38 protein-coding genes are annotated in these 43,804 nt (G+C 37.4%); 17 read left to right on the top strand and 21 right to left on the bottom strand.

Annotated elements, in window-relative coordinates:
• Positions 1 to 207: 207 nt before the first annotated feature.
• From ELS83_RS19250 to ELS83_RS19215, 8 genes are all read right to left on the bottom strand, one after another.
• Positions 208 to 522, bottom strand: coding sequence for a heavy-metal-associated domain-containing protein (locus ELS83_RS19250; protein ID WP_171597174.1), 315 nt, complete (start codon positions 520 to 522; stop codon positions 208 to 210).
• 34 nt (positions 523 to 556) lie between these two features.
• Entirely contained in the window at positions 557 to 2,782 is a 2,226-nt protein-coding gene (locus ELS83_RS19245) for a TonB-dependent receptor (RefSeq protein ID WP_171597172.1), read from the bottom strand.
• A 140-nt stretch (positions 2,783 to 2,922) separates the two neighbouring features.
• On the bottom strand, positions 2,923 to 3,366 hold the full coding sequence (locus ELS83_RS19240; protein ID WP_171597171.1) for a hypothetical protein: 444 nt from the start codon (positions 3,364 to 3,366) through the stop codon (positions 2,923 to 2,925).
• Positions 3,367 to 3,556: 190 nt separating this feature from the next.
• The gene (locus ELS83_RS19235; protein ID WP_171597170.1) at positions 3,557 to 4,171 is read right to left on the bottom strand and encodes a cytochrome b/b6 domain-containing protein; all 615 of its coding nucleotides are present in this window, start codon (positions 4,169 to 4,171) and stop codon (positions 3,557 to 3,559) included.
• A gap of 2 nt (positions 4,172 to 4,173) precedes the next feature.
• Positions 4,174 to 5,109 (bottom strand): cytochrome c3 family protein, encoded by a 936-nt coding sequence (locus ELS83_RS19230; protein ID WP_171597169.1) that lies wholly within the window; start codon positions 5,107 to 5,109, stop codon positions 4,174 to 4,176.
• A 99-nt stretch (positions 5,110 to 5,208) separates the two neighbouring features.
• Positions 5,209 to 5,613 (bottom strand): c-type cytochrome, encoded by a 405-nt coding sequence (locus tag ELS83_RS19225; protein WP_171597168.1) that lies wholly within the window; start codon positions 5,611 to 5,613, stop codon positions 5,209 to 5,211.
• Between the two features lie 26 nt (positions 5,614 to 5,639).
• Positions 5,640 to 6,548: a DUF5777 family beta-barrel protein gene (locus ELS83_RS19220; protein ID WP_171597167.1), complete on the bottom strand. Its 909-nt coding sequence runs from the start codon at positions 6,546 to 6,548 to the stop codon at positions 5,640 to 5,642.
• 12 nt (positions 6,549 to 6,560) lie between these two features.
• Positions 6,561 to 6,926 carry a hypothetical protein gene (locus ELS83_RS19215; protein ID WP_171597166.1) on the bottom strand — a complete coding sequence of 122 codons (366 nt, stop codon included), beginning with the start codon at positions 6,924 to 6,926 and terminating at the stop codon, positions 6,561 to 6,563.
• A 247-nt stretch (positions 6,927 to 7,173) separates the two neighbouring features.
• On the opposite strand from ELS83_RS19215, the gene ELS83_RS19210 reads away from it, so the two are divergent.
• Positions 7,174 to 7,878 (top strand): Crp/Fnr family transcriptional regulator, encoded by a 705-nt coding sequence (locus ELS83_RS19210; protein WP_171597165.1) that lies wholly within the window; start codon positions 7,174 to 7,176, stop codon positions 7,876 to 7,878.
• Positions 7,879 to 7,906: 28 nt separating this feature from the next.
• Here ELS83_RS19210 and ELS83_RS19205 read toward each other — a convergent pair whose 3' ends face one another.
• Positions 7,907 to 8,872 (bottom strand): CobW family GTP-binding protein, encoded by a 966-nt coding sequence (locus ELS83_RS19205; RefSeq protein WP_171597164.1) that lies wholly within the window; start codon positions 8,870 to 8,872, stop codon positions 7,907 to 7,909.
• Between the two features lie 5 nt (positions 8,873 to 8,877).
• Positions 8,878 to 9,393, bottom strand: a complete 516-nt coding sequence (locus tag ELS83_RS19200; protein WP_171597163.1) for a nitroreductase family protein — start codon at positions 9,391 to 9,393, stop codon at positions 8,878 to 8,880.
• Between the two features lie 147 nt (positions 9,394 to 9,540).
• On the opposite strand from ELS83_RS19200, the gene ELS83_RS19195 reads away from it, so the two are divergent.
• Genes ELS83_RS19195 through ELS83_RS19185 form a run of 3 tightly spaced genes read left to right on the top strand, consistent with a single transcriptional unit; the run spans position 9,541 to position 12,032 of the window.
• Positions 9,541 to 10,683, top strand: a complete 1,143-nt coding sequence (locus ELS83_RS19195; protein WP_171597161.1) for an MFS transporter — start codon at positions 9,541 to 9,543, stop codon at positions 10,681 to 10,683.
• A complete protein-coding gene (locus ELS83_RS19190) occupies positions 10,684 to 11,538 on the top strand; it encodes a hypothetical protein (RefSeq protein ID WP_171597160.1) in 855 nt (284 codons plus the stop codon).
• 5 nt (positions 11,539 to 11,543) lie between these two features.
• Positions 11,544 to 12,032 carry a YchJ family protein gene (locus ELS83_RS19185; RefSeq protein WP_171597159.1) on the top strand — a complete coding sequence of 163 codons (489 nt, stop codon included), beginning with the start codon at positions 11,544 to 11,546 and terminating at the stop codon, positions 12,030 to 12,032.
• A 9-nt stretch (positions 12,033 to 12,041) separates the two neighbouring features.
• Here the strand turns inward: ELS83_RS19185 and ELS83_RS19180 are convergent, their stop codons facing one another.
• The gene (locus ELS83_RS19180) at positions 12,042 to 12,701 is read right to left on the bottom strand and encodes an aspartate kinase (RefSeq protein WP_171597158.1); all 660 of its coding nucleotides are present in this window, start codon (positions 12,699 to 12,701) and stop codon (positions 12,042 to 12,044) included.
• 276 nt (positions 12,702 to 12,977) lie between these two features.
• Here ELS83_RS19180 and dapA point away from each other — a divergent pair, with 276 nt between their 5' ends.
• Complete coding sequence (gene dapA, locus ELS83_RS19175; RefSeq protein WP_249414511.1) at positions 12,978 to 13,892, top strand: 4-hydroxy-tetrahydrodipicolinate synthase; 915 nt, start codon at positions 12,978 to 12,980, stop codon at positions 13,890 to 13,892.
• Between the two features lie 40 nt (positions 13,893 to 13,932).
• On the opposite strand, the gene ELS83_RS19170 is transcribed toward dapA, so the two are convergent.
• Positions 13,933 to 15,237 carry a dicarboxylate/amino acid:cation symporter gene (locus tag ELS83_RS19170; RefSeq protein WP_171597156.1) on the bottom strand — a complete coding sequence of 435 codons (1,305 nt, stop codon included), beginning with the start codon at positions 15,235 to 15,237 and terminating at the stop codon, positions 13,933 to 13,935.
• 230 nt (positions 15,238 to 15,467) lie between these two features.
• Between ELS83_RS19170 and ELS83_RS19165 the strand changes: the two genes are divergently transcribed.
• Positions 15,468 to 16,262 carry a hypothetical protein gene (locus tag ELS83_RS19165; protein WP_171597155.1) on the top strand — a complete coding sequence of 265 codons (795 nt, stop codon included), beginning with the start codon at positions 15,468 to 15,470 and terminating at the stop codon, positions 16,260 to 16,262.
• Between the two features lie 90 nt (positions 16,263 to 16,352).
• Here ELS83_RS19165 and ELS83_RS19160 read toward each other — a convergent pair whose 3' ends face one another.
• From ELS83_RS19160 to ELS83_RS19140, 5 genes are all read right to left on the bottom strand, one after another.
• Positions 16,353 to 17,402 (bottom strand): LA_2272 family surface repeat-containing protein, encoded by a 1,050-nt coding sequence (locus ELS83_RS19160; RefSeq protein ID WP_171597154.1) that lies wholly within the window; start codon positions 17,400 to 17,402, stop codon positions 16,353 to 16,355.
• A 143-nt stretch (positions 17,403 to 17,545) separates the two neighbouring features.
• Complete coding sequence (locus tag ELS83_RS19155) at positions 17,546 to 19,393, bottom strand: hypothetical protein (RefSeq protein ID WP_171597153.1); 1,848 nt, start codon at positions 19,391 to 19,393, stop codon at positions 17,546 to 17,548.
• Positions 19,386 to 20,411 (bottom strand): FecR family protein, encoded by a 1,026-nt coding sequence (locus ELS83_RS19150; RefSeq protein ID WP_171597152.1) that lies wholly within the window; start codon positions 20,409 to 20,411, stop codon positions 19,386 to 19,388. Before ELS83_RS19150 ends, ELS83_RS19155 begins: the two co-directional genes overlap by 8 nt.
• Before the next feature lie 80 nt (positions 20,412 to 20,491).
• The gene (locus ELS83_RS19145; protein WP_216616700.1) at positions 20,492 to 21,067 is read right to left on the bottom strand and encodes an RNA polymerase sigma-70 factor; all 576 of its coding nucleotides are present in this window, start codon (positions 21,065 to 21,067) and stop codon (positions 20,492 to 20,494) included.
• 152 nt (positions 21,068 to 21,219) lie between these two features.
• Positions 21,220 to 23,580, bottom strand: coding sequence for a TonB-dependent receptor (locus ELS83_RS19140; protein ID WP_171597151.1), 2,361 nt, complete (start codon positions 23,578 to 23,580; stop codon positions 21,220 to 21,222).
• A 396-nt stretch (positions 23,581 to 23,976) separates the two neighbouring features.
• Here ELS83_RS19140 and ELS83_RS19135 point away from each other — a divergent pair, with 396 nt between their 5' ends.
• The 11 genes from ELS83_RS19135 to ELS83_RS19085 all read left to right on the top strand — a co-directional run bounded on the left by ELS83_RS19135 (position 23,977) and on the right by ELS83_RS19085 (position 38,847).
• Entirely contained in the window at positions 23,977 to 24,852 is an 876-nt protein-coding gene (locus tag ELS83_RS19135) for a DMT family transporter (protein ID WP_171597150.1), read from the top strand.
• Positions 24,853 to 25,064: 212 nt separating this feature from the next.
• The gene (locus ELS83_RS19130; RefSeq protein WP_171597149.1) at positions 25,065 to 25,547 is read left to right on the top strand and encodes a YciI family protein; all 483 of its coding nucleotides are present in this window, start codon (positions 25,065 to 25,067) and stop codon (positions 25,545 to 25,547) included.
• Between the two features lie 41 nt (positions 25,548 to 25,588).
• Positions 25,589 to 27,682: a hypothetical protein gene (locus ELS83_RS19125; RefSeq protein ID WP_171597148.1), complete on the top strand. Its 2,094-nt coding sequence runs from the start codon at positions 25,589 to 25,591 to the stop codon at positions 27,680 to 27,682.
• A 26-nt stretch (positions 27,683 to 27,708) separates the two neighbouring features.
• Positions 27,709 to 28,782 (top strand): DUF6340 family protein, encoded by a 1,074-nt coding sequence (locus ELS83_RS19120; protein ID WP_171597147.1) that lies wholly within the window; start codon positions 27,709 to 27,711, stop codon positions 28,780 to 28,782.
• A 71-nt stretch (positions 28,783 to 28,853) separates the two neighbouring features.
• Positions 28,854 to 30,101: a M48 family metallopeptidase gene (locus ELS83_RS19115; RefSeq protein WP_171597146.1), complete on the top strand. Its 1,248-nt coding sequence runs from the start codon at positions 28,854 to 28,856 to the stop codon at positions 30,099 to 30,101.
• 10 nt (positions 30,102 to 30,111) lie between these two features.
• Complete coding sequence (locus ELS83_RS19110) at positions 30,112 to 31,350, top strand: competence/damage-inducible protein A (protein ID WP_171597145.1); 1,239 nt, start codon at positions 30,112 to 30,114, stop codon at positions 31,348 to 31,350.
• 283 nt (positions 31,351 to 31,633) lie between these two features.
• Positions 31,634 to 32,968, top strand: coding sequence for a TolC family protein (locus ELS83_RS19105; protein ID WP_171597144.1), 1,335 nt, complete (start codon positions 31,634 to 31,636; stop codon positions 32,966 to 32,968).
• Positions 32,969 to 32,996: 28 nt separating this feature from the next.
• Entirely contained in the window at positions 32,997 to 34,079 is a 1,083-nt protein-coding gene (locus tag ELS83_RS19100) for an efflux RND transporter periplasmic adaptor subunit (protein ID WP_171597143.1), read from the top strand.
• Positions 34,080 to 34,128: 49 nt separating this feature from the next.
• Positions 34,129 to 37,353 (top strand): efflux RND transporter permease subunit, encoded by a 3,225-nt coding sequence (locus tag ELS83_RS19095; RefSeq protein ID WP_171597142.1) that lies wholly within the window; start codon positions 34,129 to 34,131, stop codon positions 37,351 to 37,353.
• 4 nt (positions 37,354 to 37,357) lie between these two features.
• On the top strand, positions 37,358 to 37,546 hold the full coding sequence (locus ELS83_RS19090; protein WP_171597141.1) for a YgaP family membrane protein: 189 nt from the start codon (positions 37,358 to 37,360) through the stop codon (positions 37,544 to 37,546).
• A 158-nt stretch (positions 37,547 to 37,704) separates the two neighbouring features.
• Entirely contained in the window at positions 37,705 to 38,847 is a 1,143-nt protein-coding gene (locus ELS83_RS19085; protein ID WP_171597140.1) for a TlpA disulfide reductase family protein, read from the top strand.
• Between the two features lie 303 nt (positions 38,848 to 39,150).
• Here ELS83_RS19085 and ELS83_RS19080 read toward each other — a convergent pair whose 3' ends face one another.
• The 4 genes from ELS83_RS19080 to ELS83_RS19065 form a co-directional block, all read right to left on the bottom strand.
• Positions 39,151 to 40,008, bottom strand: a complete 858-nt coding sequence (locus ELS83_RS19080; RefSeq protein WP_216616698.1) for a formate/nitrite transporter family protein — start codon at positions 40,006 to 40,008, stop codon at positions 39,151 to 39,153.
• 61 nt (positions 40,009 to 40,069) lie between these two features.
• Positions 40,070 to 40,795 (bottom strand): pyruvate formate-lyase-activating protein, encoded by a 726-nt coding sequence (gene pflA / locus ELS83_RS19075; RefSeq protein WP_171597139.1) that lies wholly within the window; start codon positions 40,793 to 40,795, stop codon positions 40,070 to 40,072.
• A 119-nt stretch (positions 40,796 to 40,914) separates the two neighbouring features.
• On the bottom strand, positions 40,915 to 43,173 hold the full coding sequence (pflB, locus tag ELS83_RS19070) for a formate C-acetyltransferase (RefSeq protein WP_346728176.1): 2,259 nt from the start codon (positions 43,171 to 43,173) through the stop codon (positions 40,915 to 40,917).
• Between the two features lie 524 nt (positions 43,174 to 43,697).
• On the bottom strand, positions 43,698 to 43,804 hold a 107-nt coding region (locus ELS83_RS19065; protein ID WP_171597137.1), incomplete at its 5' end, for an IS3 family transposase.

Raw genomic sequence — 43,804 nt, 5'->3', positions numbered from 1 at the left:
GGTAGGTCATTTCCCCTTCTTCAACTTGACGTACAACTGACAATTTAAAGGATAAATTATAATTTCGTTGGGTACGCCTTGCTACAGTCTTTCTCAATATTTTCATAAATAAGTCGATTTACTGTCAACTTATTTCAGGACGGGACACATTAATATAAAAAGGGGCGAATCATAAGATTCGCCCCTTTCTTCTATGAAGAAAAGTACTTACGCTTTAAATTCTTCCACTTTAAATTTCAATTTCTCCAAAGCTTTTTTCAAGTTTTCCTTGCTTGTTTTATCTGCTTTGTAAGTAATGGTTACTTTCTGTGCTTTAAAGTCAACATTTAACTTTTTTACCCCTTTTTCGAAAGGAATGTTCTTTTCAATTTTTCCAGCACAACCCATGCAGTCCATTTCCACTTTGAAAACTACCGTTTCTACCTTTTTTGCATCCTTGTTTCCAGCATAAGATAGAGTAGAGCATAGTACAATACTTAGCACTAGTAATGTACTTTTTAAGATCTTAAATAATTTGTTCATGTTGTTTATTTTTATTGGTTAGGTGTTATCGTTTTTATTCAATTGTGAATCTTAATCCGACATAAAATTTTCTTTCCTGAATTGGTCCCCATATCATCGAAGCATCGAAATACTCGCCAAATGGGTCTTCTGCAGCGATAATTGGCTTATCCTGTGTGTAATTGCCCAGGTTTTCAACTCCTACATAAATTTCCCAGATTTTAAAGCGTCTGGTAACCTGTGCATTCATCACGGCATATACCGGCGACTTTTCTCTTCTTTGGAACTCACTTGGATTTTCCTGGGTCGAAGGAATTCTCATATCACCATTTAGCTGGGTAGTGAAATCGAATTGCCATTTGTTAAAGTTGGTTGCATATGAAGTTGTAATTAAACCTTTAAAGCGATTTACATAGGGAACTTTCTGGAATTTGTTGTTAATATCAGCCTTTACATCAGAGAAGCGAATGGCAGTTACAACATCGAACCTGTCTACAGGAGCAAATTTTAACTCCACCTGGTAGTTGTTTGCCCAAGATTTTCCATCCAGGTTATAGAATCGAACCCTGTCAACGCTATTGTCCAAATCAGTAATAATCTGGTTATCGAATACAGTATGATAGAAATCGGCCGAAAGGGTAAAACCTCTTCCAAACAGATCAAAATACTGGGTTAAGCTCAAGCCGAAGTTCCAGGCTTTTTCTTGTTTTAACTCTTCAGTAATTTCGATTGATCTGCTTGATGCCAAAAGAAAGCTATTTTCTGCAATTGGATTGGATGTTCTTCTCCCACTACCTACTGCCAGGCGGGCGGTAGTTTTTGGTGCAAACTGATATCTGAAATGCAAACGTGGGGTTACAAAACCACCGTAAATATTGTGGTCGTCGTAACGTAATCCTGTTTGTAATGTGATGTTATCGTTTGGTAACCAGCTGTATTCAGCATAAATGCCAGCCACCTTTTCAGTTCGGTTTGTACCTAGGTTATCGCCGCTTAGGTAATCCTGAAAATCATCGTAAATGTAAGATAAACCTGCAGTGTATTTGTGCTTTAAGTTGCCAATATACGATTGATACAAAAGGTTGGCATAGAAGTATTTCTGCTCGGCATCGTAATTTCTTAAGCCATAGAATGAATTTTGCTCATGTGAGGCAAAATTGGTGATTAATGCAATACTTCTGTCCTCGTCATTGGGAAGGATGTAACCAAACTTGGCAAATGCCTCATATCTTCTTGTGTCAATATCAATACGATAAGCATTGTTCATGTCGTTGGTTTGATCTTCCTTGTAATCTTTTTGCCCTCCAATTCTTCTTTCGTCGATGAATTTTCCACCAAATTGAATCTTAAAGTTTTTACTTGCATCCCAGTTCCAACGGTTGATGAAATTGTACTGAGTTACCATTGGATCATCCAGAAAATGATCGTGATTGTGATCAATTTCGCGATCGTTATCTTGTCCGTGAGCCAGGATAGATGTGCTAAGTCGTGGCGAAAGTTTTGCCGAAGCAATCAGGTTTACTTCTGCCATTCCCATACTGTTGGCAAAAGTATTCAGGTAAAATTTTGGAGAACTTTGTGGACGAAGGTAATTGATATTGATTTGCCCTGTAATCGACTCATATCCATTAATAACCGATCCAACGCCTTTCGAAACCTGAATGGATTCCATCCATGGTCCCGGAACATATACCATACCATAAACCGATGCCAGACCTTTAAAATTGGGATTCTTTTCCGTCATCATTTCGATGTACTTTCCGGTTAAACCAAGCAGTTTAATCGATTTTGCACCTGTTGCTGCATCGGCATACGAAACATCGACCGATGCGTTGGTTTCAAAACTTTCGGAAAGGTTACAACATGCAGCCTTACACAGTTCTGCTCCGGTTATACTCTGCGATTGAATTGGATTGTCACGGTCGAGTATCGTTCCTAGCTTTCTTTCTGCAACAATTACTTCGTTTAGTTCGATATTAGGGTCGAGCTGAATCAGCAATTCCTGATTATTGAATTCATTGATGTTTACTTCCTTGGTTTTATATCCAACAAACTGGATAACAAGGGTTTTAGATTCGTTGATTTCATCGATGGTAAAATTACCGTCCATATTCGCAGCTGTTCCAATACTGGTGTTTTTCCAGAAAATTGATGCTCCTGCCAAGGGTACAAATTCACCTGAACTTTGATTTTCGACAATTTTACCCTTGATCACTTTGCCTTTTGCCGATGAAACAAATGGAATAAATAAGAGAATAAATATTATGATTTTAATCTTCATGATAAGATAATTCGGTTGTGCTGCTGCTACTAGAATTAACAACAAGCATTATAGTGTTTGTAATTAAGATTTTACACGCGTAACGCTACACAATAACAAGAATGTTTGTATTGCGCAAATACCAATAAGTGTAAAGGATATCAACAAATAAAAGTGCACAGTTTGTTCCTGTCAACCCGAATATAGTCATCAGGATAATCATCGATATAAATGGTTTCGGATGGTGATACCATTGATGATTTATATGTGCTTAAGGTGTTAATAACAAACAAAAGTGTTTCAAGGGCTAAAGGAGCCTTGCTTGTTTCTGTTATTGTAGTATTGGGATTGGTTTTTAGATAAACCAAATCGTAATCACAGCAAATTACCGAATCTAAATCGGCAGTTTCAGGATGATGCTTTTTGTCATGATCATCTTGATTGCAACAACAATGACAATCTTTACTATCACTGCAATCGGCATCGGCTGTAAGATGAATTTCGGAATGATCGCAAGAGAAACAGCTATGCTTGATAAAATGCACACCACAAAATCCCGTAAGGTAAAAACCCAACAGAAGCATTGTAACAATATTTCGAAGCATTTTTTTCATCTCAGTTTTTCCGATACAAAAGTAGTTACTTTTTTATTCTTTACGATATTAAGACAGCTAAAGATTTAAAATGGGTGAAAAGAAATTGGATTTTTTTGTTAAAAAATAGTTAATTGCCTGAAAGATAATAAAAACGGATACAAAATTAATTGTATCCGTTTCTCTGTTGTTAGGTCCTAATTTAATGCCAACCCGTAATCATGCTCTTAAAATTGCTGCTAATGGATGCTCCTATGGTACACACATAGATGTGTATGAACAAAAATAGTGACAGGATAAAGCCTATTATTACATGAATAAGAGCAGTGATTAGGATTCCACTCAAACCAAATATTTGCGGAATGATAATTTCAGGAAATAGCAATGCAAATCCGCTGGCTATAATAATTGGAAATCCAATGTACATTGCTGTTGAATAGATAAAACGCTGTAAGGGATTGAATTTATTTTCAACAGAAATATCAAATGGAGGATCCTGTTTTTTAAACATCCCGAAAAGGTAGAAAACCGATTGATCGTACAATCTTTTAAACAATCCTTTTGTTTTCATTTTGTATTGTTTTCCATTGGATGTAAACAGGTTTCCAATGATAAAGATCAAATAGTTGATACTGATTAGGATACCGAAGATATTGTGTAATTGAACCGACAGCTCAAAAGAAATTAAAAATGGATTATCGGGATTGGAATACTGCATACTGATGCCCGTAAGCAATAGTACAATAAAAAACACAGCATTTAACCAATGCCAAATTCTAATCCATATCGGGTACAAGTATAGTTTTTCGTCTGCCATAGTTATTTGCGTTTAAGAATACGAATAAGAGCGTGAGTAAAAATTCCAATTAAAACCAAGCCAAAAATCACAACGCTTAAAATATTGAGATATTGATTTCGATTTGCCCCAATTACATAGGAATCGTTAAGAATAACGGCATTCAAAAAACCGCCTCCTTTTCTCGATTCAAGACTTTTATAACGGTACAAACTAGCCATTAAATGAGAATTTGCCGAATGGCATGAAGTACATTCTCTAATGGCGCTGTCTCTTGGCATTACAACATGGCTAACCAGCAAACTATCCGATAATTGAGTATGACATTCGATACACCTTACACTTTTAAAATGCAGTTCCTGGTTTGGAAGCCAATCGTGCGATTGCAAAATGTTGATATTTTCCCTTTCGGTTAGCAATTCGTATTTGCTAACATCGGCATGACAGGAAAGGCAGATGTTATTGTCGTAGCGAACAGTTTCGATGATATTTTCGCCAACGCGTGCCTGTGTTTTATAAGTGTGTGGATTGTGACAACTCCAGCAAGTGAAAGCATCTGGTGAGCGATTGTAGTGCATACTTTCGTAAAAGGCTTCTTCAATGGCTTCGAAATGAAACTTTGCATATTCCGGATCGCCGCCATGACAATCGTTACAGGCATACATTAATTCCATTCTAAGCTGACCGGGATGCGGAAATGTTTCGTACTCTGGAGAGTGACAATCGGTACATTTAAACATACCATGATTTGATTGTGCGTAGGCGAGCGTATCAATCATTCGGTTCGCACACATCGACTCTTTTATCTCCATTCCAAAATCTTCATTCATGTACTTAAATGTTGTATGACCATGACATTTAAGACAGGAATGGTTTTTATTGGCCTCTTTCTCTTGAGCATTTACCAGTATGCCTGCTAAAAATAAAGAGCAAACCAAGAGTAGCTTTAATAGTTTCATATGGGTTGAGCTTTGTTAGTGATATTCTGATTTTTGGATTTACCAAAAAAGGGTATTGTAATAGAACGAATACCCTTTTTTTATTCAATCACGATTACCTTATTTCTTAAATGTTCTCATGTAATTAATAACGGCCCATTGATCTTTTTTGCTTGGAATTTTCTTCTCGTAATTCGGCATCTCATCTCTACCAATTATCGATTTGTAGTACAATTCTCCATCGCTTTGAGCGTGAAATTCTGCACTTGAAAAATCACCTGGGAAGGTCTTAAGTCTTGCAGCTTTAGGTCCATCTCCCAATCCGGTATTACCATGGCAAGAGCGGCAATGCTTCATGTAAACCATTTTCCCTTTGTTGATACTTGCTTTGTCGTTAGCCAAAGGATTTTCCATGTTTTTGTACTCAGCAGGGATTTCCCATGGAGCTGCCTTTTTTTGTTGAACGGTAAAAGAAAAGCCAACTATTGCAATGGCAACTAAGATAAAAATCTTGAAAGTTTTCATAACTAAATATTTTAAAATAAGGGACTTTAGAATCTAACTAAGATATTAAATCCAACCAGAAAATCCCCATCACCAATTTTGTTTTTATTGTATAAAGTATTCCTTTGTGGGGTTATTCCCTCATAGTTCGACATAAATACCTGGAATACATGAGTACTAGTACCAATTTCTATACCAAAAGATAAATTTGCTTCCGGATCGTTCTCATCCGAATCATATTCTCTCATGTCATCGATATTTAAAGGCTGATCGTACTCGAAGAATACCGACATTGAAGGACTTACCTTTGCACGGCCTGCCAATGAAAGGGCAAACTTATCATGCTCAACCAAAGTATCTGTTTTATTGAAATGAGTGAAACTAGGGCCAAATTGCAAGGAAATATTATCGTTGAATTTATGAGCAATCAATACTTGAGAAAAATAGGCCAGTCGATCCGAAAATGCGTAATCATTTCCAAATACCTCTTCATCCTGCGAGTTAATGGCAAGATTTGCATAAAGGGCTACTGATACGGGTATTGAATTCGATTCGGTTTGTGTAAACACTCTATACTTACCATGAAACTCCTGTAGCTTAAAATCTTTTGTATAGCCATATCCAATCATAAATTTTTCGGTAATCCCGTAATTGATCCCCATACGGATATTAGAGCTCGAATAAATCCCGAAAACATCTTCCAGTCCATTTTCGATCAATCCAAATCTGTGCTGAATATGTAGCTCAAATTCACCTGCGAATGGGGTTACTACAGTTTGAGTTTCGGCAAGTAATCCTGTTTCGAATGTTCCGCTCACCGGATCATTAGCGAATTCATCGGTTTGTGCAATGGTTTGAAGAGAACTACCTAAAATCAGTAAAAAAACAAAGAGTCCGGCTATAGACCCGAATATGCTAATGTTCTTAGCTTTTTTGTGATGATATTTTGTACACATAGTTTGTAGTTTTTAGTCGTTATTAGCACCTCTGGTTATCCATTCAAGAATCAACTGCTTTTCAGCCTGACTCGCAGAACCATGTCCTCCATTTACAGTTTCGTATAATTCGCTGGAGGAAGGATTATCCGTGTCGATATAACCTCCGTTGATTAAAGCGTTGTAGGCATTTGCTTCTCTCAAGTCTAGTTTTATCGAACCATCGTGACATTCTACACACTTTGCAGTAAAAATTGGGAGAATGTCTCCGCTAAATGTAACTTCCTGATCAGGTGGAATAACAACTTCGTCGAACTCTATTGTGTCGTACTCACAAGAGACAAAGCAGAGCAGTGTCGCTAAAATCGTTATAAGATGTACAAATTTGCTCTTTTGCATGGTATTAAGATTTTAGATTATAACTGTTTTAGGTTAATAAGGGCTTTTCACTCTCTTCTAAAGGTAAAGATTTGCCATGTCTACAGCCATTCTAAGATGACGAGATATCTTTCATGAGAAAAAGGAATTTGTCTAATTCAGATCGATATTTATCAACAAATAACTAGGCTTATACCTGTTAATTTTCTATATTTAAGTGACCTAGATAAACAATTTGAAAAAATCCCCTTAACCTCTGACTTAAGCTATGGCAAAATTTACTAAAACCGATCATTGCATAAATTGTTTGGATTGCAACAAAAATTTACCCCTGTTACAATTATTATCACCCTCCGAATTAGAAGAACTTAATGCAAGTCGCTTTGAGGTAAAATTCAAAGCTGGAGAAACCATTTTTAAACAAGGAACTTCGGCCACACATTTGCTGATACTCACCTCAGGCTTGGCCAAATTCTATGTAGAAGGTGTGCAGGAAAAACAGCTCATTATCAAAATAATTAAGCCATGGGAAATTGTAGGGCAGGCATCCTTGTATTTCGACAATCGTCACCATTATTCGGTGGCAGCATTGGTCGACTGCACTGCATGCTTTATTGAAATTGAATCCTTCAAGAAAATGATCAGACAAAACTCCGATTTTGCGGAAGAATTTATTAAGAAATGTACTCAAAAAGGAATATATTCATTTGAAAAAATGGTGAGTCTGTCGCAAAAGCAAATGCATGGCAGAATTGCTGATGGCTTGCTTTATCTTTCCGATCGAATTTACGAAAGCGATAGTTTTTTATTACACCTTTCACGACAGGATATTGCAGATCTGACTGGCATGTCGAAAGATAGTGCAATAAGAATTTTAAAAGAGTTCCATCACGAGGGTATCATTGAATTGGATGGGAGGAAACTTAATATCATTAATTCTGAACAACTGGAAAGAATTAGCGAAACAGGATAAAAAAAATGCGAGCCTTTGCTCGCGTTTTTTATGCTTTTAATTCCAATAGGTTTTTATCGATAACCTCACGGTTTAAACTTTTACCAATAATTACAATTTTCGATTCTCTTTTTTCATCTTGTTCCCAGGCTTTTCCAACTGTAGCTTGTATTTGGGTGTGAACCGATTGTAGAATGATTTTGTTGTCAACTCCTGCCAAATTCAATATTCCTTTTACCCGGTAAATGGTATCCTGGTTGAATTGTAAGAAGGCGTCCAGCCACATCCCAATTTTCATCTGGTCCAAAGGATCCTCACAAGTGAATAGCATGCTCTGAATTCCATGGATGTTTTCTGAATGATTGATTTTGCTGCTCTCCAATCCCAGTATATGCTGAAATACTTTATCGGGCTGATATGAAAAACGATCGAGCAATTGAATTTCCTCTACTTTTGAGTACTGGCAACGAACAATTTCAGCATGACTGTTGTGCTCCTTTAGCAATTGAATGTTTTGATCAGCTTCGCTTGCACTCACCAAATCCAATTTGTTGAGTAGTATCACATCGGCAATGGCAATTTGTTTTGAAAGCACTTCCTCTTTTTGCAAATCTGAGCTTAAACTATGTGCATCTGTCAGACAAATTACACTATCCAAAACAAATTGATTTTTAATTAAGGGATCGCTGATAAATGAAGCCAAAATACTGCCAGGATCGGCAATTCCAGTTGTTTCAATAAGCAAGTGGTTGAAATCATGCTTCGATTCAATCAACTTCTGAAGTACCACAAAAAGTTCCTGGTTCAGGTTACAGCAAATGCATCCATTGCTTAGCTCAAAAATATCTTCTGATTGTATGTTTTCAACCAAACTCGAGTCGATATTCTCTTCGCCAAACTCATTTTCGATAATGGCGAATTTCTTCTCCTTGTAATCGGCAATAAAATGGTTGAGCAGGCTGGTTTTGCCAGCACCTAAAAAACCTGTAATTACAGTAACCGGTATCTTATTCATGCTTCTTAAAACTTCTCCCAGTGTACGATTTCATCTAATGTTTTGCGCTTTTTAGCAGGAATTTTATCATCATTTGGATAGCCTAATGATAAAATGGCAATTGGCTCAATATGTTCTGGCAACTGAAAATACTCACGGCACTTTTCTACATAGAAATTACAAATCCAGCAGGTTCCCAGCCCCAGTTCTGTGGCTTGTAAAGTCATGTGGTCGATGGCAATGGCTGCATCTACATCGGTATGATCTTTTCCATCTTCCTTTCTTTTCCATGCTGCCTGGTGATCGCCACAGATAATGATGTAAACAGGAGCCTCTTTAAACCATTCCCTGTGATAGATTTCGGAAACTTTCTGATGGTTTTCTTCTTCTCGCACCACAATAAAATGCCAAGGCTGAAAATTAACTGCCGAAGGAGCCAATTGACCTGCTTCCAGAATTTTAATTAACTTCTCTTCTTCAACTTCTTTTGTTTGGTAAGATCGAACCGAGTAACGGTTTTCTATTATTGTTCTTAAATCCATTGCTGTTTTGATTGATTGTAATGCAAAAATGTAAAATATTTAAACAGGAGAAAAGCGAAGAGGAAATTATCTATTCTATGTTTTAAGAAACACTTGTTGTATTAAGCATTTTAGTAACTTTGCCACTCATTTTAAGCCTTGGCGGATATGACCAAAGATTTGAAGAGAAATATCATGTACCAATACCTTATGTTATTGGTAATTGCTGCAACTGCGGGTCATCAAGGGTGGAGAACACTCTTTAATAATCTGGCAGTTGATGAAGTGGGAATTAATGGTTTCCAGGTTGGAATTATCCAATCGGTAAGGGAAATACCTGGCTTTCTGGCCTTATTGGTGGTCTACCTGCTTTTGGTAATCAAAGAACACAAACTATCGGCAATTGCTGTATTGTTTGTAGGTGTTGGTGTGGCTTGTACAGGATTTTTCCCAAGTTTTTGGGGATTGATTTTTACCACACTGATCATGTCGGTTGGTTTTCACTATTTCGAAACCACCAACAAATCTTTAACCTTACAATACTTTTCTCTGGAAGATTCACCTTTTGTGTTTGCCAAACAAAAAAGCTGGACTGCTGTTGCCAATATTAGCATGGGAGCATTTATTTTTGGTATTGCTCATGTGATGTCGCTTCAGGCAAGTTTTATTTTAATTGGTGTTGCTGTTTTTGCTCTCGGAATTTGGGCACTTTTCTGGAAACCCGCTGATAAGAATATTGTTCCACAAAACAAGGGGATGGTACTTCGAAAAAGGTATTGGCTCTTTTATGTACTCAATTTTTTAAGCGGTGCACGTCGTCAGATTTTTGTGGTGTTTGCTGTATTTATGCTGGTGGAAAAGTACAACTACTCGGTTCAGGATGTTGCCGTACTATTTGTTGTAAATAACATTATCACTTATTTCATTTCACCTTATATTGCCAAAGGAATTAACAAATTTGGGGAGCGCAAAATGCTTTCTGCAGAGTATATTAGCCTGGTTTTTGTTTTCCTTGGATACGCCTTTATCGATAATGCCTGGATTGTTGCAGGCTTGTATATTATCGATCATATCTTTTTTGGTTTCTCCATGGGAATCAACACTTATTTTCAGAAAACAGGCGACCAGAAAGATATTGCACCATCAATGGCAGTTGGCTTTACCATTAATCACATATCAGCAGTAGTAATTCCTGTTTTAGGTGGAATGTTGTGGATGATAGATAGGCACATTCCATTTTTGGCAGGAGCAGCCTTGAGTGTGATTTCATTAGGATTTGTTCAATTGATAAAAATTAAAAAAACAATATAGATGCAGACGAATAAAGAAATATATCAAACTCTTATTGAGTCGTATAACAAAGGAATTCAGGAGAAAAACCCAGGTTTAATCAGGGAGTTTTTAGCTGATAATTCTGTTGAGAAGTTAAAAGACGATGCAGCTTTCTATCTGGAAATTTTGCAATTGCGTGCAGGAGCATTTTCACTTTTTGGTGAATTGAACGAGGCTGGCGAAGAGTATCGAAAAGGTTATTCATCCTGTTCAAAATCAGGCAAATGGATTTATGGTTTGAATTGGGCATTGCAATTCATGGCCGAATTTTCTTTTAAACGTGGCGATGATAAAGTGGAAAGTGCCATGAATGAAGGAATTAAAGTTCTTGACCAGGCATTTCAGGATTTACCAGAAGACAAATATCAGGAGTTTTATCACCTGTGCCTTACAAATGTGAAAGCTTTTATGTTGCTTACATCTGGAAAAAGGGAAGAGGCATTGGCAATTTTTAATGACTGTCAATTTACTCCTGTACCTATTCCAGAATATAATGATAAGGAGTCGCTGCAAATGTTATTTGCCAACTTTACAAAGGGTTTTGCAGTGGCTATCGAGCTGAAAAATCTTGATCTGTTGATGAAGCTAATGAAGGTAATCTCAATTGATGACCAGGTATTGTACAGCCAGGGAAACCTGTTCCGTGTATTTTACGAAACTTTGGTATGCGCATTCGATATGAGAGCTGAGTTCATTACCGAGTTTAATGCCATGTTTAAAATTAAGGATGCCTTAAATAGCCTAACTCCTGAATTTTCTAAATTCTTGGGATTAATTGGGGAACAGGATTTCGATAAGTTGGATGAATTCTTCAAAGGATTTGATAAAGAATAATTGCTATGAGCCTATCATGTTATTGTGGTAAACCTTTCTCATATGAAGAGTGCTGTGGAGCAATTCATTTGGGTGAGCGTAATGCACTAAGGGCAGAAGATTTAATGAGAAGTCGGTATTCGGCATTTGTATGTGCCGATATCGATTATATTATTCAAACCTATGCAGAAAGAACTCGTCCGGTTCAAGAGGCAGAAGAAATTTTAAACTGGGCGAAGTCTGTTGAGTGGCAGCGATTGGAAATCCTTGGCAGCAGGGATGGAAAAAAAGAAGATAATCAGGGTTTTGTAGAGTTTAAAGCTTACTATAAAGAAGACGGAATTGAACAATGCCTGCATGAAAATTCATACTTCGAAAAGGAGAATGGGAAGTGGGTATATGTATCGGGAGAATATCCGAAAGAAGAAATAAACGAAAAACTTCCCAACAGGAATGATCCATGCCATTGCGGAAGTGGCAAGAAGTTCAAGAAATGTTGTTTTGGAAAAAAATAGGGGAATAATTTAATTATTCCCCATGTTTTTTAGAACTGAAAATGTTTTATCGATATCAGAATCGTTTACAACCAAAGTAAATTCGTTGGTTGTTGATACTACCTCTTCGATATTAATTCCAGCCCAGGCAATATTTTTAAGAATGTAATAGTAGAAACCCAATTGTTGCGAATTGGTAGCCGGAAGCTTTAGAGTAACCGAAGACAGTCTTTCGCTTTTTGCAACCAACTCTTCGCCGCTAAATGCTTCTTCTACTTTTTGTTGCAAGGAACCCGAAACCACCAGGTTCGATTCAAAAACTCCTTGCACCATGGTGTAGAAAAACTCCTGATTTGGTCCAATTGAACGCAATAATTCGGTATGTTTCTCGATTAAAGTATTGGAATTTTTATAAGTAAAGTCAACAAGGTTGGATCGTACAATAATGTCACCAACATTTGTGATTACATCTTTTAATCCGGGATTGATTTTTACTTCAAGATTTGGAGCCAATCTGTTTAATGCCATAATTATTGCTCCAATTTTTACGGGTTTTTTTACGGCATCTTCAACTTGATTCTGTATTTTGCGCGCTAAAGAAGAAACGTTAATTAATCCTTCGACCAATGCCTCGGCCAAAAATGGCTGAGTACTCACAATTTTCTCTACAACTTGTGGAATTGTTATCATGTTTCTCGATGTTTGTTGAATTTCACTACAAATATGTTGAAAATATCACAAAATGTAGAATTTTTGAATAAATTTTCTAAAAATTTTATTGAACTGTTCGTGCAATCTATATTTGCAGGCGTAAACCACAACCCTACATTAACCGTAGGTTTTTAATCAAGGAGAATAATACCGGTAATCTTCTGTTATGGTATGGATGACATATTGTTTTCAGAAGTTTATCGGGATTATTTTACTGCTCTTTTAACAAATAAAAGTTTTAAAAGAAAAATGAGTATGAATTGGCAAGGATCAATTGTTGCGATTGTAACACCTTTTCACGAAGATGGAAGTGTAGATTACGATGCATTGGGTAATTTGATTGAATTTCACATCGAAAATCAATCGGATGGAATTGTAGTATGCGGAACTACAGGAGAAGCAGCTACTTTATCGAAAGATGAGTACTGCGAAGTGATCAAATTCGTAATCAGTAAAGTAAATAAACGCATCCCGGTAATTGCAGGAACCGGATCTAATTCAAGCCTTGTGGCTGTTGAAAATTCTAAAATGGCTGAATCGCTTGGTGCCGATGCAGTATTGGTGGTTTCACCATATTATAACAAACCAACCCGAAAGGGACTAAAGGATTATTTTAGCCAGGTTGCCCATTCGGTAAGCATTCCCGTAATCATGTACAATGTTCCGGGAAGAACGGCTTCGAATATTCCTGCCGACTTGGTGGTAGAATTAGCCAACGAGATCGATAATATTGCTGGAATTAAGGAAGCATCGGGTAATTTGGAACAAATGGCCTGTATTTTAAGAGATAAACCGAAGGAATTTATGGTGTTTTCGGGAGACGATGCGCTGGCTTTTCCTGCAGTTTGCTTAGGAGCCGATGGTGTAATTTCTGTAATTGCCAATTTGTTTCCGAAAGAATTTCACGATTTAATGGATGCAGCCTTAAGAGGCGATTTGATTAATGCCAGAAAATTGCACTTAAAGTATTTAAACATTATACAATTGTGTTTTATCGAATCGAACCCAATTCCGGTGAAAACAGGTTTGAGTTTAATGGGCAAAGTGAAGGAAGAGTTTCGTTCGCCAATGTGCAGAATGGAGGAAGAGAACAAAGGCAAACTATTGGTTGAGTTGCAAAAGCTTTTGGTGCAGACTTCGGCCTATATGACAGAAATTGAAGAACTATAGGAATGATTCATTGATGAATTTATTTCGCCCCCGAAATAATTTATGAAACCATCTCTTCGGAGGTGGTTTTCTTGTTTTCATACCTTTCGATAATAGCGGCTCCAACGCTATCTCCCCAAACATTAACAGTGGTTCTAAAGCGATCCAATAACCAGTCGATGGTTAATATTAAACCAATTCCTTCAATCGGTAGATGTACCGCCTTTAACACAATTACCATGGTCACCAGTCCTGCCTCAGGAATTCCTGCAGCACCAATAGCCGCTAATGTAGCAGTTAAAAAGATAACGGCTTGTTGAGCAAAACTTAAATCCAACCCGTACAATTGAGCTATAAAAATGGCCGCAACGGCTTCATAAATCGCCGTTCCATCCATATTGATTGTGGCCCCCAGGGGAAGTACAAAATTACTGGTTTTCTCGGATATTTTATTCTGCTGTTGAACCCCTTGCAGTGTTAATGGGAGAGTAGCCGTACTCGAAGCTGTAGAAAACGCATTCATTAAAGCAGTGGCAACTCCTTTGGCATATGTAATTGGATTTCTTTTCCCCAGAAACCACAGAAGCACGCATAAAACAACAAGTGCATGTATCGATAAGCCCAGAAGCACTGTAAGACTAAATTTACCCAGGGAGAGCAATTCAGGTAAAAATCCTTCGTAACCACCAGCTTTTCCGATACGAGCTGTAACCAATCCAAAAATACCTAGAGGAGCGATATACATGACCCAATTTACCAGCTGCATCACACCATCGTTCAAAACAGAGAGGAATTCGATAGCTCTTCGGGCTTTCTTTCCTAATGAAGATAATGCAGCTCCAAAAAAGAGAGAAAAAATAATGAGTGGCAGAATGTCCATTTTGGCCATTGCCAGGAATAGATTGTAGGCAATCAGACCTTGCTGTTCCTTTTCAGGATCGCCAACAATGAGCTGTTTTAATGTTTCTGATATGGCCGTACTTTCATTAATGTACTGATTGCTATTCTCCGGTAAATCTATATTTAAGCCACTTCCAGGTTGAATCAGATTTACCAAAACAATTCCCAAACAAACAGAGATAGCAGTTGTAGATAAATAGTACACCAATGTCTTGCTGCCAATTTTACCCAAATTACGCAGGTTATCCAATTTTGATATTCCAACCAACATGGATAAGACCACCATTGGTACCACAAGCATCATCAGGATATTCAGGAAAATTTCGCCGAAAATAGAGAATTTAATGGCAAGTTTTGGAAAAATTCCACCTACAACAAAACCCAGTACAATAGCAATAACAATGCTGATCAGAAGAGTATTAGCATTGCCTGAATTCGAGTCGCTATTTTTATTTTTAAAAAACATTAGATATTTATGAAACCAAATGAGCAATATTTAGTACAATAGATTTTGAAAACGAACCTAGCTTAGCCTATGGTCTAAGCGAATTTCTAACATTTGGAAATGGGGCAAGTATCAACATTTACTTTTGGTAACATAAACTATTGATTTTAAAATGTCAACTGTTTTTGATTAAAAAAAGATATGTAAACCATTTCATTTAATTTTGCTATTACTTAAGATCACTATACTCGATGAATAAAGATTTACTCTTTGCTTTAATTCAAAATCCCAACCTGATTCCCGGCATTTACAACTATTGCGATGGATGGTGTGAGCGATGTAAATTCAATGCCAATTGTCTTAATTATAAGATGATGGAAGAAGGTGTTCCTGATTTAAAATCAACAGAACATGATACGGAAGCAGAAGCTTCATCTGCAATGGAAAACTTAGATGAAATGTTTCAGCTAAGCATGGAATTGTTGAATCAGGCAGCCAAAGATTTGGGCATGGAACTGCCTAAACAAACAGAGGAATTTAATGCCGAAGAGGAAGAGGAAAAAGATGAGCTGATTTTTAAAGGTCAGATTATGATGCAGGCCGATAAATATTCGGAATTGGTAGACTCATGGTTCGCCGATTTTGAAACACTACTTTATGTGGATTCTCATTCGTTGAAGGAAATATTTGATTTTAAAGAAGAAGATGAAATGAGTGCTGCTGAAAGTATGGTCTTCGATAAATCGGAAATTATTCGCTGGTTCCAGTTTATTATTCCAAGTAAATTGTTTAGAGCCTTAAGAAGTAAAGCCAACACCGAGGAAACAGGAAACGAATTTTATGCACACGATAGTGTCGCTTCGGCTAAAGTTGCACTAATTTCTATCGATAACTCCATTGATGCCTGGACCACTTATATGAATCAATTTCCTGGGGTTGAAGATAGGCTTTTACCCATTTTGCTTCTCCTTTCGGGATTAAGAACCTTAACCGAAGATGCATTTCCAGGGGCAAGAGATTTTGTTCGTCCTGGCTTTGATATTTAAATCATGAATGAAAATATGATTCAAAAAGTGCCTTGAAAGAATAAATTCCAAGGCACTTTTTTATTGCCATAAAATGCTGTGTTTTATCATTTAAAATGTAAATGAAATACCAGCATTAAATCCAATCCACATAAATAACTTGTTTTTGCTACTTTCATGATCGTAAATGGAGTGAGGCATATCGATAGTACCATATTTTTCACCAATTTTTTTATCCGTAATGTAAACATTGAAAGTTGGGCCCGCAAATAGCGCAAAATCGGGGCTTACATGCATGTGGAAGTTGGTTTTTAGGCGATTCAGCAGGTTTAAATCATCCCAACTGTTATCGTATACCAACTGACTGCAAGTGGCCTCCAGGGCAAGTTTGTGAGTTTTTCCAAGCGATAGCATGCTTCCAAATCCTAAACCATATCTGAAAAGGTCTTTGTTTTTATAATTGTCGAAACCGAAGGTAAAGATGGTATACAAATGTTCCACACCCATTTTATAGCTTAAATTAGCTTGCATGCTCTGGCTGTAGGAAAGCTCCAGGGCATAATATCCACCTTTTACAATGCTAAAAATTCCGAAAGGAGTTGCATTTTCGGTACTATCCGAAATGTTAACAATACCGATTTGCATTCCTTTTAGCGATTTTACCTGGTTAAAGACACCCAATTGTACACCACTAAAATTACCACCAACCAAATTAAGAGGAGCCAATTGAAAACCCGAAGCCGATTCCTGGCTAATGTTACTTGCACCTGAAATAAGAACTCCATGCGCTTCTTTACCAACGATATTACATACACCTGCCAATTGAAATCCTTCCGCATTTTTGGCAAGTAAATTACAAGTTCCAGCCAGGTTAAACCCTTTAGTTTTTTCAGCGTTTATATTTGCGATACCAGCCATTTGAAAGCCACTTACCGCTCCCGAATTAACATTCGCAAGTCCACCAATCTCCATCTTTCGAAGACCACCATTGGTTCCCATTAGCAGGTTAAAGGAGTAATCGTTACTGGTGTACCTGGATTCTAGCCCATTGGTGCCAATCGGACTCACAAAACTTGCCTGGAATTTCGAATGCTTTTGAGCCTTTGAATGGTATCCGAAGAAAATAGAAATGCTTATCAGGAGTACTGAAATTTTTGTCATCTGAATCATTTTTTTTATTTGTGTTTTGATTGTATATCAGGATGACAATCGATCAGAAATCTACCCCTACTGCATGAAAAAAAATGTTTATCTGTTCTAATATTTGTATGAGTTCACTCTACAAATGCTAACATACGAATGATTTAGAATCTTAGGCCAAGCTGCCATCCCAACCAATACTGGTTTTTTAAGCTGCTTACAGCTTTGTCGATATGGTAATTGCCATAAAATGGAGTGTTCTGGCTCGATAAATTACCATTAGCAACTTTTTCCTGTTTTTTGTCAGGACTACAGAAATTATAAGCTGGCCCGGTACTTAAAACCAGTTGATCCGATAGCTTGAAATTAAGACCCAGCTGAGCACGGTAAATATCTCCTGCGAAAAGATCATAATCTGAATCGGTATTGAAGAGGGCCGAACCCGAAAGATCCAGGTTTACCGAGAATTTACGTTTAGGGTTGGTTGTATAACCAATACCGTAGGCCGCATTTAAATATTTTCCTACGCCAATCTTTAAGAAACTGTACAGGTTTTTACCACCTGTTTTGTAGGCTACATTCAGGTAGAAGCTTTCGTCGCTCGAGAATTCCCATTTGTGATAACCGTTTTTAATGATATTCACCAAACCAATCGGAAAGCCATTTTCTATGGTATCGGCATGATTGATTAAGCCAAACTGAATTCCTCTTAACTTATAGGTATGATTGTAAAGTGCCGATAGCTGCAATCCATTTGTGGTTCCTTTCACATAGTTGATTCCTCCTGATACCTGAAGTCCATCCACCGAATTGGCCTGGTTGTAAGCGCCGCTCACCTGTAGGTTAATTCTCTCTCCACCATGAAGGTTAATTCCACCACTTAACTGGCCATTCCAGCCTTTCAGCGATAAGCTATCCGCCGATGTTACAGCTGCCGTGTTTACTGCTCCACTAATTTGCAGTCCTTTAATGTCGCCCTTTACACGATTTACGGCCCCAGCCACTTGCACACCATCCATATTGCCAAGGTTGGTATTTACTGCACCGGCTACCTGTATACCATTTACGTCTTCTCCCACAACATTTACGGCACCAGCAATTTGTACTCCATTCATTTCCTGGCGGATAATATTGGCTACAGCTCCAATCTCCAGCCCATCGATATTGGCCGAATAACCAGCAATTATATTCAAAGAATATTTGTTTGTCACCAATCCATTGGTCAATCGATTGGTACCCCAGGAAGGAATAAATGAGACTTGTACAAGTCGAACTTCCTGTACATTTAAATTGTTCGAAACATAGAGGGTTTTTCTTGGGACCATGAGGTTTACCATGGCTAAATCCTTCAAATCTTTCTCCGTATATGCCCAATTGATTGCCTTGTTTTTTGGTCGCAAACTTTGCGAAAATGTTGGATGCTCTTTAAAAATATTTTCAGCTTTCCATGGGTGAAGTGCTATATTGAAACTTTTGTTCTGATTGGATTGAATAAAAGCAACAGTGTCCTGATATCCCTTACAGCTAAAATTAATTCCAAGCGGTTGATCACCTTCAAGACGAAGCATATATCTGCCATCGGGATTGGTAATGAAGGAAGCCTGCCTGTTGACCTCGTAAACAATGGCATTTTCCAGCGGATTGCCCTGGGAATCACTAATGATACCCGATAAAATCCACATGGTATTGTTCAATCCATCTTTATTTTTGGCCTGTAAAATTACGTGCGAACCTATTACTTTATAGGTAAATCTGCCCTGGAAAAGTTCATCGAGAATCTCTTCCAGGCTTGCTCGTTTTCCTTCAATAGATACCATTTTTGTGGGATCAAGAAGCATGGCGTCGTATGAGAAGTTAAAGCCACCTAGTTTTTCAAGAATAAACATGGTCGATTCTGTAGTTTGATTCTTGACCTCCACAAGAATCTCCTTTTCCAGAAAGTTCTGAGCCTGTATCTTCGAAAGATTGAAAATACAGGCCATTAGTATTGTGAGACAGAGAGTTCTATTCATTGCTATCATTGCTGGTTATTGTAATTACATTGTTCTCTTTTGCATAAGAAAACTGGTAGGTATTCGAGATTACTTCAATCACCTCTTCTACATCGTTATCGATAAATGAAGAAGTATAGTATTTGTCATTAATTTCAGGATCATCGGATATAATTTCAACATTGTAGCAAACTTCCAATATCTCAAACACCTCTTTTAATGGCTTGTTTCTAAACGAAAGTCTCTGATCTACCCAAAAGAAAGCTGAAGAATTACTGCTTACACGTATAATTGTATCCTGCAAATTCGAAATTAATCCACTTTCATCTTTCACCAAAACTAAATGAAGCGTATCATTTGTGGCTCTGTTCGTACGGAACAATTCTACTTTCCCCGAGCTAACATCCACCGCAATATCGCCATTAGCTCTTTCTTTTACCTGGAAACTTGTTCCCAGTACTTTTACACCTCCAATGCCAGCGTGTACAATAAATGGGCGCAGTGTATCTCTTTTTACACTAAAGAATGCTTCTCCTTCCAGGTGAACAATTCTTTGCTGATTTTTATTGGTTTCATAGCGAATCTGAGCAGATTCATTCAAGCAGATCTCCGATCCATCGGGAAGAATTTCTTTTAGTGTTTCTGTGGAATTATTAGCAAGTACAAACTGCTCGATTTCTGCAGGTTGATTTGAATACCAGTTGAAAATGCCAATAAATGCCAAAACAGAAGCAGCCACAGCCGTGTAGATGGCGATTTTAAAACTGGAGTATTTTTTACTGGAAGGAGACAGGCTTGCCTCATGTTCATCCATTCGCCTGGAAAGAATCGACCAGGCAAGTGTTTTGTTTACGGGAATCGGCTTTGGCTTTAGTTTGCCACTTTCCAGCCACACCGACTCCAGTTGATCAAGCTGATCGCGGTTTTCCTGTTTTTCATCCAGCCAATCGATGATAATGCCTCGTTCTTTGCTTGTGGTTTCACCCAAAAGAAATTTGGCCAATAAGCTATCATCTATATGTAGGTTGTCACTTTTCATGCACAATTAATTTCTGTCTGTCAGCCTGTTTATGGTGTTTTGTTTTCTTTATAGTAAGACAATTGAATTTGCTTTTCACCCTATTCTCCATTGAAAAAATGTTTGAAAAACAAGACAATCAATGGGAGGTAATCGGCCAATTCTTCACGTAGGAATTTTAAAGCTTTTCCCATTTGGTTCTCAACTGTTTTAACTGATATGCCCAGCTGTTCGGCAATTTCTTTGTATTTTAATTGTTCATATCTACTCAGGATAAAAATCTTCTTTCTCTGTTCGGGAAGTTTATCGATACTGGCCCTGATTTTCAATTCCAACTCCGAAGCATTCATCGGATCTTTATCGATTTGTTCATCATATTCTATTGCCTCCTTATTGTATTCCTTGTACTTTTCCCGAATGCTGATGTGTTTGATAAGATTGAGGCTTGCATTTCTAACCGAACGATACAGGTAGGATTCCATAGAGCTGTTGATCTGAATTTCTGATCGATTGATCCAAAGCTTGAAGAAGACCTCCTGCACAATCTCCTCCGATCCTTCTTGTTCCTTCAAAAAGTTATAGGCATAGGCACATAAACGAGAGTAGTGATCGTTGAACAGGTTTTCAAAATCTTCTCTGCTAATGCAATCTGAATGTATGCGATGCTCCGTGGTCAATGTCAAGCTAGTTAGTAAAAGCAAAGGTAGATGAATTTTTAGGTTTGATAAAGTAATATTTTATTAATGCAGAAGCCACACAAGGATAAATTAATTCTTTATCTCTGTGTGGTTCATATCGATATTGCAGTTGTGGCTTATTTCATCATTCTTTAGAAATGTAAAATGTAATACAAACTTGGTAGTATCGATAATTGTTCTCCATTCTCGATTTCATGTGTTGCTTTATTGTAACGTTCCAGTATTTTAGCCTGGTTGTTTGTTAGGTTTTTGATATCCAATTTGAACTCATGCCTTGTTTTTTTTCGATTCACCTTGTAGCTAAAGGTTGCATTTAGAACAAAAAGATCATCGGCTTGTATCGAGAATTCGCTATCCTCTTTATAAATGGTTTCACCAGCTTCCTGACTTTTAATCAAATCAACAGGAGTGTAATACTGTCCACCACGAAAGCTCACTTTTCCATTCCAGCCAATTCTGTTCTTACCTTCTTTACCAACTTTGTATTCTTTCCCAATTAACAGATTGGCAGTGTAATTCCCATTGTATCTTGAGTTTCGTTCAATTCCATCCAATGCTGTAAATTTCGATTGATAAAGAGAACCCGAAAACAGGTAGTAGAAATTGTTGTGAAAAAACCTTTCCAACGTAAGCTCAATTCCATAATTTTTACCACTTCCTTCGTTTACAAAATCATAATCGGCAAGTCCTTCCTTAATATCCTGAAGCACGATTTTGCTATTCGGATCATTTTCCACAGCCAAATCGTACAAATCCTGGTAGTAGGCTTCTATTTTTAACTGCAAATTACGATTCAATTGATTGTTGTAGCCCAGTACATAATGCCTTGCCTTGCTCATTTTTAAATTTTTATTGGGCGTGTATGGCATATCATTCTCATCCATTAACTGGATAAAATAAGTGGAAAGACTTTCCAGTTTACTGTGTACACCAAAACCAAATGACAGAGACTGATTGGGCAAAAAATTGTATTTCAGTCCAATGCGAGGCTCAATGCTTTGGTCATCATTTAAAGAAAAATAACTTGCATGTACTCCCGATACAAGACTGAGCTTTGGTGTGATTCGATATTTCCAATTCACAAAGGATTGGAGCAGGTGAGAATTGCCATCGGAATTTACATCGCTAATAAAAGAGCCCGTATTTTTAAAATCGTTCTGGCTACTGATATCAAAACCCAAATGAGTGTATTGAATTCCTGCTTTTATACTGTTTTTTGCATTCAATTTGGTATTAAAATTCGACACAAATTTTAGATAATCGTGCTGATACTTCTCTTTTAAAGCCAAAAACATTCGATCCTCATTACCCAAAATGTTTGATTTGTATTTACTGTTGCTTGCAGAATATGCCAATGTGTTTTTTAGGTAAGATTTTTTTCCAATAGGCAAGAGATTGGTCATTCCAACTATTTGTAAATCCGAATCGATTTCGTTTTCTCCAAGCGTAATGCTTTCATCATCTGTTTCTTCTTTATTTAGCATGTTACTTTTTCCAAACAGACCAAAAATGCTAAACTTACCCACCTTTTTTGTTGGCAATACCAGTTTAAACGATCCATCCTGGTATTTTGGAATGCCGTCGAAATCAACTATACCAGCATTGTTCAACAATTCGAGAGAAGAGTAACGATAATTGGCCAAATAAGAACCAGAATAGCCTTTCTTTATTGGACCTTCAAGGGTGAAATCAATTCCCATTGTGCTAAAGCCAAATGTTTGCTCATGCCTTGCATTGTTTCCAGATCGTAAATTAATATCGAAAATTCCGGAATAGGCATTCCCATACTCGGCCGAAAATGCACCGGTAAAGAAATCGGAATTGCGAAGTAAGTTGCTGTTTAGGGCATTTACAGCTCCTCCGGTTGAGCCTTCGTCGGCAAAATGATTGGGATTTGGAATTTCGATTCCTTCCAGTCGCCATTGAATGCCTTTGGGCGAGTTTCCTCGAACGATAATCTCATTGGAACCTTCACCATCGGAAGAAACACCTGCATAGGCCGAAACCATTCGTGCCGGATCGTTTAAAGCCCCTGAGTACCTGCTGGTTTCTTCAACTGTAAAAGCTTGACCACTTACCAGGGCCATTTTATTAAGTGTTTCATGTTTGGCTGTTTTCGGATAAACTTTAACTTCCTGAATCTTTGTTATTGATTCTATCAGCTCTATTTCCAAAAACACTTCCTTTGCCGAACCTAACTCTATGTTCGCAATGGTTTTTGCTTCGTACCCCATACAAGTTATGTGTAGAGAAACTCTGCCAATTTCCACATGATCTAAAATAAAATTGCCATCTATATCACTTGCTGTTCCTTTAAATGGGTCGGAGTTTAGAACGATAATATTAGCTCCAACTAAAGCTTGTTTGGTTTCATGGTCTGTTATTTTTCCTCGAATGTTTTGATGGTATTGTGTGTTGATATTTAGAGCACTAACTGGCAGACTTCCCAATAATGCCAGGAGGATTAGAACAATGCAATTTTTTCTTTTCATGAGTTTTTAATCAGATGAATAATATTAAAATCATGAGGAAGACAATTGGTTCGGAGAATACCCCCATCAGGAAATAATTTTTTTCGTTTTTTTTGCCTCTGCTCCAAAAAAGTATATATTCGCATCAGATTGAGCATGATAATCGGGCGATATTCCCGCTATGGAAGATTTTGAATATCACCTATGCTCATCACAGATCTTCTCTGTGTACCATAGCTTCATGATAAATTGTTTGAATAATGAAGCTTTTTTTGTGTACAACAACAAAACCGCAACTTGTATTTTTAATTGGAAAATTACTCATGGGATATACCATTCGTTCCCACGTGATCTATCCTTATATGCTATCGTTTTTTGCTGAATTGTAATGGTATGAATATTTTAATCGTTTAAGTTATGAGTGTGAGAATAAAGACAATTTTGTTGTTATTGTTGGGAACCATATTTTGGGGAATGACCTTTGTATTTATTAAAGATGCAGTCTCTTTAATTAGTGTAGCCGGATTCCTGGGCTATCGATTTTTATTGGCAGGCTTTGTTTTGGCCTTGATCTTTATGAAAAAAATCAGGAAAATAGATTTTCAGGTGATTAAATATGGCTTGCTGCTATCCTTACCTTTGCTGGCTAGTTTTTTAGCTCAAACAATAGGTTTGCAGTATACCACAGCATCGAAAGGAGGTTTTATAACTGGCCTTTCGGTAGTATTTGTGCCTTTGATTTTATCGGTAATGCAAAAGAAATTACCTACTGCAAATATTATACTTGCTGTAATCATGGCAACCATGGGACTTGCCTTATTGACTCTTAGCAGTGGTCTGCAACTTAATATAGGAGATTCTTGGGTATTTGTTTCTGCAATATTATTCGCCATTTACATTATCATGGTTGGTAATATTAGTCCAAACTGCGATGGCGTTTTGCTTTCGATCATTCAGTTTTTGGTGGTTGGAGTGCTGTGTACAACTTATGCAGGAATGAGGGGAGAGCTCTTTGTACCAACTCAATTTAAGCTATGGCAGGCCATACTCTTTACCGCTTTATTTGCTACTGCCTTTATGTATACGGTACAAAACTCTTATCAAAAATTCATTTCTGAGATAACAACCTCTATTATTTTCTCTTTTGAACCATTGTTTGCGGCCATTACAGCTTATTTTTATTTAAACGAAGAGCTAAGCACAAAAACCATTATTGGAGGATTATTGATCTTTACAGGAATACTCTTTGCAGAAATCAAACTAAAAGATGTAAAAACCATTCTGAAAAGGTAAAGGGAGTATAAACAAAAAAGTCGGGAACCACCCCGACTTTTCTATATTCACTTTTTAACCCTATAACTTAATCTATGAAAAAACCACTTTTCTGTTTTGTTATATTACAAATGTAGGCTCAAAAACGGTTAAGCACTCCCAAAAAGTGTTAAAGAAGTTTAAAACTTTAATTATCTTTCTTTTTTAGAATCAATCAGGATAAAAAAGATCAGATGAAACTTATTAAAAACCTACTGTTTATTATTGTTTTTGTTTTCATTTCATGTCAGCCTAAAGGTAAAGATGAGGTTGATACACAGCCTGTTTATAATGCCGGCCTGGCAGAGAAACTCAAAGCCGATCAGTATGGAATGAGCCAATATGTGATGGCATTTTTAAAAAGTGGTCCTAATCGAAGCCAGGATTCGATAAGTGCTGTAAAACTGCAGAAAGCTCATCTTGAAAATATTGGAAGACTTGCAAAGGAGGGGAAATTGGTTCTTGCTGGTCCGTTTCTGGATGATGGCGAAATTAGGGGGATTTACATTTTCGATGTAGAAAGCATGGAAGAAGCAAGGGCTTTAACCAAAAGCGATCCTGCAGTAAAAGCAGGGAGATTGGTAATGGAATTACACCCTTGGTATGGTTCAGCGGCATTGAAACAGGTAAATGAGCTGCATAAATCGATTCAAAAGCAAAATGTTACCAAACAATAATGGAATTGTTTATTACATTTGCTACATAAAAAAGAATAAAGTTGGATATTTCTCTGGTTACTCAATACTCTGTTTGGTGGATTTTGCCGATCGTTCTGTTGACATCGGCAATTGTTTATCGATTGTATTTTTATAAAAAAAATACACTTCAAGAATTACCTGCCTGGAAGCTTGCAGTTCTTGCTTCGCTTCGATTTTTGGCAATTTTCACTTTATTATTCTTGCTGCTTGGACCTCGAATCAAGTATCAGAAACGAATCGAGAACAAACCAGTTTTACTTCTTGCCCAGGATAATTCTTCATCATTAAGGTATGGTAAGGATTCAACTTATTACCTAAACGATTACCCTGAAGAATTAAATGAGTTTGCGCAAAATCTTGAAAAAGATTATGCGGTCAGGAAAATTAGCTTTGGAAATCAGCTTGGAAATTTGGATCAGCTAAATTTTAGCGAATCGGCGAGCGATTTTTCCTCCCTTTTCAAATTTGTCAAAGATAATTATGGAAATCAGGACAATGTAGAATTGCTGCTGGCCAGCGATGGTTTGTACAATTCAGGTGCCAATCCTCGATATCTTGGTTCAGAATTGAATTTCCCAATTCATAGCATTCAGTTAGGAGATACTACCGAGATTAGCGATGTTTCGATTTATACTGTTCGTTCCAACAGGATTGGATTTACAAATACGAAACTCCCTGTTCGAATAGGAGTAAAGGCTTTACAATCGGAAAACAGAAAATTAAAACTTAGCATACGCAATCAAAACAAGTTAATTTTGCAGGACGAAATCCTGGTGAATTCAAAGAACTTTTACCTGGAGAAAGACTATTTACTGGAAGCAGAAAAGAAGGGATTGCAAAAATTTACGGTTCAGATTGAAACAGATGCTTCGGAATACTCATTAAAAAATAACACTGGCGAGTTTGTCATTGATATCCTTGATTCCAAGCGAAAAATAGTCATTGCATTCGATCAATACCATCCCGATTTGGCAGCCATGCAATCGGCAATACTCGAAAATTCAAATTTCGATTGTCAGCTGGTGAACTTGTCAAAAACAAGTTTGGATCTGGAGGCTGTGAACCTGCTTATTGCCTATCAAATTCCTTCGAGAGAAAATGCCTTTCCCGATTTATTTACAAAGCTCGAATATGCTAAGGTTCCAACTCTATTGCTGGTGGGTGGAAATAGCGATTTGCAACGACTCAACACCTTTAAGCTTGGATTGAATTTTGACAATCGAAATGCTTATTTTCAGGATGTCAGTTATATGGAAAATGAAAACTTTTCACTATTCAAACTAAAATCAGAAGGCAAAAAAGTGTTTGAGAAGTTACCCCCTTTGTTAGCTCCTTTCGGAGATATTAATTTTAATGCGGAGTACCATGTATTGGCCTATCAGAGAATAAAAAATATTGACACCCAATATCCTCTCATTGCTTTTACTTCCATTGAAGATCGAAAACTCGGGTGGATTTTTGGAGAAGGTGTATGGCGATGGAAACTAAATGAATTCAGGCAGTTCGATAACAATTCAAATTTTAATGACCTGTTGAATAGAGCTGTTCAGTACTTGGCCTTGAAAGTGAAAAAAGATCAGTTGATTATTCATCATAGCAAGGATTTTATTGAGGGAAATCCGATTCGTTTTCAGGCAGAATTGTATGATAAAAGCTACCAGCTTTCAAACAATGCCGAGCTTAATTTTGTTTTAACAGATAAAGAGAACAATTCGTACGAATATCAGTTTTCGAGAAACGAGAAAGATTATGATCTTGTAATAAACTACCTGAGCAAAGGGAGATATCAATATAGAGTCTCAACTGGCGGACTTGACGACAATTTAGAACGAACAGGTGAGTTTATTGTACGTTCGGATAATATTGAAGCGAAAAATCTTCAGGCTGATCCGACAGTTCTAAAGTATTTATCCGAAACATCGGGAGGAACTTATTTTAGAAGTTTGAATTTTAAGAAAATAAAAGATCATTTCCTGATACAAAACAATAGAAAACCAACTATTTCGTACGAAACGAATTATGGCAATGCTGTTGACTTAATATATTTATTAAGTTTTATTATCATATTAATGATTTTGGAATGGTTTTTGAGAAAATATTGGCTGGGTAACTAATCCTAAGCTTACGAAATTTCACACTAATGATAACACTACAATCTCTTACAAGAATTAAGATTCGTAAACTCCTGTTGTTAGGTGTTTTACCACTTCTTTTTGGTAGCTGCCAAACCATGGCTTTATTTGAATTCGAAAGTTTAAAAGCTCCAAAAGTCATTATTCCACCCGATGTTAAAACCATTGGATTTGTTGATAGAAATCTGAGTTTTGATATTGATTCCCTGTCATCCTATTACAAAATGAACATGTTAAAAGTAAAAGACACGGTAAACCATGACGATGTTCGTGCTTTAAACGCTTATTTAGGATTAAGCGAAAACTTATCGAACTATTATGCTTTGGATAGTGTATCGTATACCAGGCTTCCGCTTACATATCTGGAAGGAGCAAGAAGATACGATCCAATTCCTTGGGAGAGAGTGGATAGCATTTGTGAATCGACCGGTTCGGATATCCTTGTATGTATGGAAGATTTGCAAATTTTTAATGAATATGAAACCTACAAAGGAGAAGAAAACTGGGGTGTAACTGATATAAAATACTTTGTAGTTTGGCGAATTTATGATCCATTGCATCAAAAATTTCATGATGAAAGAGTGATTACTGATAGTCTTTATACTGAAATTAGTTCCCTTTCTTATGCCAAATTGTTAGAAGAAAAAATGCCAACTCGCCAGGAAATTAATGGGGAAGTTGCTTATGAGGTGGGTAGAAATTATGCAAATTTAATTTCTCCGACATGGAAATCATTTACCAGAAAGTATTTTGTAGCTGGCCACCAGGAATTTTCATTGGCTCATTACTATTTAAACAACGATGATGTTGATCGGGCCATTGAAATTTGGGAAAGACATGCAGGTTCAGAAGATAAAAAACTTGCGGGCAGGTCGTGTTTTAACCTGGCCTTGGCTTATGAGTTGAAGGAAGACTTCAAGAAAGCAAGTCATTGGATCCGAAAATCCATAAAAACCTATCGCGCTATGGATAAACAACCTGCAGAATATAAATATATTAAAGAGTATTATAAGGAACTTACCCTTCGAACCCAGAATAATTATCTGCTCGATAAGTTTTTTGGAAAAGAGAAAACAGAATAAAAAAGATCCCCTGAAAGTAAATAATTTCAGGGGTTTTTTAATTTTGTTTATCAAATACAAAAAATTGAAAAATGACTGCAACAACAATATTATACATCATACTTGCCATTTTAAGTTTCGATTTTATTCTTGAACGAGTGTTGGATATTTTAAACCTAAAAAACTGGTCGCCAACACTACCAAAAGTTTTGGAAGGCATTTATGAAAAAGAGAAATACCTGAAATCTCAGGAATATCAGAAGGAGAAATACAAACTCAGCTTTATATCATCAGTGATCAGCTTTGCTACAAGTTTTTTGATGATTGCTTTGGGTGGTTTTGCCTGGCTTGATGAATTGGTAAGGGAATATACCACCAATCCAATCTGGTTGGCTCTACTGTTTTTTGGAGTTATTATGTTTGCATCCAGTATCATTAGCCTGCCATTTTCCTACTATGCAACTTTTGTAATTGAAGAAAAATATGGTTTTAACCGAACCACACTTAAAACATTTATTCTTGACCTGATTAAAGGCGGGATACTAGGTATGCTCATTGGAGGTGGATTGTTGGCCCTGTTGATTTGGATTTATCTTCAGACAACCGATAACTTCTGGTGGATGGCATGGGCTGTTTTAGCTGCTTTCATGATATTTATGACCATGTTCTATTCCTCTTTAATTGTACCATTATTTAACAAGCAAACTCCTTTGGAGGAAGGCGAATTAAAAGATGAGATTCAGAAATTTGCCGATAAAACAGGATTCAAGTTAGATAATGTATTTGTAATGGATGGATCAAAACGATCATCGAAGGGCAATGCCTATTTTAGTGGATTAGGCGCTAAGAAACGAATCGTATTGTTCGATACGTTGATTAGTGAATTGTCAACTCAGGAAATTGTTGCTGTTTTGGCTCACGAAATTGGGCATTACAAGAAAAAACATACACGAAGTGGAATTGTATTATCCTTGCTTCAAACCGGATTGATGTTTTATATCTTTTCTTTGTTTATTGGCAACGAAAACTTATCGGCAGCACTTGGAGCGGAACAGCATGGTTTCCATTTGGGATTAATTGCGTTTGGAATTCTCTATTCGCCAATTTCGAGCATATTAGGATTGGGAATGAACCTTCTATCAAGGGCAAACGAATACCAGGCCGATGAATATGCAAAAGATAATTACAATGGTCAATCATTGGGAGATGCTTTAATAAAACTATCGGTAAGCACATTAAGTAACCTTACACCTCATAAAGCATATGTGTTTTTCTATTATTCGCATCCCACTTTATTGCAAAGATTGAAAGCAATTCAATTTACCAGGAACAAAGACTAATTAAAAAAGAATGCAAGCAGAAATTATCACCATAGGAGATGAGATATTGATAGGGCAGATTGTGGATACAAATTCTGCCTGGATGGCAAAGGAGCTGAATAAATATGGTATTGGCGTATCAAAGATCACTAGTATATCTGATGAAGCAGAAGATATTGTAAGAACAATTGAAGCTGCCATGAAAAGAACTCCTCTTGTTCTGATGACAGGAGGTTTGGGGCCAACCAATGATGATATTACAAAGAAGACGTTGAGCGATTATTTTGGTATGAAACTCGTCCAGGATGATGCATTGTATCAAAAAATTCAGGATAGACTGGCAAAGTATGGTATTCCCATGAATCGATTCAATCGGGAACAAGCACTTATTCCAGATGGTGCCAGAATTTTTCCCAACAACTTTGGCTCGGCACCTTGCATGTGGTTCGAGAAGGAGAATCGTGTTTTAATATCCATGCCAGGAGTACCATTCGAAATGAAAGGAATTATGCAGAATGGTTTAATTTCGGCCATAACTGAGCATTTCGAAACACCCGAAATTGTTCATAAAACCATTATGACTGATGGGATAGGAGAGTCGGTTTTGGCCGATATGCTAAGCGATTGGGAGGAAAACCTACCACAGCAAATGAAGTTGGCTTACCTGCCTTCACCAGGAAAAGTAAGACTGCGATTAAGCATTACAGGCGAGCACAAATCAACACTTGAAAAGATTATTAATAAGGAGGTAGAGAAATTAAAATTGATACTTCCTGATAATATTTTTGCTTACGATGATATTGCCATAGAGCAATGCATAGCCGAACTTTTATTGGCGAAAGGGAAAACATTGGGAACTGCAGAAAGTTGTACTGGTGGATATATTGCCCATTTAATTACTTCGCAGGCAGGTAGCTCAGCCTATTTTAAAGGAAGTATTGTTTCATATGCAAACGAAATTAAGGAAAATGTATTGGGAGTAAATTCCAAGGATTTAGAAGAATTGGGAGCAGTAAGCAAAGAGGTAGTAGAACAAATGGCTGAAGGTGCCCGAAGAGTGTTGAATACCGATTATGCTGTAGCAACCTCGGGCATAGCCGGACCAGATGGAGGAAGCGAAGAGAAGCCTGTTGGTACAGTATGGATTGCCCTGGCGGGAGATTTTGGTGTAATATCGGAAAAACTAGAACTGTATAAGGTGAGAGAAAGAAATATTAAAGTTTCTGCCTTTAGGGTATTGAATCTGCTCCGAAAAGAGCTCGAGAAATAAACTGATATAAGATGATGAGGAAAGGCTTGTTTTTTACAAGCCTTTTTTTGTGCTCTCTTATGAAAATCAGGTCCAAAATTATAGTCCGTTTTCTTATTGATAGATAATATTATATAAAGTATTTATTGGATTTTATTCTATAATATCCTAAATTTCAGTAACTAATCCTGATTTCAATATTAACATATAAATTTAAATTACAACTATAAACATCTAGATGTTTGGATATATAGATGAAAGTATATACATTTGAACCAAAATCAATAAACAATCAATAAAAAACATGCGAAACATTATCTATCTATTGACTTTTGTTTTGGCAATGACAAACATTCAAATGGTGTTTGCCCAGGAAACAGAACTAAAATTGAGCTTAAAAGATGCTTTGCAAATGGCCGATGAAACCAACAGGCAAATTAACAAGGCAAAAGAACAAGGGAAAGCTGCAAAAGCAGAATTTCGTCAGACCAATTCGGTTTTTCTTCCTAATCTAAACTTATCTCATACAGCGGTTAGTACAAATGATCCTTTGGCAACTTTCGGGTTTAAGCTAAAACAGGAAATTACCACGCAGGCCGATTTTAATCCAATCCTGCTCAACGAACCTGCTCGAATTGAGAATTACAATACCAAAATTGAGGTTCAGCAACCCATTATCAACATTGATGGATTGTATGGAAGAAAAGCAGCAAATGCAAAAATGCAGGCTGTTGATTTTACCACCGAACGTACTATTAATTATACCAGGTTCGAGGTAAAGAAAGCCTACTACCAACTGGAATTGGCACAAGAAGCAGTTCGTGTGGTTGAAAAATCGCTGGAAACAGCAAAAGCTGCATTACAACTTACTCAGAACAACCTTGAACAGGGCTATGTAAAAGAGGCTGATTTGTTATCTGCAAAAGTATGTGTTTTGGAGCTAAATAATCAGCTTGCTGATGCCAAAAATGCAAAGAAACAAGCTGGTGAATTTTTAGCCTATATTCTTGGCTTAGATATTCGAACTGTTTTGCTTCCTACTGAAAAATTAGATCAAAAACCTTCTCTTTTGCAAGCTTTAAATAAGGAAGAAGACAAAGGAATGCGTTCCGATATTATGGCTTACAAGAAAAGCCTCGAAGCACGTGAAAACATGCTGAAATCTGAAAAAATGAAATTCCTTCCACGTTTGAATGCTTTTGGAGCTTATGAATGGAACGATTCTCAGCTTATGGGAACTTCGGCCAATAACTACATGATAGGTGCAAGCTTATCCTGGAATATTTTTAGCGGATATAAAAATGTTGGAAAAGTTCAGAAAGCCAGGGCAGAATTGAAGATTGCAGAATTAGAGCTTGCCGATTATCAATCTAAATCGGGCATGGAGATACAAGCAGCAAAAAGAAACCTGAAAGTTGCCTTCGACAGAATTGAAATGAGCAAAATGGCAAAAGAACAGGCTGAAGAAGCTTTTAGAATCAGAACCAACAGGTACAAACAAGGTTTGGAAAAAACGATTGATGTATTGCAGTCGGAGTCGATGGCAATGATGAAGAATCTGGACTATATCAACTCATTATATCAATATCATGTAGCAGTTTTTCAATTGGAATTATTGCTTGAAAAAGAACTACAATAAACACAACAATCTCAAAAAAACAATAAATATGAACTCTAAGACAATACTATTGATTGCAATAACTGCGACACTCGCTTGGGGATTCCAATCGTGTGGCAGTGATTCAACTGCAAAAGAAAATCAGAAAGCGGATGTTAGCGTAAGTGTGCAAAGCGTTACAATAGCAAACCAACCTGAACAATTGAGTTTTACAGGTAAAGTTGAGGCGGAAACACATTCTAATTTGAGCACCCGAATTATGGGGCAGATTGAAAGAATTAATGTGGAACCAGGCCAAAATGTAAACAAAGGTCAATTATTGGTTCAGATTAAAGATGAGGATATTCAGGCCAGGAAGGCACAGGTGAAAGCCAATATGATTAAAGCCGAAGCGGCCTATGAAAATGCCAGTAAGGATTACAAGAGGTTTAGTGCATTATTTGAGCAAAAAAGTGCTTCACAAAAAGAAATGGACGACGCCACCACTCATTTCAATATGGCCAAAGCTGAATTGGAAGCCGTGAAACAAATGGAGGCAGAAGTAAATGAAATGCTACGCTACTCGGCCATAAAGGCACCTTACCAGGGAATTATTACCAGGAAATATGTGAACGAAGGAGATTTGGCTTCACCGGGTATGCCACTGGTGGCTATCGAAAAACCGGGCGATTATAAAGTAATGGCAAAGATTCCCGAAACTGAAATCTTTAAAATTCAAAAGAATGATCTGGTTAAGGTGAAAATAACTGCTTTAAACGAAATTGTGGATGGCAAAATCACGGAAGTAAATCCTTCGGCCTTGTATACGGGCAACCAGTTCGAGGCCAAGATTGTGTTGGAACCAAATAAAGATCAAAAAGCAAAACTATTTAGTGGCATGTATGCACAGGTTCGTCTCGAAAAAGGTGAGATGCCTGTGATTTTAGTACCGACCAATGTGTTGGTGAAGAAAGGACAGCTAACAGGTGTTTACACTGTAAGTCAGATGGGAACGGCCATGTTGCGTTGGGTAAGAGTAGGAAAAAGCATTGATGATATGACCGAGGTTTTATCTGGACTAAGCGATGGAGAACAATACATTGTTTCATACCAGGGTAAAATTTGGGATGGTGCTAAACTAAGTATCCAATAGTACAATCATGAAAAGAAAATTTGAGTTCTAACATCAAATGTTTTACAAGATGAAAACAGGATTTGCAGGCGGTATCGCCAACTTATTTATCAATTCAAAACTGACTCCTCTTTTAATGGTCGCTTTCATGATTATTGGATTGTACAGTGCCTATTTAACACCAAGAGAGGAAGAGCCACAAATAGATGTTCCCATTGCCGATATTTTTTTAATGTATCCGGGAGCAAGCCCATCAGAAATTGAATCGCGTGTAATGCAGCCGCTTGAAAAGGTAGTTGCAAATATTCCGGGAGTAGAGTATGTCTATTCCATATCCATGCCCGGACAAGCTATGTTAATCGTACAGTTTTATGTAGGCGAAGATGTTGAGAGATCTCTTGTTAAAATGTACAACGAGATTATGAAACACATGGATGAAATGCCGAAAGGTACTTCCATGCCATTGATTAAGACCCGTGCAATTGATGATGTTCCTGTGTTGGGACTAACTTTTTGGAGTGAAACCTACGATGATTTTCATTTAAAAAGAATCGCCCAGGAAGTCAATAACGAAATAGAAAAGGTAAACGAAGTGTCAGAAACCAAGGTGATTGGTGGTCGTTCGCGTCAGGTTCGTGTTGTATTAAACCGCGAACAAATGGCTGGTTATAATATCGATGCTTTAAGTATCTCCAGGCAAATTCAAGTGTCGAATCAGCAGGTTGGTTCAGGATCATTTAATAGTAACGACCAGGAATACCTTGTGGAAACGGGCAAGTTTCTAGAAAATGCCGATGATATTTCCAACCTGGTGGTGGGAGTTTACAAAGAAAGTCCGATCTACCTTAAGCAAGTAGCACAAGTGATTGATGGACCGGAGATTCCATCACAGTATGTCAGTTTTGGATATGGAAAAATTAATGATTCCAAAGCGCAATTTAAGGGAGAATATCAGGCTGTAACCATATCGGTAGCAAAACGTCGTGGCGCCGATGCCATGAAAGTTTCAGAACAGATTCTTAGCAAAATTGAATCGCTTCGAAAAGATTTGATTCCTTCTGATGTTCAGGTTGATGTAACCCGAAATTATGGAGAAACAGCATCGGATAAAGTAGCAGAGTTGTTATTGCATTTGCTTGGAGCCATTGTGGCCGTAACATTTGTAGTAATGCTGGCCATGGGTTGGCGTGGTGGATTGGTGGTATTCCTTTCTGTACCAATCACTTTCGCATTAACCATGTTTAGTTACTACTTCCTCGATTATACATTAAATCGAATTACACTATTCGCTTTGGTATTTGTAACAGGTATTGTGGTTGATGATTCGATTATTATCGCCGAAAACATGCACAGGCATTTTAAAATGAAGAAATTGCCGCTCATGCAGGCTGCCCTTCGTTCAATTGATGAGGTAGGAAACCCAACAATTTTGGCAACTTTTACAGTTATTGCTGCCGTTCTTCCAATGGTTTTCGTTTCCGGATTAATGGGGCCTTACATGAGTCCAATGCCAATTGGTGCTTCCATTGCCATGATATTTTCTTTGCTGGTGGCACTTACCATTACCCCTTACCTGGCATATCGATTACTACATCATGATGAAAAGAAAGACAAAGAAGAAAAAGTATTTAAGCTCGAAGATTCATTGATCTATAAAATGTATGCTGCCACCATTCGCCCCATGTTGGAATCTAGAGTGAAGCGTTGGGGGTTTATTGGAATTGTTAGTGTACTTCTATTGGCTTCTACAACATTGATCTATTTTAAAATGGTTGCTGTAAAGATGTTGCCTTTCGATAATAAAAATGAATTCCAGGTGATAATTGACATGCCCGAAGGTACAACACTGGAACGTACAGCCGTGGTAGCCAAAGAATTGGCGGCCTATATTGCACAGCAAGATCATGTGGTTGATTATCAGACCTATGTTGGAACAGCAGCACCCATTAATTTTAATGGATTGGTTCGTCATTACGATTTGCGAAGAGGATCGAATGTTGCTGATATACAAGTGAACCTTACTCATAAACACGATAGAGATTTGCAAAGCCATGATATTGCCAAAGCCATGCGACCTGGTTTACAGAAGATTGGCAAGAAGTTTAATGCCAATGTAAAAGTAGTAGAGGTTCCTCCGGGACCACCGGTAATGTCGACCCTGGTAGCCGAAATTTACGGTCCAAATACCGAAGGACAGGTTGATGTGGCCAAGCAGGTAAAATCAATATTTGGGAAAACCCAGGATGTAGTGGATGTAGACTGGTTGGTTGAGGATGATCAGACCGAATATCAGTTTAATGTTGATAAGGAAAAAGCCATGCTCGCTGGTGTTTCTACCCAACAGGTGGTTCATACTTTAAATATGGCACTGGGAGGACAAGAGGTTTCTCAATTGTACCAGGAACACGAACACGAGCAAGTAGGGATCGACCTGAGATTGCAGGAAAAGGAGAGAAGCAGTCTTAGAGATCTGAAGAAGGTTAATATCCTTACTCAATCGGGCCAACTGATTCCTTTGGGTGATATTGTTGATATTCAGGAGAAAATAAAAGAGAAAAGCATCTATAGAAAAAACCAGAAAAGAGTAGTATATGTAACTGCCGATGTGGCAGGAAAACTGGAAAGTCCGGTATATGGAATCATGGAAATTTCCGATCATTTAAGTGATGTGAATGTACCCGAAGGATATGAATTGCTGGAAGAATATACGCAACAACCATTTTTCGAAGACAATTACAGTCTAAAGTGGGATGGAGAATGGCAAATTACCTTCGAGGTGTTCCGCGATTTGGGTGCTGCCTTTGCCGTTGTATTATTGGTTATTTACATGTTGATTATTGGCTGGTTCCAGAATTTTAAAGTTCCATTTGTAATGATGGTGTCCATTCCTCTTTCCCTTGTCGGGATATTGATTGGCCATTGGCTGATGGGTGCGTTTTTTACTGCAACATCGATGATTGGAATGATTGCCCTGGCAGGAATTATGGTGCGGAATGCCATTTTATTGATTGACTTTATTAACCTCCGACTGGCCGAAGGAGTGCCGCTAAAAGAGGCGGTAATTGAGGCCGGAGCGGTTCGAACTACACCAATTTTACTAACTGCAGGAACCGTTGTAATTGGAGCCGTAGTGATCTTGTTCGATCCTATTTTCCAGGGGCTTGCCATTTCTTTAATGGGTGGATCAATCGCTTCAACATTCTTAACCCTGGTCATTGTGCCACTGATTTATTACATGACTGAGAAGAAGAAGTATCCTGAAGTAAAAGAAGAAAGAGAAACAATAAATATATAATACAATGAGAGAGAGAATTATAAGAGCAGTTGCCGGAACCATTGTGCTGATTAGCATTTTACTGGCATTCTATGTAAACATGAACTGGTTGTTCTTAACCGCCTTTGTAGGTTTAAATCTCTTACAATCATCCATCACAAAATGGTGTTTAATGGACGATATACTTCGAAAAGTTTTTAAAGTGGATAGTTAATCCGTAGTTTGAGTTTTTATTGATTGGAATCCCGAGGCAAATTTTGTTTCGGGATTTTTTGAATATCTAAAAGTATTAATAAATGTTAATATGTTTTGTTGGTATAATTATATGTTTAACTTTAATTAATTGTTTAATGTTAACTAAAACCTACTAACATGAAATTTTATTTAAGTCTTTTGCTCTTAGTATCAATTTTAAACGTCAAAGCCCAAAAGCATTTTGAAGGAAGCGTAACTTACAATTTCGATGTGAAATATCTCAGCAAAGCTGATAGTCTTTATACAGATAGCCTGATAAAAGAAAGAGGCTTTATTTTCAGAACTTTTTTTCTGCCTCCAACCCAAAGTGTTCATATCATCAAAAAAGATACAGTGATGGTTCAGGATTATTTTGATGATCACACATCACCGCATACAGTTTATATAACAAGCAAAAATGAGTATAAAACTTTAGATATGAACTCAGGTAAACTTAGAGATAGAAAAGAGTATACCAAATCAAAATATAGAAATATTAAAAAATACATACGCATTCGAAATGAGGATGAAGTGATATGCGGTTACAATTGCAAAGCCTGGAAAATTAAAAGTAAAAACGGTTGGAATAAAGTGTGGTTAGCCGAAACTGATCAGGTTCTGCCAAGTACTGTAAAAGCTGGAATTAGTTTGGATAATAAATTGATTTTAAAGCAGATTAGGCACTATAATGGCAAAAAAGAAGAAGTAAAATACGCTGTAGAAATGGATGGCTTGCCAGCTTATGATTTCTCTGGCTTTGTTGCAACCAACACGGGAACAAATATTAAAGAGAAGTATGAGCCAATTGCTCAAAACAATACGATTGAGGATATGCCTGTTAAAGTTGGACAGAAAGTTCCGAATGTTTATTTCAGACAAGTTTTCAAGAACGAACTGGCAAATCTATATCAGACTACAGCTCAAAGTAATTATACAATGATTGAATTTTGGGGTTCTTGGTGTTTGCCTTGTTTGGCAGCAACTCCGAAAATTAAAAAACTAAGAGATAAATTCACTAAACAGGAATTGTCCATTATTTCGCTAAATACAAGGGATAAGATGGAAGAAAAGGTGAAGAATCTGATCACAAAAAAAGAGATGAATTGGCAACACGCATATTCAACTAAAAAGATTGTTTCAATTTTCAATAAACAAGGAAAGTATCCAACGGCAGTATTAATTGATAAAAACAACATGGTTGTACTTATCGGAAATCCTCACCTAATACTTGAAGAGGTTGAAAGAATTGTTGGGGGAGAGTTAAGCTCTACTAAGAATTAAATTTTTCTAAGATTTTTGAATCTTTTGCCTGGTTTGTAAATTTTTTCATGCCATTGTAAAATCTCCTTTCTGTCAGGTAATCAGCAATAAAGTTGTTTTTTAGCTCTTTTTAAAGCGATGAGAATGCAATAGAATTGTGATATAGTATACTTGTAGTTGAATATTAGGCAGAAATTTCATTTAGCGTATGCATTTTATAGAATATCAAAAAAGGGTCGTTGATTTCTTTCAACGACCCTTTTTCTAATTAAATAACAGTAATAAAATCTTCAATCAAAAATGGATTGAATATATTTTTAAGCTTTACTTTTTCTTATCGTAAACATACCAGTAGGCGGTTCCAACAAAAAGTGCTCCACCAACAATATTTCCCAAAGTGGCCGGAATTAAATTTTTCACAATAAAATCCATCCAGCTGATATCGGCACCATGAAAAATGGCAACAGGAATAAAAAACATATTGGCAACGCAGTGTTCAAAGCCCATGGCTACAAAAGCCATTACCGGGAACCAAATGCCCAGCACCTTGCTTGCGATGTCTTTCGAAGCGTAGGCCAACCACATGGCCAATGCAACCATCCAGTTGCAGGCAATTCCTTTTAAGAAAGTCTTGTAGAATGGGTTCGAAGTTTTGGCAATAGCAATGTTAATGGCAGAATCTACCGAAGGAGAGTTCATAAGAGCTCCTGTTAAGTAAACCAAAAAGTAGGCTACCACAAGTGAACCAATAAAGTTTCCGATGTAAACTACGCCCCAGTTTTTAAGAGGTACTTTAAACGACATGCGTTTCGAAAAAACCGAAGGAACAAAGTAAGCTGTATTTCCTGTAAACAGTTCAGCACCAGCTACGGCACACAATATCAGTCCCAAAGGGAAAACTGCCCCAAAGAAGAATTTTTGTAAACCCGGGTTAGTGGCTGCCAATCCTGGCATTGCTCCACCAACAATTAAGGCCAAAAGGCTGCCCATTGCGATATAACCTCCTGCCAAAAGTGCCAAAACAAAAGTTTTATTTGCAGGCATGGCTTTCTTTGCTTCAGCAGTATGGTTTACTACTTCAACAACTTCGCTTGGTGAATTGAAGCCACTTTGCTCTTTCACCGAAACTTCAATTTTCGGTTTGGCAACTTCAATAATTTCATTCATATCTTGATAAGACATTGTATTCGTTTAGTAATTAATAATCAGTAGCTAACACACTACAATTATCAATTGAGAATTCTTAATTTATGATTACCTCTTTGAAATACTGGCTTAGAATTTCTTTTGCAGTATCCAGCTGTTCGATGGTATTTTCAGGTACACCTTCGAGCTGATATTCCCACTTAAGATGTTCGTATTTGTGAACACCCAGTTTGTGATAGGGTTGAATTTCAAGCTTTTCGATATTTCCGTACTCCTGGAAATGCTTTCCAAGTTCGTGTAAATATTCGGGCTGATCGGAATAACCAGGAACCAAAACGTAACGCATCCAGGTGCGAATGTTTTCATCGCGAAGATGTTTGGCAAATTTTAAAGTTGTATCGTTTCTTTTGCCGGTGATCTTCACATGCCAATCCGGATTAATGTGTTTGATATCCAATAATACCAAATCGGTATTGGATAGTAATGATTTCACATCATCGTTGAGTACATTTCCATTGGTGTCGATACAGGTATTAAAGTCCTCATCCTTTAGTTGTTGGAAGAGTTTATTTAGTTCGGCAGCTTGCCACAAAGGCTCACCTCCAGAAATGGTAACACCACCAAGTTTTCCAAAAAATGGACGTTGGTTTCGTGCTTTTCTCATCACTTCGTCGAGTGGAGTAGGAGTTCCTCCCTTAAAGTTGATTGTATCAGGATTTGCGCAGTACAAGCATTTGAATGCACAACCCTGAAGGAATACTACCAGGCGGATTCCCGGACCATCGTAGGTTCCCAGTGATTCGAAAGAATGAACGTTTAACATGGTTGATAGTTAGTTGTAAAAATAAGTCTTATCACGAATAAAGACTCAAATCTGAAAAAAACGAGTCCGGAAAGTACAAAGTACTCCCGGATCTCGGTATATAAGTGTGAAAAACGTTCTTACATTTTTTCGAAGAAGCTACGAGAGATTACCTCAAGTTGCTGCTCGCGAGTCAAACGTACAAAGTTTACAGCGTATCCTGATACACGAATTGTCAACTGCGGATATTCTTCTGGACGCTCCATCGCATCTTCCAACATCTCACGGTTCAATACGTTAACGTTCAGGTGATGAGCACCTTTAATGAAGTAAGCATCCATCATGGTTACCAGGTTCTCTTGACGAATTTCTGCAGTTGCACCCAATGATTTAGGAACAATTGAGAAAGTATTCGAAATACCATCCAATGAATCTTCGTAGTTAATTTTTGCTACAGAATTCAATGAAGCAATCGCACCATTGGTGTCACGTCCGTGCATTGGGTTCGCACCTGGAGCAAAAGGAACACCAGCAGCTCTACCATCAGGAGTTGCACCAGTTTTTAATCCGTAAACCACATTAGAAGTAATGGTTAAGATCGACATGGTTGGCTCTGCATTTTTGTAAGTGTGAAGATCTTTCAACAAACCATTAAAGTAAGCTGGAATCTCAACAGCAAAACAGTCTACACGATCATCGTCGTTACCGTAGAATGGGAAATCACCTTCGATTTTGAAATCGCAAGTTAAACCTTCTTCGTTACGGATAGCTGTTACTTTTGCGTTCTTAATTGCCGAAAGCGAGTCAGCTACGATTGACAGACCAGCAATACCATAAGCAAGGTTAATAGCAGGATTGGTATCAACAAGAGACATTTGAGCTTTCTCGTAGTAGTACTTGTCGTGCATGTAATGGATAATGTTCATAGAATCGCTATAAACTCTAGCCATCTCTTTCATCGCAATTTTGTAGTTTGCCATTACTTCGTCGAAGTTCAACTCATCGCTCGACATTTCAGGAATACCATTGATTAATTTGGTACCTGTTTTCTCGCAACGACCACCGTTAAGAGCCAAAAGCATTGTTTTAGCAAGGTTACAACGAGCACCGAAGAACTGAATTTGCTTCCCGATTTCCTGGTAAGATACACAACATGCAATACCGTAGTCATCAGACTTGCGAGTATCAGTCATCAACTGGTCGTTCTCGTACTGGATAGATGAAGTGTCGATAGAAACCTGTGCACAGAATTTTTTAAATCCTTCAGGCAACTGATCGTTCCAAAGTACAGTCATGTTAGGCTCAGGTGATGGACCTAATGTGTAAAGCGTATTCAAGAAACGGAAAGAAGTTTTGGTTACTTTCGATTTACCATCTAAAGTTCTACCACCAATCGACTCTGTTACCCAAGTTGGGTCACCAGCGAAAATCTCATCGTAAGCATTCATACGAAGGTGACGAACCATACGCAATTTCATTACGAATTGGTCAAGCATTTCCTGTGCAAACTCCTCGGTAATTGTACCTTCTTCCAAATCTCTTTGGATATAGATATCAAGGAAAGTAGACACATTACCTAACGACATTGCTGCACCGTCCTGCTCTTTTACAGCAGCAAGATATCCCATGTAAACCCACTGGATTGCTTCCTGTGCGGTTTCAGCCGGACGACCAAGTTCCAAATCGTATTTAGCACCTAATTCTTTGATCTGACCTAAGGCTTTGATTTGCTCAGCAACTTCTTCACGTAAGCGAATCAAATCATCAGTCATGGTGCCGGTAAGATTGTCTAAATCTTCTTTTTTAGCTTCGATCAAACGATCGATACCGTATAATGCTACACGACGGTAGTCACCAATAATACGACCACGTGCGTAGTTATCTGGCAATCCGGTAAGGAATCCTAATGAACGGAACTTACGGATTTCAGCAGTATATGCATCAAATACCCCGTCGTTGTGAGTTTTTGCAAAATTGCGGAAAATATCTTTAACACGGTCCGATACTTCAAGACCTTGTTCAGTACAAGCTTTTTCAACTACAGCAATACCACCATATGGTTTCATTGCTCTGCGTAGCAATTCATCTGCCTGCAATCCTACGATTACTTCCAAAGACTTGTCAATGTATCCAGCACCATGTGAAGCAATCGTTGATACTGTTTCAGTATCGATTGAACGAACACCGTTGTTTGCGCGCTCTTCTTTCACCGCATCAAGACACATTTGCCACAATTGCTTGGTGCGCTCAGTAGCTCCTGTTAAGAATGATGCGTCCCCAGTGTATGAGGTTAAGTTGTTGTTAACGAAATCTCTAACGTTAATTGTCTTTTGCCATTCGCCGGCTTTAAATTGCGTTTTTACCATTGCAGTTAATAGTTTTCTATGATTGATTTTCATCAATCCGGATCAATTACAAATCTTTAACAGATTTGAACTTGAAATGGTTGTGTTTAAAATTATATTTTGTACTCCATTGCCTTTTTTGACAATTTCGCACCAGAAAAATAAACAAGATAAATTTGTCCGATTTCCTTTCAGAGCGCAAAGGAACGGACTATTTTTGTGTTGTGCAATACCAAAATGTTATGAAATTACTAATGCAAAGCTTTTCGAAAGGCCAAAGTTTCTGGTATTCTTAGAGTTTTGCTATGTAGACATTACAATTTAAAATTGCCCAATTTAGAACCAATCTATGTTTAGGGCTGTAGAATTGTAGAAATAAATTGGAATAAGGTGAAAAATTCTATTTAACAAATTGGTGTTAAATAGGATCTGTAATTTTAAAATGAACTCATTATGCTAAAATGCTTTATACAGAAAAGGGTGGGCACAGGATTGTCCACTCGTTAGGAATCAGAGCTGGAAAAAAAAGCCCTGTTGTTTTGAAGTGAACCCCAAATATTGGACGGTTATAAAATAAGTTAATGATATTGAGTTCGGTATTTTACCGGACTCAATCCGTTTAAATGAGTCTTTATTCTAATATTATTGTAGTAATTTATATACTCCTCCAGTTCCTTTAGAAAGT

Source organism: Marinifilum caeruleilacunae (assembly GCF_013141825.1).
GTDB classification, from domain to species: Bacteria; Bacteroidota; Bacteroidia; order Bacteroidales; family Marinifilaceae; genus Marinifilum; species Marinifilum caeruleilacunae.
Note: the sequence above shows the minus strand (reverse complement) of the source record. Positions and strands in the feature narration are given on the sequence as shown.

Coding starts and splice junctions, on each gene's coding strand:
- ELS83_RS19155 (WP_171597153.1), bottom strand. CDS start 19,393: ATGAATAGAACTCTCTGTCTCACAATACTAATGGCCTGTATTTTCAAT.
- ELS83_RS19225 (WP_171597168.1), bottom strand. CDS start 5,613: ATGAAAACTTTCAAGATTTTTATCTTAGTTGCCATTGCAATAGTTGGC.
- ELS83_RS19090 (WP_171597141.1), top strand. CDS start 37,358: ATGAGAGAGAGAATTATAAGAGCAGTTGCCGGAACCATTGTGCTGATT.
- dapA (WP_249414511.1), top strand. CDS start 12,978: ATGAATTGGCAAGGATCAATTGTTGCGATTGTAACACCTTTTCACGAA.
- ELS83_RS19180 (WP_171597158.1), bottom strand. CDS start 12,701: ATGATAACAATTCCACAAGTTGTAGAGAAAATTGTGAGTACTCAGCCA.
- ELS83_RS19200 (WP_171597163.1), bottom strand. CDS start 9,393: ATGGATTTAAGAACAATAATAGAAAACCGTTACTCGGTTCGATCTTAC.
- ELS83_RS19150 (WP_171597152.1), bottom strand. CDS start 20,411: ATGAAAAGTGACAACCTACATATAGATGATAGCTTATTGGCCAAATTT.
- ELS83_RS19190 (WP_171597160.1), top strand. CDS start 10,684: ATGCAGACGAATAAAGAAATATATCAAACTCTTATTGAGTCGTATAAC.
- ELS83_RS19105 (WP_171597144.1), top strand. CDS start 31,634: ATGCGAAACATTATCTATCTATTGACTTTTGTTTTGGCAATGACAAAC.
- ELS83_RS19110 (WP_171597145.1), top strand. CDS start 30,112: ATGCAAGCAGAAATTATCACCATAGGAGATGAGATATTGATAGGGCAG.
- ELS83_RS19135 (WP_171597150.1), top strand. CDS start 23,977: ATGAGTGTGAGAATAAAGACAATTTTGTTGTTATTGTTGGGAACCATA.
- ELS83_RS19210 (WP_171597165.1), top strand. CDS start 7,174: ATGGCAAAATTTACTAAAACCGATCATTGCATAAATTGTTTGGATTGC.
- ELS83_RS19195 (WP_171597161.1), top strand. CDS start 9,541: ATGACCAAAGATTTGAAGAGAAATATCATGTACCAATACCTTATGTTA.
- ELS83_RS19080 (WP_216616698.1), bottom strand. CDS start 40,008: ATGTCTTATCAAGATATGAATGAAATTATTGAAGTTGCCAAACCGAAA.
- ELS83_RS19165 (WP_171597155.1), top strand. CDS start 15,468: ATGAATAAAGATTTACTCTTTGCTTTAATTCAAAATCCCAACCTGATT.
- ELS83_RS19245 (WP_171597172.1), bottom strand. CDS start 2,782: ATGAAGATTAAAATCATAATATTTATTCTCTTATTTATTCCATTTGTT.
- ELS83_RS19095 (WP_171597142.1), top strand. CDS start 34,129: ATGAAAACAGGATTTGCAGGCGGTATCGCCAACTTATTTATCAATTCA.
- ELS83_RS19170 (WP_171597156.1), bottom strand. CDS start 15,237: ATGTTTTTTAAAAATAAAAATAGCGACTCGAATTCAGGCAATGCTAAT.
- ELS83_RS19250 (WP_171597174.1), bottom strand. CDS start 522: ATGAACAAATTATTTAAGATCTTAAAAAGTACATTACTAGTGCTAAGT.
- pflA (WP_171597139.1), bottom strand. CDS start 40,795: ATGTTAAACGTTCATTCTTTCGAATCACTGGGAACCTACGATGGTCCG.
- ELS83_RS19130 (WP_171597149.1), top strand. CDS start 25,065: ATGAAACTTATTAAAAACCTACTGTTTATTATTGTTTTTGTTTTCATT.
- ELS83_RS19085 (WP_171597140.1), top strand. CDS start 37,705: ATGAAATTTTATTTAAGTCTTTTGCTCTTAGTATCAATTTTAAACGTC.
- ELS83_RS19140 (WP_171597151.1), bottom strand. CDS start 23,580: ATGAAAAGAAAAAATTGCATTGTTCTAATCCTCCTGGCATTATTGGGA.
- ELS83_RS19220 (WP_171597167.1), bottom strand. CDS start 6,548: ATGTGTACAAAATATCATCACAAAAAAGCTAAGAACATTAGCATATTC.
- ELS83_RS19185 (WP_171597159.1), top strand. CDS start 11,544: ATGAGCCTATCATGTTATTGTGGTAAACCTTTCTCATATGAAGAGTGC.
- ELS83_RS19240 (WP_171597171.1), bottom strand. CDS start 3,366: ATGCTTCGAAATATTGTTACAATGCTTCTGTTGGGTTTTTACCTTACG.
- ELS83_RS19115 (WP_171597146.1), top strand. CDS start 28,854: ATGACTGCAACAACAATATTATACATCATACTTGCCATTTTAAGTTTC.
- ELS83_RS19120 (WP_171597147.1), top strand. CDS start 27,709: ATGATAACACTACAATCTCTTACAAGAATTAAGATTCGTAAACTCCTG.
- ELS83_RS19215 (WP_171597166.1), bottom strand. CDS start 6,926: ATGCAAAAGAGCAAATTTGTACATCTTATAACGATTTTAGCGACACTG.
- ELS83_RS19205 (WP_171597164.1), bottom strand. CDS start 8,872: ATGAATAAGATACCGGTTACTGTAATTACAGGTTTTTTAGGTGCTGGC.
- ELS83_RS19235 (WP_171597170.1), bottom strand. CDS start 4,171: ATGGCAGACGAAAAACTATACTTGTACCCGATATGGATTAGAATTTGG.
- pflB (WP_346728176.1), bottom strand. CDS start 43,173: ATGAAAATCAATCATAGAAAACTATTAACTGCAATGGTAAAAACGCAA.
- ELS83_RS19100 (WP_171597143.1), top strand. CDS start 32,997: ATGAACTCTAAGACAATACTATTGATTGCAATAACTGCGACACTCGCT.
- ELS83_RS19230 (WP_171597169.1), bottom strand. CDS start 5,109: ATGAAACTATTAAAGCTACTCTTGGTTTGCTCTTTATTTTTAGCAGGC.
- ELS83_RS19160 (WP_171597154.1), bottom strand. CDS start 17,402: ATGACAAAAATTTCAGTACTCCTGATAAGCATTTCTATTTTCTTCGGA.